We start from the raw sequence: 57671 nt of genomic DNA, 5'->3' as shown, positions 1-57671 counted from the left end.
GGGCGGGAGGGAGGGGTGAGGGTCAGCGGGGGAAGAGGGGGTTGAGGGCGGAGGTGTGGAACTTGGCGGTGGGGTCGAGGTGGTGCAGCAGGGCGGCGAAGTCGGGCCAGCGGGGGTAGGTGGCGGCGATGTCCTCGGGGGCGGTGGTGAAGACCTTGCCCCAGTGCGGGCGGGGCGCGAAGGGGGCCAGGGCCCGTTCCACCTCGGCGACCACCGGCAGCACCTGTGCGGTGTCCGCGATCCAGGTGAAGTGCACCGCCAGGCTGTCGCGGTCGTACTGCGGGCTTAGCCACAGGGTGTCGGCGGCGATGGTGCGCAGTTCGCTGATCTGCAACACCGGGGCGATCAGGGGTGCCACCTCGTCCAGGGCGGCCAGGGCCTCGGCGGCGCAGGCCCGGGGCAGGTGGTACTCGGATTGCAGCTCCTCGCCGCTGCTGGGGGTGAAGCCGAGCCGGAAGTGCGGCAGCCGCTCGTGCCAGGGCCCGACCGCGCCGAGCTGCTCGGTGCAGTTGGCCGGGGGCATCCCGGGCACCGGATGCCAGGGCCGGTCGGCCGCCGTGGTGCCGAGCCAGCCCGCCGGGGGCGCGGGGGCCTCCGCCAGCTGCTTGCGCCAGACCTGGGTGCCGCGGGTCGAGCGCCAGTCGGTGAAGACACTGACGCTGTACGCGGACCCGAGCGCCTCGTCCAAGGCCGCGCGAGGCAGGTCGAGGTGGACGTACTGGCGCAGGTCGAAGGTGGGCAGCACGTCCAGGGTGACCCGGGTGACGATGCCCAGGGCGCCGAGGGAGACCACCATCGCGGCGAAGTCGTCGCTGCCCCGGTGCACGGTACGCAGTTCGCCGGTGGCGGTGACCAGTTCCAGGGCGGCTACCGCGGTGGCCAGGTTGCCGATGCGCTCGCCGGAGCCGTGGGTGCCGGTGGCCACCGCACCGGCCACCGAGATGTGCGGCAGGGAGGCCAGGTTGGCCAGGGCGTACCCCCGCTCGTGCAGCCAGGTGGCCAGGTCGCCGTAGCGCATCGCGGCCGGGACCTCGACGGTGGCGCGTTCCTCGTCCAGGTGCACGGTCTGCGGCAGTCCGGCCAGGGTGACCAGGTCTCCGGTGGTGTCACCGAGCCGGTTGAAGGAGTGTCCGCTGCCCACCGCCCGGATCCGGTCGCTGCCGGCCACCAGGGCCGCCAGTTCCTCGACCGAGGTGGGCCGGTGGTAGGCCCGGGCGGAGTACTGGATGTTGCCGGCCCAGTTGCGGTGCGTCGGCACTGCGCCCCCCTTCGCCGCGCCGACGGTTACCGCCGGCTTCGTCGGGGAACCCTACGCCGATGAGCAGCTACCGTGATCCCGCCCCCAGGGGCGATGTGTACCCCTCCGAGGAGGAGATCGATCCGGGCGGCAGCGGGGTCGAGCCGGCCAGCGGCCCGACCGGGGCGTACGCCTCGGTGGAGGCTAGCCAGCCGGGCCCGCAGCCGAACCCGACGCCCGCACCGGCGCCGACGCCGGTGCCGACCCCCGGGCCGCCGCCCCGCCTTCCGGGCGGCGGCCGGTCGATCGTCAGTCGACATCTGGACGGCTCCGTGCAGGTCGTCACCGATGTCGACGGCGACGGGGTGGCCGATGTGGTGCAGTTCGACCTCGACGGTGACGGGGTACCGGACGTCACCTACCTGGACAGTGATCGGGACGGTCGGCTGGACACCGTGCTGCGCTCGTCGTCGCGCTGAGTTCAGAGCTGGGGCATCACCTCGGCGGCGACCAGGTCCAGGTGGTCCAGGTCGCCCAGGTCCAGCACCTGGAGGTAGATGCGCTGGCTACCGACGGCGGCGTACTGGCCGATCTTGTCGACGACCTCGGCGGGGGTGCCGGCCAGGCCGTTCTCGCGCAGCTCGTCCGGCTCCCGGCCGATGGCGGCGGCCCGGCGGGCCACCTCGGCCTCGTCCTTGCCGCAGCACAGCACCAGCGCGTTGGACCAGACCAGCTCGGTCGGGTCCCGGTCGATGCCCTGGCAGGCGGCCCGGACCCGCTCGAACTGGGCCTCGGTGTCGGCGATCGAGACGAACGGCAGATTGAACTCGTCGGCGTAGCGGGCGGCCAGTCGGGGGGTACGCTTCGCGCCCTTGCCGCCGAGCAGGATCGGCGGGTGTGGCTGCTGCACCGGCTTGGGCAGCGCGGGTGAGTCGCTGACCTGGTAGTGGCGGCCGGTGTAGTCGAAGGTCTGACCGGAGGGGGTCCGCCACATCCCGGTGATGATCGCCAGCTGCTCCTCCAGCCGGTCGAACCGCTCCCCCAGGGCCGGGAAGGGCATGCCGTACGCGCTGTGTTCGGCGTCGTACCAGCCGGTGCCGATGCCCAGCTCTACCCGTCCCCCGCTCATCTGGTCGACCTGCGCGACCGTGATCGCCAGCGGACCGGGGAACCGGAAGGTCGCCGCGGTCATCAGGGTGCCGAGCCGGATGGACCGGGTGTCGCGGGCCAGCCCGGCCAGGGTCGTCCAGGCGTCCGTGGGGCCGGGATCGCCACTGACCGACCCCATCTTCAGGTAGTGGTCCGAGCGGAAGAAGGCGCCGAAGCCGGTCTCCTCGGCACGCCGGGCCACGGCGAGCAGGTCGTCATAGGTAGCCCCCTGCTGGGGCTCGGTGAAGATCCGCAGTTCCATGAGGTCGAGCATAGAAAGCCCACGGCCCCACCACCCCGACTTGTGCCGGCGGTGTGGGCCCATCTGGGTTCGGGCACGGCGGGTCGCCGCTCCCGGGGTGAGTCTCCGGTTGTTCCGAGCGAAGTGGACGCAAATCTTTGCAGTGATTGCAGCGGTCCGCAAGGGCTTGTTCCCCATACGAACGACTTGTGAATCAGAGGTTCCCAAGCATCGATGGCCCTGTTACGGTCACGCATCACCGCAAGTTCTTGCATAACTTGCAGGAAACCCTGGTCATCACCACCTCTGCCTGACCGTCCCCCGAGGAGGGCCCGTGCGAGTTCCCCGTCCCCGCGCCGCGATACCCGCGGCCCTGGCCGCGACACTTGTCGCGGCCGGTCTAGCCGTCGCCGCCGCCGGCACCGCCCCCGCCAGCGCAGCCGAGGTACGCGCCAACGGCGACGCCATCGTCCACCTGTTCCAGTGGCGGTGGGACTCCGTCGCCGAGGAGTGCGAGTCGAATCTCGGCCCCAACGGTTGGGGTGGCGTGCAGGTCTCCCCGCCCCAGGAACACGTGGTGCTGCCCAGCGCCGAGGGCGCCACCTACCCGTGGTGGCAGGACTACCAGCCGGTGTCGTACCGGCTGGACGCCACCCGGCGCGGCACCAAGGCCCAGTTCGTCGACATGGTCGAGCGCTGCCGCGCCCAGGGCGTGAAGATCTACGTGGACATGGTGCTCAACCACATGAGCGGCACCGGCTCGACCAACAGCGGCCCCGGCAGCGCCGGCACGGTCTACGGCAAGTACAGCTACCCGAACCTGTTCAACGACGGTTCCGGGGACAGCTACGGCTACGCCGACTTCGGGCCCTGCTATCGCAGGATCAACAACTGGGGCAACAAGCAGGAGGTCCAGGACTGCGAGCTGCTCGACCTGGCCGACCTCAACACCGCCGACCCGGAGGTCCGGCGGAAGATCGCCAAGTACATGAACGCGGTGATCGACCTGGGGGTGGCCGGGTTCCGGGTGGACGCGGCCAAGCACGTCCAGGAGTCGCACCTGGCCGACATCATCAACCGGCTGCGTGACGTGCCCGGCTTCGGCGGCCGTCCGGACCTGTTCCACGAGGTGTACGGCGACGGCACGATCCCCTACACCGCGTACGCCCCGTACGGCGGGGTGACCAACTTCGACTACCAGCGGGCGGTCTCGTCGGCCTTCCGGGACGGCAACATCGCGCAGTTGGGCAACCTGCCCGACTACGGTGGTCTGACCGGGCAGCAGGCCGTGGTGTTCATCGACAACCATGACACCCAGCGGGAGAACCCGACCCTCACCTACAAGAACGGCGCCCGCTACTACCTGGCGGACACCTTCATGATGGCCCACCCGTACGGCCGACCCCAGCTGATGTCGAGCTACGCCTTCGGCTCGGTGCACGGGCAGGGCCCGCCGAGCAGTTCCAACGGCACCACCCTGGCCACGGACTGCACCAGCAGCGCCTGGATCTGCGAGCACCGCGACGCCGGGGTGGCCGGCATGCCGGGCTTCCGCAACGCGGTCGCCGGCACCGGCATCGGCTCGGTGGTCACCGACGGCAACGGCCGGCTGGCCTTCGCCCGGGGCAACCGGGGGTACGCCGCCTTCAACGCCACCGGCAGCACCTGGAGCCGCAGCTTCAGCACCTCCCTGCCGGACGGCCGGTACTGCAACGTGGGTAGGGGCGCGTACGACCGGTCCACCGGGGCCTGTCCGGGCGGCGCGGTGACCGTCTCCGGTGGCAGCTTCACCGCCGCCATCCTGGCGGATCAGGCGGTGGCCCTGCACGTCGAGGCCCGCCTGGACGGCCCGACCCCGACGGCCACTCCGACGGTCACTCCCACCACTTCCCCGACCGTTTCCCCGACCCCGACGGCCAGCCCCTCGCAGCCGGCCGGGTCGACCCGGTTCACCGCCACGGTCACCACCAACCCGGGCCAGGAGGTGTACGTCGTCGGGTCGGTCCCGCAGCTGGGTTCCTGGAACCCGGCCAACGGGGTGAAGCTGTCCACCACCTCGGGCAGCTACCCGACCTGGAGCGGGTCGGTCGACCTCCCGGCCGGTACCGCCTTCGAGTGGAAGCTGGTCAAGGTCGGCAACGGTGGCGTGCAGTGGGAGAACGACCCCAACCGCACCGGCACCGGCGGGCAGGCCTTCTCGGTGAGCTGGAACCAACCGGCCGCCAGCCCGCCCAGCCAGGCCACGGTCTCCTTCCAGGCCACCGCCACCACCGTGCTGGGTCAGCACCTCTACGTCGTCGGGGACCTGCCCGCCCTGGGTGGCTGGGATCCGGCCAAGGGGGTCCGGCTCTCGCCCTCGGCGTACCCGGTCTGGACCGGGCAGCTGACCCTGCCGGCGGGTACCGCCTTCTCCTACAAGTACGTCAAGCGCACCGACTCCGGGCAGGTGATCTGGGAGTCGGGTGCCGATCGCACCGCCACCGCGTCCGGCTCGCTCAGCCTGACGGACACCTGGCGCTGACCGCACCCACCGCGCGGCCCCTCCCGAAACCCGATCGGGAGGGGCCGCCCCCGTTGCCCACGGTGAGCCGTCGCGTCCTCCGGTGCACAGCCGGTCGTCGTGTTCAACCGGTCGTGCTGTTAAAAGGGGGCCCCTGCTCTACCGCAGGCGTTAACAAGGGGCCCTTTCTTTCGTCAGGGGGTGGCGCGGCGGATGATCAGGTAGCTGATCACGGCCAGGGGCAGGGTCAGCAGGGCCGGCCAGCCGACCAGGAGGGCGGCACCGGACTGGTCGGCGAACCAGCCGCCGATCGCCGACCACCAGCCCTGCCAGGTGACCAGCACCGCGGCGCCACCGAGACCCACCAGGGTCGCCGCCGACAGGGTGAGCATCCCGTTCATCCCCCAGCGCTTGAAAACCACGGCGATGGCGATGCCGAGGAAACCGAGCAGCAGGAAGGGGATGGCGAAGCCGAGGTACCGCAGGATCGGGTTGTCGACCATCAGGAAGGGAATGCCGAAGAAGCGCAGGTTCACTCCCCAGCCGTCGGTGGCCTCCTCGATCACGGCCAGCAGGTAGAGCACCCCCGCATAGACGACGGCCTGCGCGACGAAGTGGAGCACGTTGCCGAGGTAGAAGCTGCGGCGGGAGACACCCAGCCCCATGGCGAACGGGAAGTCCATGGTGATCGCACTGATGCTGGCCACGAACATCACCACGTAGATGCTCATCGAGCCGCCGGTGATGGGCTCGAAGTCCTCCTTCTCACCGATGGCACTGAACAGGGCCAGGTTGATCAGGAAGCTGAGGGCGAGGATCCCCCACGGCCAGCCGACCACGGTGCGCCAGGCCACGAACTGCATCCGGGCGACGGTCAGGGTGCGGTTCATCCGACGACCTCCTTGTCGGCCGTGACGACACTGCCGGCGTCTGCTGCGGAGTGTGTCGAGGTGGTCAGGCGTACGACGATGTCTTGCAGGGAAGAGGCGGTCAGGTCCACTCCGGCGGCACGGGCCCGGTCGCGCTCGGCCGGCCCGAACTCACCGCGTACGGTGGCCCGCACCGTCGCACCGAGGCGTACCCGGTGCAGTTCGGTGCCGCCGCGGGCGAACTCGTCGACCGCGTCGGCCGGCCCGGAGGCGATGACCACCTGGCCGCGCAGTTCGTCGGTCTCGGCGTCCAGCAGCAGGCGCCCCTGGTCGATCAGCAGGACGTGCTCGATCAGGTCGCTGACCTCGTCGATCAGGTGGGTCGAGAGCACGATGGTGCGCGGGTGCTCGGCGAAGTCGGCCAGCAGCCGGTCGTAGAAGATCTGCCGGGCCACCGCGTCCAGGCCCAGGTAGGGCTCGTCGAAGAAGGTCAAGGGGGCCCGGGCGGCCAGCCCGACGACGATGCCCAGGGAGGAGAGCATTCCCCGCGACAGCTTGCGGACGTTGCGCTGCAGCGGCAGCCGGAAGTCCTCGACCAACTGCTGGGCGTACTCCTCGTCCCAGTTGGGATGGACCAGGGCGGCGGCCCGGAGTACGTGCTTGACGGCCAGGTTCGAGGGGTAGGTCTGGCTCTCCTTGATGAAGGAGATCCGGGAGAGCACCCGCTCGTTCTCGTAGGGGTGCTCCCCGAAGACCGCGATCTTCCCGCTGGTGGCGAAGATCTGGGCGGTGAGGAGCTGCATCAGGGTCGTCTTGCCGGCACCGTTGCGCCCCAGCAGGCCGTAGATGCGGTTCTCCGCCAGCGTGAAGCTGACCCGGTCCAGCGCGACGACCTCGCCGTACCGTTTGGTGAGGTCGGTGACGGTGACCACCGGGTTCATCGGGTCTCCTCCCAGGTATCGATCATGTTCTTGAGTTCGGCCGGATCGATGCCGAGCTTGCGTGCCTCGGTCACCAGCGGTTGCACGTACTGCCGGGCGAACTCGTCACGGCGCCGGGCGCGCAGCTTGGCGCGGGCGCCGGAGGAGACGAACATCCCGATTCCTCGTTTCTTGTAGAGCGTTCCGTCGTCGACCAGCTTGTTGACGCCCTTGGCGGCGGTCGCGGGGTTGATCCGGTGGAAGGCCGCCAACTCGTTCGTCGAGGGCACCTGGCTCTCCTCGGCCAGGGTCCCGTCCAGGATCGAGTTCTCCAGCAGCTCCGCGATCTGCTGGAAGATCGGCCGGCCGTCCTCCATCACTCCCCCGCCACACCATGTTGGTTGGCTGGTTCATTACTCATGTAACTAACCATGCAACCAAGGAGGCTCAATGTCAAGGTCGCCCGCCGGTGCAGAACCGGCGGGCGACCGTGAAGCGGTTGGCCTCCGAGGCCGGCTACCTGCTCAGACGTACGGCGGCTGGGCGTACGCGGCACGCAACGCGGCCAGCCCGGGAGCCTTGGGGCTCAAGGTGCCCCAGCCGGAGTTGAAGTAGTTGGTCCGGGCGAAGAAGGGCCCCCGCTCCGCGTTGAGCCGGGCGATCGCGGCCGGCACGGTGGCTATCCAGGCCGCCTGGTCCGGGATCTCGGCCACCCGGGCCCCCCACTCGGCGACGATCACCCGCCGGGACAGGGCCACCGGCCCCAGATCGGCCACCGCCCAGTCCTTGGTACGGCGGAACCGGGCCAGGGCAGTGTCCGAGGCGCTCGTCGCGTACACGTTCCATTGCAGGTAGTCCAGCCGCGACATCAACGACTCCGGATGGGTCCGGGTGAAGGAGGCCCGGTTGAAGCCCCCGGATCCAACCGAGAAGGTGCTCCCCGAGGGCGGCCCCTTGTCTCGGAACCAGTCGACGATGTACGTCACCGCCCGGGCGTCCGACTGCGCCCAGGTGTACGCCCTGCCGTTTTCGGTGGTGCCGAACTCGTTGTCGGTGTCCAGTTCGGAGGCGAGCTGGATGTTCACCCCGAAGCCCAGGGTCCGGTACTGCGACAGGGCCCGGGCGAACAGTCCGTCGCCCTGCCCGGAGGTTACCCGGGGCATCAGGCCACCGCCCGGAACACGGCCACGGCACCGTTGTCCGACACCCGGGTCCAGGTACGGTCCGAGTCGTCCGTGACGGTCAGGGTCAGGGGGTCGATGACGGCGCTGACCGTGACCGGGGCGCTGCTGTTGCCCTGGTCGTCGGTGACCACCAGGGTGACCGTGAAGGTCTTCGGGTCGGGGTCGCCGTAGGCGACCGTGAGCAGCATCTGGGCACCGGGGGCGTAGGTGGTCGAATGGAGAGAGGCGGTCACCGTGGGAGCGGCCATCAGGCGCTCCTTCCTGGTTCGGGGTCACCACGGCCCAGCGGCGGCGCGCGTCGACGGCCGGGATCGGCTGACACGCGGGGGCGGAACCTGGCGGGCTGAGGGGTGGCGACATCGCTGTCGGGCATGATGCAGGCGATCCGGCGGAGGGCCTGCTGTCCCCGTACGGCCGTGAAGAGTCGGATGTGGGCCCGCCATCCGCAGCCTTCTGACCTGTTACAACAGTGCATCGGGGCAGGCCCTGACATCCTGTCGCCTTGCTGACACTTCGGAGGATTCCCGGTGAAGTACCTGATGTTGATCTATGGCAACGAGCAGATCTGGGGCAGCCTGCCCGGCGGCGACCTGGCCGCGTTGATCGGCGAGGTGAACGCCTTCAACGAGGAACTGCGCGCCCGGGGTGAACTGGTCGACGTGCAGGGGCTGGACTCCCCGGCCCGCTCGGTGCGGATGACCGGGGACACCCCGGTGGTCACCGACGGGCCGTACCTGGAGGCGAAGGAGTACGTCGGGTCGTACTTCGTGGTCGATGTCGACAGTGAGCAACGGGCGCTGGAGATCGCCCGGTCGTACCCGGGTCTGCGGTTCGCCCCCGGCCTCGGCGGCGGCATCGAGATGTGGCCGTTGATGACCCACGAGGGGGCCGACCACTGAGCCTCGACGAGCACGCCGCCGAACTGCTGCGCCGCCTGTCCCCCCAGGTGCTCGGCGTGCTGGTGCGCCGCTACGGCGACTTCACCGCAGCCGAGGACGCCGTGCAGGAGGCGATCGTCGCCGCCGTGGAGAGCTGGCCGCGCGACGGCGTACCGGAGCATCCGGCGGCCTGGCTGCACACCGTGGCCGCCCGCCGCTACGTCGACCAGGTGCGCTCCGAGGCCGCCCGGGCACGCCGCGAGCGTACGGTGCTCGACGCCACCCCGCGTGACGCGCTGGTCGGCCCGCCCTCGGACGCCGACCCGCCCCGCGACGACCTGCTGGAGTTGTTCCTGCTCTGCTGCCATCCGGCGTTGCCGGCCGAGGCGCAGGTGGCCCTGACCCTGCGGGCCCTGGGCGGACTGACCACGGCGGAGGTCGCGGCGGCCTTCCTGGTGCCGGAGAAGACCATGGCCCAGCGGATCTTCCGGGCCAAGCAGCGGCTGCGCCAGGTGGGTGCCCGGTTCGAGTTGCCGCCGGAGGCTGAGCAGAGCGCCCGGCTGGCTGCGGTCCGCCAGGTGCTGTACCTGATCTTCAACGAGGGCTACAGCGCCAGCAGCGGCCCGCAGTTGCACCGGCCCGACCTGACCCGGCGGGCGCTGTGGCTGACCCGCCGACTGCACGACCGGCTGCCCGAGGACGGGGAGACCACCGGCCTGCTCGCGCTGATGATGCTGACCGAGGCCCGGTCCGCCGCCCGGGTGGGCCCGGACGGCGAGTTGGTGCCGCTGACCGAGCAGGACCGCCGCCGGTGGGACCGGAGGGCCATCGCCGAGGGCAGCGCGCTGGTGGAGCAGGCCCTGACCGCCTCGACCCCGGGGCCGTACCAGATCCAGGCCGCGATCGCCGCCGTGCACGCCGAGGCATCGACCACTGAGGAGACCGACTGGCCGCAGGTGCTGGCCCTGTACGAGCTGCTGGAACGCCTGGCACCCAACCCGGTGGCGTCCCTGAGCCGGGCCGTGGCGGTGGGCATGGTGCACGGCCCGGCCGCTGGGCTGGCCCTGTTGGCGCACCTGGAATCGGGCATCCTCGCCGGGCACCACCGGCTGCACGCCGTCCGCGCGCACCTGCTGGAGCTGGCCGGCGACCGGGCCGGCGCGGCAACGGCCTGGCGGCGGGCGGCGGAGCTCGCCGGCAGCGACCCCGAACGCCGGCACCTGCTCCGCCGGGCTGCCGCCGCAACTGACTCTGGTCGCAGTGCAGGGGTCACCAGGGCTCGGGGATGTTCACCGCCAGGCAGCGCTGCGTACCGAGAAGAGGCTTGTAGCAGGCGGACGCCTCCAGGTTGTAGCTGTGGTCGTTGCGGTGGAAGGAGGTGGTGCCACCGTTGAGGCAGGTGCTGCCGCTGACGGTCGTCCCGCCGGTGACCGTCCCGCTGGCGCACGCCCCCTTGGCGACGGCGGTCTTCTCCACCGTGTTCAGCGAGGAACGCAGATCCCCCGCCTGGTGGACGCCGTATCCGATGAGGCTGACGCCGGATCGGGTGACGGTGTACTGGTACGCCGTGGAGGTGTAGTACGACCAGCTGGCCCCGGTCCCGACGGTGCGCAGCCCCGAATCGGTGGCCGAGCCGGGGATGAACATGTAGAAACCCTTGTCGTTGGTGTTCGTTCCGTCGATCATCCGGTAGACGATCACCAACAGCCCCTGGTCGTAGCTGACCGTGTTGTATGTCAGGTAGCTGCCGTTACCGCAGGTGGTGCGGTCGGCGATGTAGCCGACACCGTACGCGTACAGCATCACCCGGGCGCAGCGTCCGTCCGCTGCGGTGTCCTCGATGGTGCCGAGGGTGGCCGAGGTGCCGGCGTTGTCGGTGGCGTAACCGGTCAGGCGTACCCCGGGCAGTGTGCCGGAGTACTGGTAGGCGTTCGGTTGGTAGTAGCTCCACGAGGCCGACCAGCCGGCACCTGAGGGCAGTGCGAGCGCCGGCGTGGCGGGCAGCAGGGCAACAGCGAGCGTGGCGACCAGTGCGGCGGCCAGTGTGGCGGCCGACCGTCGTAGGGACAGTGTCCTCATCGGCTCCTCCGTCTTGAGGCACGAGTCCACGAGCAGCGGATCTCTCACCGAATGATGACGGTCCACCCGGCGGCGCGAACGTCTCTGTCTCCAGGCAGACAGCGGCGTCGCAACGAGGTCCGTGTCGGTGATTCAGATCACAGTCAATCGCGGTAGTTGGCGTCGGTTCGGCTCCGATCCATCGGCGGGCGGGCACCCGTGGCGGGTGTCGCTAGACCGAGAGGAACGAGATGACCAAGGTGACCGCGCAGATGTCGGTGTCGCTGGACGGCTTCTACGCCGGCCCCCGGCATGACGGCGACGGTGACTGGCTGCATTCGGCGGAGAGCCACGGCTTCTTCCGGGTGACCCGCTGGGCCACCGAGGCGATGTCCTGGCGGGAACGGCAGGGCTTCGCCGGTGGCGCGCAGGACGTCAACTCCGACATCCTGGCCGAGTCGTTCGAGGCAGCCGGCGCGTACGTGATGGGTCGCCGGATGGCCGACGGCGGTGAGGTGCCGTGGGGCGACGAGCCGCCGTTCCGGGCACCGGTCTTCGTGGTCACCCACCGACCCCGCCCGACGCTGGTGCGCAAGGGTGGCACCAGTTTCACGTACGTCACCGACGGCGTCGCCAGCGCGGTGGCCCAGGCACGGGCCGCCGCGGGTGGCAGGGACGTGGCGGTTTCCGGGGGCGGCAGCCTGTTCCGGCAGGTCCTGCGCGCCGGTCTGCTCGACGAGTTCGAGCTGCACATCGCGCCGGTGGTGCTGGGCACCGGGATGCGGCTGTTCGACGCCGACCTGGACCTGGCCGACTTCGAGGCCATCGAACTGACCCCGACCCGGGTCGTGTCCGCGCCGCAGATCACCCACATCCGGTACGCGGTGCACGGGCGTGCTCCCCTCACCCTCGACGACCGGGGTCGCAGCTAGGGGTGGAGTCCTCCGGCGTGGTGGCGCGTCCGGCGGGGTTGCGGCGCGGCACATGCTCGGCGACACGGGGCGTCGAGAATGTGCGTCCGCGCCTAGAGTGACGGCAATCGTCGTCCAAGGAGGTGCGGTGTCCGAGCCGCCACCGGTCGAGCCGTCCCCGGATGCCGTCGGGGAGTCCCGCGAGGCCCCTGCTCCGACCGTCGCCGTCCCGGCGGATCCCGCCGGGGCGGCCCCCCGCCTGCTGGTCGTACCGGCCACCGAAGGATTGCCCTCCATCGTGTGGCCCGGTCCGACCGACCAGCCCGCCTGGGCGATCCCGGTGCAGGTGCCACCCGGCACCCGGGGCTACGCGATCTTCCTACCGCTGGTGCAGGAAGGCGAGCCCGCCACCGTAGCCGCGCCGCCCGCGCAGCGGACACCGGCCACCACCACACCCTCCACGACCACACCGGCTGCTGATGCACCACCGGCCGCTGCGCCGACCACGACAACCCCCGCCGGGCAGCCCTCATCCCCCGGTCAGCTTGCGCCCGCGGGGCGGCCGGGGGCGGCGAAGCCGGGTGGGTTCCCGGGTTCGTATCCGCCGCCCGGTCCGGCGTACGCCTTCAAGCCGACGCCCCCGCCGCCGACCTTCTTCGACCGGGTGTGGCCCGGCCCGCAGACGACCGGTCACCTGGCCACCCCGCTGGCCGTGCTGGTCGGGGCGCTGGGGGTGGCGGCCTTCGTGCCGTTGGGTCGTACCGGCATCGGCTGGTTCCTCGGTGGGCTGGTGCTCACGGTCGCGGTCGTTCTGGCGGTCCGGCAGCACACCGCCGAGCTTGCCCCTACCGAACGGTGGGTCCGGGCCGGTTGGGCCGGTGCCGCCGTGGCCCTGCTCGCCGTGCTGACCTTCCGAAACGCCTGGTGGCTGGTGACCTTCTGTGTGCTGGGGGCACTGGGCTGCGCCGCCCTGGCCATCGTGGGTGGGCGACGGGTGCGGTCGATCCTGTTCAGTGTGGTGGCCGCACCGATAGCCGGGCTGCGCGGGCTGCCCTGGGTACGCCGACACCTGCGGGCCCCCGGCAGTCCCGGCAGCGTACGCCGGGTGGTCGGTTCGGTGGTCGCCACCGTGATCGTCCTGGTGGTCTTCGGTCCCCTGCTGTCGTCGGCCGACGCCGCCTTCTCGCAGGCCCTCGGCGCGCTGCTGCCCGAGATCAGTGTCAGTGGTGTGTTCCGGTGGCTGTTCCTGGCGGCCGTGGGCGGCCTGATCGCGGTGGCCGCCGTCTACACGCTCGCCGCGCCACCGGATCTGTCCGGGGTGGACCGGCCCACCAACCGTCGGCTCGGCCTGCTGGAGTGGGCGCCGCCGATCGCCGCGCTGACCGCCCTGTTCGGCGGCTTCGTGGCGGTGCAGTTCACCGTCCTCTTCGGCGGGCAGCGGCATGTGTTGCAGACCACCGGCCTCAGCTACGCCGAGTACGCCCGCAGCGGCTTCTGGCAGTTGGTCGTGGTGACCGTGCTGACCCTGGCGGTGCTCGGCGGGGTGACCCGCTTCGCCCGGCGGGAGCGGCACCTCGACCGGGTGCTGCTGCGGGTCCTGCTCGGCCTGCTCAGCGCCCTGACCGTGGTCATCGTGGTGTCCGCCTTGTCGCGGATGTACACATACCAGAAGGTCTACAGCTTCACCGGCGAACGGATCTTCGTGATGGCCTTCGAGCTGCTGCTCGGGGCGGTCTTCCTGATGATCCTGGTGGCCGGCGTACGCTGGCGCGGCGGTTGGATCCCCCGGCTGGCCACGGCACTCGCGGTGGTGCTGCTGCTGGGTCTGGCGGTGCTCAACCCGGAGGACTACGCGGCCCGGCGCAATGTCGCCCGGTACCAGGAGACCGGCCGCATCGACGCCTGGTACCTGCGCGCCCTCTCCGCCGACGCCACGCCCGCCCTGGCCGCCCTGCCCGATCCGGTACGCCGCTGCACGCTGAGCTGGATCGCGAACGACCTGGCCGAACCGGACCCCTGGTACGCCTGGAACCGGGGTCGGGACCGGGCCCGGGCGGTGCTGGACCGGCTGGGGCCGGAGGCTATCGGCAACCAGCGGGACTGCCGCCGCGCCGACCAGTTCGACCTGCCGAAGACCCGCCGCTGACGGGCTGGAGTCAGCGCCGTTGCAGCGGCTCCATCCGGTTCCATCCGGCCCAGCCGCGCTCGCGCAGCAGGTTCCATAGCCGCTGCACCCTGGGGTCGGACTCCACGGCCAGGGCGTCGACGAGGTCATTCGGCAACTCGTCGTACGTCTCGTCGCTGAGGATCTCGCCGGAGCGGTACGCCTGCTCGGCCAGGCCCACCATGATGTCGGCGGCTTCCGCCAGCCGGGGGTCGTCGGTCTCCCCCGGCTCGTCGTCGAAGATCTCCGACAGCACCCGGTACAGCCGGACGACCTGCGGGTCATCGAGTTGGGCCAGCTTGCCGGGCATGAATTCGGCTATCCGTTCGGGCCAGCGGGCGGCGACCAGGATCCAGCCGTCCCGCTCCCCCTCCACCACCCGTTCCGACACCCCCAGCTCGCGGAGCCGGTCGAGGTAGGCGGCGACCTCCGGTGGGAGGGTCAGCCGGTCCCCGCCGACCAGTTGCGCGATCTGCCTGCGGCTGGTCTCCAACCGCTCGATCTGGTCCCGCAACCGCTCGTCGATGGTCCGGATCGCGTCGGCGAAGGCCGCAGGGTCGGCGTCGAGCAACTCACCGATACGGGCCAACGGCACACCGGCGTTGGCCAGGGTACGGATCTTCACTAGCGACACGACCGCCTTGGCGCCGTACCGTCGGTAGCCGGAGGAATCCCGTTCCGGCTCGGGCAACAGCCCTACCTGGTGATAGTGCCGCACCGCGCGCACGGTGACCCCGGCGTACGCCGCCAGTTGCCCGATCGTCAGCATGCTCCGATCCTGCCCCTCTCCACCGCCGACTCAGGCGACCCGACGCCGGTAGGTCAGCACCGCGAGGAGGTAGGCGACGACGAGGAGACCGACGCACCAGGCCAGGGCGGTCCAGATGTCGGCACCCACCGGCTGCCCGGCGAACAGGTCCCGGATCGCGTCGACGATCGCGGTCACCGGCTGATGCTCGGCGAAGCCCCGGACCGGGCCGGGCATCGACCCGGTGGGTACGAAGGCCGAACTGACGAACGGCAGAAACACCAGTGGGTACGCGAACCCGCTCGCGCCGTCCACGGACTTCGCGGTCAGGCCGGGCAACACGGCCAGCCAGGTCAGGGCCAGGGTTAGCAGGACCAGGATGCCGGCGACCGCTAGCCACCCCAGCACCCCCGCCCCGGTACGGAAGCCCACCACCAAGGCCACGCCGACGACCACCGCCAGCGAGATCAGGTTGGCGACCAGCGAGGTCAGGACGTGCGCCCACAGCACGGAGGACCGGGCGATCGGCATGGACTGGAACCGTTCGACGATGCCGCTCTGCATGTCCAGGAAGAGCCGGAAGGCGGTGTAGGAGATACCGGAGGCGATCGTGATGACCAGGATGCCGGGCAGCAGATAGTTCACGTACGACTCGGAGCCGGTCTCGATCGCGCCGCCGAAGACGTAGACGAACAGCAGCAGGAAGGCGATCGGCATGATCGCGGTGGTGATGATGGTGTCCGGGCTGCGGGCGATGTGGCGCAGCGAGCGGCCCAGCAGGACCCCGGTGTCGCCGAGAAGATGCTTGTTCATCGGTCTGCCTTCTTTGTTGCGGTGCCGACGAGAGCGAGGAAGACGTCTTCCAGACTCGGCTGCTTCTCGACGTACTCGACCTCGGGTGCGGGGAGCAGCCGCTTGAGCTCGTCGGGGGTCCCCTCGACGAGGATCCGACCCTGGTGGAGGATCGCGATGCGGTCGGCGAGTTGCTCCGCCTCGTCGAGATGCTGGGTCGTGAGCAGCACCGTCGTACCTCCTCCGGCGAGTTCCCGGACGGCCTGCCAGACCTCGATGCGCGCCTGCGGGTCCAGCCCGGTGGTCGGCTCGTCCAGGAAGATCACCGGCGGGTCCCCGATGAGGCTCATCGCGATGTCCAGGCGGCGGCGCATTCCCCCGGAGTAGGTCGCCACCCGCCGGTCGGCCGCCTCGGTCAGCGAGAAGCGCCGCAGCAGGTCGTCCGCGATCGCACCCGGGGCGGCCAGATGCCGGAGCCGGGCCACCAGGACCAGGTTCTCCCGCCCGGTGAGGATCTCGTCGACCGCCGCGTACTGCCCGGTCAGGCTGATCGACCTGCGTACGTCGTCGGCCTGGGTGCCGACATCGAACCCGTTGACCCGGACGGTCCCCGCGTCGGCCTTGAGCAGGGTGGCCAGGATCTTCACCAGGGTGGTCTTGCCCGCCCCGTTCGAGCCGAGCAGGGCGACGATGCTGCCCCGCGCCACGTCGAGGTCCACGCCGCGCAGCACCGGCAACTGCTTGAACGACTTCGCCAGATTTCGTACCTGGATCGCCAGCCCCTCGGCCCGACCGGCTGGTGGTGGAATGCTCATGACCGGCAGCATGGGGGGTTGACGCTGCGTCAGGGTCAAGCCCCGTCCGCCGCCCCCTGACAAAGGCTTCCGACGCGTACGGTCCCTGCATGGTCTTCTTCGATGGCACCGACGGCACCCGGCTCGCCTACCACCAGGTTGGCGAGGGTGCCCCGCTGATCTGCCTTCCCGGCGGCCCGATGCAGTCCTCGGCCTACCTCGGGGACCTGGGCGGGTTGTCGGCCCATCGCCTGCTCGTACGCCTCGACCTGCGTGGGACCGGTGATTCGGCCATCCCGGCGGACCCGGCGACGTATCGCGTCGACCGGCTCGTCGGGGACGTCGAAGCGCTACGCGCGCATCTCGGCCAGGAGCGGATCGACCTGCTGGGGCACTCGGCCGGCGGCGGTCTCGCCGTGCGATACGCCGCCCGCCACCCCGACCGGATCGGCCGTCTCGTGCTGGTCACCCCCAGCCCGCGCGTGGTCGACCTGGAGGTCACCGACGCCGACCGTCGCCGGGTCGCGGAACTGCGCCACAGCGAACCCTGGTTCCCTGCCGCCTTCGCCGCCTTCGAGCGGATCTGGTCGGGCGACGCCACCGAGGCTGACTGGCAGGCGATCGAACCCTTCATGCACGGCCGATGGGATGCCGACGTCCGGGCTCGACTCGACCGAGAGGCGAGTCAGCGGAACGCGGAGGCGGCCGGCATCTACTACTCGGCCGGGGCCGTTGACCCGCAGGCGACCAGAGCCGGCCTCGCCCACCTCCGGGCACCGGTCCTGCTCGTCGCCGGCGAATACGACGTCGCACTCCCCCCGAGCTGCGCCGCCGCGTACGCTGCCCTGTTTCCGCAGGCTGAGCTGGCCGTGCTGCCGGCCGGCGGACACCAGCCCTGGCACGACGATCCGGCGTGGTTCCGACAGACCCTGACAGCGTTCCTGCGCTGACCGGCTCGCCGGATGCACGGAGACGAGTCAGCGGCGGGTGCCAGACCGGGTCAGGTGTCACACCGCCATCGATCCGCCTCGACGTTGACGGCAAGTCGGCGGCGTCGGGATCTAGCGTGGCATGCCTCGTTGATCTCCCTGGTCAGCGAACAGACAGCCCGGATTACGCCAGGAGCTAGAACCGTAGAACATTTAGTTCTACACTCGTGTCCATGGAACGCATCGGTGTCCGGGAGCTAAACCAGAACACGAGCCAGGTGTTGGCTCGGGTGAGTGGCGGGGAGACCGTCGAGATCACCGATCGTGGACACCCGATCGCTCGACTTGTTCCGGTGGGCGACGACAGGTCGATTCTGGCCAAGCTGGTAGCGGCAGGGCGGGCCGTCGCCCCCACCGGAGGGGGCTCTGTTCCACTTCCACCGAAGCTCGGTGACGAGAGTGTAGACGTGGCCGCCTCGCTCGCTGCGATGCGTGACGAGGAGCGCTGGTGATCTATCTCGATTCCGCCGCCGTCGTCAAGCTGGTGCGGCAGGAAGCATGCAGCGCCGACCTTGTCTCCTGGCTCAACAAGCACGACGACGTGCCGCTGGTCTCCTCCGCGCTCGTCGAGGTGGAAGTGCCCAGAGCGCTGCGCCGATCAGCTCCGCAGGCGTTGATCGGAGTGCCGGCTGCTGTCGGACGGCTGTTCCGACTGGAGATCGACAGCACGATCCGTGCAACCGCAGCCGCGTTCGCCGAGCCGACGCTCCGCAGCCTCGACGCCATCCACCTGGCCACCGCCCAGGTACTGACCAACGAGTCCGGCACGGCACTCACCGCCTTCGTCACCTACGACCGGCGGCTGCTCGATTGCGCCAAGGAAGCAGGACTACCCGTAGCAAGCCCCGGCCAGAACTGACCCGCGAATCCACCACCCTGTACGAAGTCCGGCCGCCGCTTGACGCCCGGCCACGACGACGGCCGTGGCCTGCGTTTGCGGACTTGCACCCCTCCGTTTGGGTATCCGTTTCGAGTGGGGCGGGCGGGACTCGAACCCGCGACCGAGGGATTATGAGTCCCCTGCTCTAACCGGCTGAGCTACCGCCCCGGCACCGGGGCCGGAGTCATCCCGCCCCTGTCGATCACCGGCCGCTCATTACCGGCGTCGCCCTCCGCCTCAGCAGCACGATGGGCAACGCGAGAATACAGCGGGCAGCCGGGAAATCTGATCCCGCCCCGCCCACCGGCCGCACCAGCAGTGTCGATGCAACTGACGCCCTGGTAGCGGACATTCTCGGGCGGCCTCGAAACGGCGAATGCCCACCGGGCCGCCGGTGGGCATGTCGTGCTGGAGAAGCAAGCTCCCCCGTTTGGACTCGAACCAAAAACCTGCCGGTTAACAGCCGGCTGCTCTGCCAATTGAGCTACGGGGGACTGCACCGCCGCCCGGTGCGGATCTCTCCGCGCCGTGCGCCGGGCACAAGAGTACAGGACTCCGGGGGGTCTTGGTCCAGGGGGTTACCCTCACGATCAGCGGGGCGCACCGATCGGATTGTGTGGGGCAAATCGCCATCGCGGCACAAGGAGGTATGAGCAGAGAGCAGGATGGGTAGTTAGCTGCCGACGACAGGACGCAGGCGCGAACTGGTCGGCCCCGCCCCCGGGTTCGGGGGTGGGTCGACGGCGCGTCAGGTACGAGAGGAGCCGCCATGCGCGGAAAGATCATGTTCCTTGGCGGGCTGGCTGCAGGGTTCGTCCTGGGCGCCCGTGCCGGCCGTGAGAAGTACGAGGAGTTGATGGTCCAGGGTCGCAAGGTGCTCGACCACCCGACCGTCCAGGAGGCGGCCGGGGTAGCCCAGGCCCAGGCCAGCCGGCTCTACAACGAGGGCAAGGACAAGCTCGGCCACTCGAAGCTGGGCGAGAAGCTGAGCCCGAACGGCAAGCACGAGTCCAGCTCCGCCGACGATGCCTTCGCCGGCACGCCGGCCACGGCGGGCGCCAAGTCCAGTTCCAGCTCGTCGGGGTCGACCACCAGCTCGTCGACCACCGGGTCGACGACCTCGACCACGGCCCGCAGCAAGCCGTCCGGCACCAACGGCACGAACCTGTAGCAACCCTTTCAGCCGGGCCCGATCGCCACTGCGGCGGTGGGGCCCGGCTGCTGTGTGTGCACCTCAGGCAAAGCGTCCAGCCCTCGCGGGGTAACTTTCGCCCGTATTGAACAAAAGTCCCGGCGATTTCGCGGGAACTTCTGCCTCCAACCTCTTCTCTTTATCGTCTGCCGCAAATATCGTCCTCGTTAGACCTGGCCAGGCTCGTTTGGTAACCCCCCAACCGCCTCGGCACCGCGTGTGCCGGGGCGGAGCTGACCGATCAGAGCGAGGTTCGATGCGCAGACCGTTGGGCCGCAGAGCCCTCACCTATCTGAGTCTCCTCACCCTCGTCGGCGCGACACTCGTCGCGACCGGGACCCGGCACACGGCAGCGGCGCAGGCCGCACCGGTGGCGGACGGAGCAACAACGACCAACAACGGCATCCAGTACAAGGTGCTCGTCTTCACCCGATCGGCCGACGGCACCCACCCGGCCACGGCGGCCGGTGTCGACGCCATCCGGCAGCTCGGCAAGCAACGACGGTTCACCGTGGACGTCACCGATGACGCCCGCAGGTTCCGCGAGCCGCACCTGAAGCAGTTCCGCGCCGTGGTGTTCCTGAACACCTCCGGCGATGTGCTCGACGACGCTCAACGAGCCGCGTTCGAGAAGTACTACCGCGCCGGTGGCGGCTTCGTCGGCGTGCACTCGGCGATCGAGGCGGAGCCGGGCTGGAGCTTCCTCGACGAGGTCCTCGGCACCCGCGCCGTCGGCGCGGCGACGCCGGCCAGCGCCGCCACGGTGACCGTGGCCGACCGGGTGCACCCGGCCTCGGCCGCGCTGCCCGAGCGGTGGACCACGACCGACCGGTGGTACAACTTCGCGGCCAACGTCCGAGGCTTCTCGCACGTCCTGGCGACGGTGGACGAGAAGACGTACGCCGGCGGCAGCATGGGTTTCGACCACCCCATCACCTGGTGCAAGGACTACCAGGGCGGCCGCTCGTTCTACACCGGACTCGGCGCAACCCCGGAAAGCTTCAGCGGCACTGACCTGCGCGCTCATCTGGGCGGCGCGATCCAGTGGGCGGCCGGCGTCACCGACGGCGACTGTGGCGCGACCGTGCTGGCCAACTACCAGATGACGGTGATCGGCGCGCAGCCCAACGTCAACGAGCCGATCGGCTTCGACGTGCTGCCCGACGGGCGGGTCATCCAGACCGACCGACGTGGCGGCGTACGGCTGCACGAGCCGGACGGTAACCGCACCACCCTGCTGGCCCAGATCCCGGTCTACACCCACAGCGAGGACGGGATGTACGGCCCGGCGATCGACAAGGACTTCGCCACCAACAGGTGGGTCTACCTGTTCTACGCCCCACCGGGCGACACTCCCACCGGCGCGGCGCCGACGACCAGCACCAACCCCAACGCCTGGGACAACTGGAAGGGCTACTTCCAGCTGTCGCGGTTCAAGTTCGTCGACGGCGAGAACCCCTCGCTCGACCTGAGCACCGAGCAGAAGATCATGCAGGTGCCGGTGGACCGGGGTGCCTGCTGTCACGTCGGAGGGGACATCGCCTTCGACTCGGAGAACAATCTGTGGCTGGTCACCGGGGACGACACCCCGGCCGGCGGCGGTGGTTCGGGCGGCTTCTCCCCGCACAACGACTCGGTGAGCGCGAGCGGGATCTACCAGGCGCCGTTCGTGGACGCCCGGCGCAGCTCCGCCAACACCAACGACCTGCGGGGCAAGATCCTGCGGATCAAGGTCCAGGCGGACGGCAGCTACACCATCCCCGAGGGGAACCTCTTCCCCGAGGCGCAGGACCCGGGTGACAAGACCCGACCGGAGATCTACGCGATGGGGCTGCGCAACCCGTTCCGGATCACCCTGGACAAGAATGACGTCGCCTACATCACCGACTACTCCCCCGACTCCTCGACCGCCACGGTCGGGCGGGGGCCGGCGGGCACCGGCCGGATGATGGTCGTCGACAAGCCCGCGAACTACGGCTGGCCGATGTGCGTACAGCCGGACCTGCCGTACTTCGAGATGAACTGGACCACGAGCCCGATCTCGCCGATCGCGCCGTTCGACTGCGCGGCGCCGAAGAACACCTCCCGGCACAACACCGGCCTGGTGGACCTGCCGCCGGTGGAGAAGTCGGAGCTCTGGTACTCCTTCCAGGCCCCGACGCCCTGCCCGGAGTCCTACCTGTCCACTCCCACCCAGACCTGTCCGGTGCTCTTCCCGGAGCTCGGCACCGGCGGTGTGGGTCCGCACGGCGCGGCGAAGTACGACTACGACCCGGAGCTGAGGTCGGAGACGAAGTTCCCCGCGTACTACGACGGCGCGATCTTCTTCGGCGAGTTCACCCGGGACTACCTGCGGGAGGTCCGGCTCGACTCGCAGGGCGGCGTCCTGAAGATCAACGATCTGTTGAGCTGCGGCGGAGGCCCGGTCACACCGGCCAAGCCGTTCCTCTGCGACAACCCGATGGACATGATGTGGGGCCCCGACGGCAACTTCTACCTGCTGACGTACGGGGACGGGTTCTTCAACATCAACCCGGACGCGGCGATGGTGAAGTTCAGCTACGTCAAGGGCCTGCGGGCGCCGACGGCCGTGCTGAACGCGACCCCGACCAACGGGCAGGCCCCGTTGACGGTGGCCTTCTCCAGTGACGGGTCACGCGACCCGGACCCGGCGGACTCCATCTCGTACGCCTGGGACTTCGACGGCAACGGCACGACCGACTCCGTCGACCCGAACCCCTCGTTCACGTACACCAGCAACGGCGTCTACACGGCGCGGCTGACGGTGACCGACTCCAGCGGCAAGACCGCAACGGCGAACACCACCATCACGGTCGGCAACACCGCCCCGACGGTCCGGGTGGACGTACCGATCGAGGGTGGGTTCTTCAGCTGGGGTGACGACATCCCCTGGTCGGTGACGGTCACCGACCCGGAAGACGGCCCGATCGACTGCTCGAAGGTGGAGGTGACCTTCGTCCTCGGCCACGACGACCACGGTCATGGGGAGGCGAACCAGCTCGGTTGTTCCGGGGTGCTGCCCACGCTCGCCGACGACGCCTCGCACGGCGGCTACATCTACGGCGTGATCAGCGCGACCTACACCGACAACGGCGCCAACGGTCAGCCGCCGCTGACCACCATCGGTCAGCAGGTCATCCAGGACAAGTTGCAGCAGGTGGAGTTCGCCCGCAACCAGTCCGGCACCACGGTCGGCAACACCGCGGACGCCGGCGGCGGGCAGCAACGCGGCAGCCTCGACAACGGTGACTGGATCGCCGTCAACGGCACGGTCAACCTGCGGAACATCGACTCGGTGACCCTGCGTACCTCCGGTGGTAGCGCGGCCACGGCCGGGCAGCCACGGTTCAACGTCGAGTTCCGCCGGGACTCGCCGACCGGTCCGCTGCTGACCACCGCCACGGTCAACGCGACCACCGGCAACAACGCCTTCACCAGCACCAGCGTGCCGATCACCGACCCCGGTGACACCTTCCGGCTCTACCTGGTGTTCACCCCGGTTCCGGGCGGCCCGGCCGGCGGCTTCGGCAACCTCAACTGGGTGCAGTTCAACGGCCAGGGCATCGGCCTGACCCCGTAGGCACCATCCGGCTGGGGTCGTCACCCGGCGACCCCAGCCATCTCACCGGTAACACCACCGAGAAAGGCAGTACGACATGAGCGACAGTCAGCACGGATTGAGCCGGCGTCGGATCCTCGGCGCCTTCGCCGGGGTCGCCGGCGCGGCGGCCGTCGGCGCCGCCGGCTTCGGCTCCGCCGCCGTGGCCAACGGCAAGGGCAACGGCAACGGGGTGCTCGTCCCGCCGGGCAAGCGGGGCATCATCCTGTACAGCGTCCGGGACCGGATCAGCGCCGCCCCGGACACCAGCGGGGTGCCGTACGGCTTCGAGCGGGTGCTCGGCCGGCTCGCCGAGATCGGCTACAAGGAGGTCGAGTTCGCCGGCTACAACCAGCACACGAGCATCCTGGGCCGGCAGATCACCCCGACGGAGATCCGGAAGATCCTGGACGACAACGGGCTGCGCGCCAACGGCTCACACGCCTCGATCCCCGGCACGGTCACGCCGGACACCATCGCCGCGTTCGAGCGGACCCTCGACACCGCCGAGATCCTCGGCATGCAGCACATCGGCACCGGCAGCGACCCGACGAACAGCAACTACAAGGCCGACTGGGACGCCGCCGCCGACCGGTGGAACCTGTTCGGTGAGATGGCCCGCGCCCGTGGGCTGAAGCTGTACACGCACAACCACGACGCGGCGTACAACTTCCTGCTCGACAGCGGGCCGCTGGACGGGCTGGGCCGACCCACCCGGTCCTCCGGCATCCGCAAGCTGGAGTACTTCTTCGACAGGACCGAGGCCGACAAGGTCTTCTTCGAGATGGACATCTACTGGGCGCACGTGGCCCAGCACCGCTTCCGCGCCTACACCGACCCGGACGGCAACCTGCAGACCGACGTCTTCGACCCGCTGGCCACGGTGGCGACCCGGACCATGCGGTTCCCGCTGTTCCACGCGAAGGACGGCGCGTTCAACCCGAACGTCGCGGCCGGGTACGAGATGGTGCCGCTCGGCCAGGGCGACATCGACTACGGCAACTTCTTCGCCAACATGGGCGCCAAGGGCTACCACAACCCGATGTGGGAGCAGGACAACGCGCCGGGCGGGGCCGCCGACCCGGGCCGTTCGCTGCGCTACGCCGAGGTGAGCTACCAGCACATGTCGGGTCTGCGGGGCTGACGGACCGGACATGCGGGAGACCGTGGACACGGTGCCGGCGGGCGTGCCCGCCGTGCCGGCACCGCCCGCGGTGACACCCCCGGGGCCGCATCCGTCACCGGATGCGGCCCCGGGCGCTACAGGCTGGAAACACCCACATGGGAGACTTCGGACGGGAGGTGTTGGTGATGACGCTCGTCCGACCAGAGAATCCGCAGCAGGCGAGACTGGTCCGACTGTTACGCGACGACGGCCCCCGCTCCCGGGTGGAGTTGGGCGACCTCCTGGGGTTGTCCCGCTCGACCCTCACCACCGAGTTGGATCGGCTCGTCGCCCGCGGGCTGGTAGAGACCGCCGGGCAGGCCGCCTCCCGGGGCGGACGCCGGTCCTCGCTGCTGCGTCTGGCGGCCCGGGTGCGATTCGCCAGCGTCGTCGTGGCGGCCGACCGGATCAGCGTGGCGCTGACCGACGGTGAGCTCAACGTGCTGGCCGAGACCGGTGAACCGGCGGAGGTTCGGGGCGGGCCGGAACCGGTGATCGCCCGCGCCGTCGAACTGGTCGAGAAGCTTCGCGCCGAACTCGGCGTCGCCGAACTCACCGGGGTCGGCATCGCGCTGCCCGGGCCGGTCGACGACGGCAGCTCGGTCGCGCCGGCCGTGCTGCCCGGCTGGCAGCGGTTCCCGGTCCGGGACGCCTTCGCCACCGAGTTGGGCTGTCCGGCGCTGGTCGACAACGACGCGAACGTGCTCGCCCTCGGTGAACAGCACGCCGGCATCGGCCGGACCTTCGACGACTTCCTGTACCTGAAGCTCGGCACCGCGATCGGCTGCGGCCTGGTGCTCAACGGCTCCCTCTACCGGGGGGCGACGAGCAGCGCCGGCGACATCGCCCACCTGCCGCTCGGTGAGGACGGGCCGGTCTGCGCCTGCGGTGAGTTCGGCTGCCTGGAGGCGTACTGCGGTGACGCGGGGCTGATCCGGGCGGCGTCGGCGGCTGCCCGCGGTGGCCGGTCGGAGTTGCTGGCGGCCCGGCTGGCCGAGACGGGCACCCTGACCGTGCCGGACATCGCCTCGGCGGCGACCGCCGGTGATCCCGCCGCCCAGGCGCTGGTCCGTGACGCGGCCCGCCGGGTGGGGCGGGTGCTAGTCGGCCTGGTCAGCTTCTTCAACCCGGGCATCGTGGTGATCGGCGGGGCACCGGACGGGCTCGGGCACATCCTGCTCTCCGAGATCCGCGGGGTGGTCTACCGCCGATCCGCGCCGCTGGCCACCGGGACGATGCCGGTGGTCCTCTCCGACCTGGCCGACCGGGCCGCCCTGGTGGGTGCGGCCCGGCTGGCCAGCGATCACGTCTTCACCTCGGGCTGAGGGCGTCGGCACAGCCGCCGGTGCGGCCCTTCACCGTCCGGCGTGGTCGGCGTACCCCCTGAGGGGCCCGGGTGGTCGCCGGGCCCCTCAGGGATCTGCTCAGTCCTTGCTGCTGAACGCCGCGTCGAAGGCGGCGGCGGGGGCGTCGAAAGCTAGCCGGCGGACGAACTGAAGGGCCTCGGGGGCACCGGCCAGGCGGTCCATGCCGGCGTCCTCCCACTCGATCGAGATCGGGCCGTCGTAGCCGATCGCGTTGAGGGCCCGGAAGCAGTCCTCCCACGGCACGTCACCGTGGCCGGTGGAGACGAAGTCCCAGCCGCGCCGCAGGTCCGCCCAGGGCAGGTGGGAGGCCAGCCGGCCCCGCCGCCCGTCGCCGGTACGCACCTTGGCGTCCTTGCAGTCGACGTGGTAGATCCGGTCGGCGAAGTCGAAGATGAAGTTGACCGGGTCCAGCTCCTGCCAGACGAAGTGCGAGGGGTCCCAGTTCAGGCCGAAGGCGGGCCGGTGGTCGATCGCCTCCAGGGTCCGCTTGGTGGTGTAGTAGTCGTAGGCGATCTCGCTGGGGTGCACCTCGTGGGCGAACCGCACCCCCACCTCGTCGAAGACGTCGAGGATCGGGTTCCACCGGTCGGCGAAGTCCTGGTAGCCGCGTTCGATCATCGCGGGCGGCACCGGGGGGAACATCGCCAGGGTGTGCCAGATCGACGAGCCGGTGAAGCCGACGACCGTGTTGACGCCGAGCTTGGCCGCCGCCCGGGCGGTGTCCTTGATCTCCGCGGCGGCCCGCTGGCGTACCCCTTCGGGCTCACCGTCGCCCCAGATCCGGGCGGGCAGGATGCCCTGGTGCCGCTCGTCGATCGGATGATCGCAGACCGCCTGGCCGACCAGGTGGTTGGAGATCGTGAAGACCTGGAGGTTGTGCTTGGCCAGGGTCTCCCGCTTGCGCTCGATGTACGAGTCGTCCGCGAGGGCCTTGTCGACCTCGAAGTGGTCGCCCCAGCAGGCCAGCTCCAGACCGTCGTAGCCCCACTCGGCGGCGAGCCGGCACACCTCGTCGAACGGAAGGTCGGCCCACTGGCCGGTGAACAGCGTGATCGGTCGCGCCATCAGTCCTTTTCCCCTGTCGTGGTGAGGGGGATTCCGTACCTGCGTGACCGGGGCGAGGGATGCCGGAGACGGCGGCCTGGAGGGGGTGCCGGTGGGCGTGGTCAGCCTGGGGCCGACGGGTTGCGCCTCCCGTCGACTCACCGGCCACCTCGCGGTCGCCGTCTTCACTCTAGGCCCGTCACCCGCGCCACAAAAGGCCCTGTCGTTCGCCCGTGTTAAGAGGGGGCCCCTGTACCACGCCAGGCGTTAACAAGGGGCCCTTCCTTACATCGCTACGGGAGGGCACTTACCCCAACCCGGCGAGCTCCAGCAGCAGCCCCTTCACCTCGGTGGCGGCGATGCGCTCCCGGGCCAGGGCAGGGTCGGAGCAGAGCAGCACCGGGCCGTCGGCCGGGTCGGCCGGCAACCGCCCGTGCGAGCCGCGTACCGCCCGGGCCCCGGCGTCCAGCCCGACCACACTCATCAGGTACCGCAGGCCCAGCTTCTTGCGGGCCAACGCGGCGGCCGCCCGCCGCTTGGCCGCTGCGGGAGCGGCCGGGTCGAAGAACAGTTCCGCCGGGTCGTACCCGGGTTTGCGGTGGATCTCGACCAGCCGGGCGAAGTCCGGGGCAAGCTTGTCCTCCAGCCAGTAGTAGTAGGTGAACCAGGCGTCCGGCTCGGCCACCAGCACCAGCTCACCGGCGCGGGGATGGTCCAGCCCGTGCGCCGCCTTGCCCTCGGCGTCGAGCACCTCGGCCACCCCGGGCAGCCCGGCGCAGAGCTTCGCCACCGCCGCCAGGTCCGCCGGGTCGCGTACGTAGACGTGGGCCACCTGATGGTCGGCTACCGCGAAGGCCCGGGAGGTCCAGGGGTCCAGGTACTCCATGCCGGCCTGGGTGTGCACCCGCAGCAGCCCTTCGGCGCGCAGCAGCCGGTTGACGTCCACCGGGCGGGAGACCTCGGTGATGCCGTACTCGGAGAGCACCACCACGGTGGTGTCCCGGGCCTGGGCGGCGTCCAGCAGGGGGGCCAGCACCCCGTCCAGTTCGGTCGCCGCGGCGGCGGCCTGGGGCGCCGACGGGCCGAAGCGTTGCAGGTCGTAGTCCAGGTGCGGCACGTAGACCAGGGTCAGGTCGGGCGACTTTTCGGTGAGGATCTGCTCGGCGGCCCGGCAGATCCAACTGGACGAGGGCAGACCCGCCCCGGGCCCCCAGTAGGTGAACAGCGGGAAGGTGCCCAGCCGGGCGGTCAGCTCGTCGTGCAGCTGCGGCGGGTCGGTGTAGCAGTCCGGCTCCTTGCGACCGTCCGCGTAGTAGATCGGTCGCGGGGTGACCGTCCAGTCGACGTCCGCGCCCATCGCGTACCACCAGCAGACGTTGGCCACGGTGTAGTCGCCGCGTACCCGCCGGGCGGCCTGCCAGATCTTGTCCCCGCCGACCAGGGCGTTGTGCTGCCGCCAGAGCAGCACCTCACCGAGGTCGCGGAAGTACCAGCCGTTGCCGACGATGCCGTGTTCGGTGGGCAGGGCACCGGTGAGGAAGGTCGACTGCACCGAGCAGGTCACCGCCGGCAGCACCGTACCCAGCTCGGCGCGGAACCCGGTGTCGGCCACCGCGCGCAGCCGGGGCATGTGGGCCAGCAGACGCGGGGTCAGCCCCACCACGTCCAGCACCAGAAGTTTGCGACTCATGCCGATACCGTTTCGGTCGGGGTCAGCCCGAGGGCGACCAGTTCGTCGCGGGCGAAGGCCAGCTCGGCGGCGATCCCGGCGGCCAACTCCGCGTCGGTGTCCGGGCGCCGCGCGGCCGGCAGCACCCCCCAGGTGTACGTCTCGACGTCCAGGTGGTCGCAGCCGGCCTCGGCTGCGGTGAAGAGTGCGGCCAGCGCGGCGCGCAGCACCGGCAGGGTCGCGTTCAGCGGTGGTTCGGGTGGGGCGTGCAACGGTACGTGGTAGTGCACCCGCCACGGGCCGGGCAGCCCGGCGTCGAGGGCCAGGTCCAGGTCGTCGGCGGCCCACCGGGGATCCGCCGGGTCGTCGACCCCGGCGCAGCCGGCGGTACGGGTCTGGTGCAGGAACCGCGGCTCTACCCAGCGGCGCAGCGCCTCCGGGTCGGCGGCCGGGTCGATCGCCTCCAGGGCGGCCGACACCTGCACCTTCACCACCGGCACCCCGGCGGTGGCCAGCCGGTCCAGGGCGGCGGTCGGCTCCTCCCAGGCACAGGCTAGATGGGCCAGATCCAGGCAGACTCCCAGGCGCTCGGGGTCCGTCCCGGACAAGGCCGTCACCGCCTGGGCGCTGCTCTCGATCACGCAGCCGGGCTCCGGCTCGAACCCCACCCGGATGGTGCGGCCGGTGTCCCGTTCGACGGCGGCCAGCCCGGCGGCGAGCTGGTCCAGGCGCCGCCGGGCCTGCTCGGCCCGGTCACCGTCCCAGGGGGTACGCCAGGCCAACGGCAGGGTGGAGATCGAGCCTCGGTCGGCGTCCTCGGGCAGCAGGTCGGCCAGCACCCGGGCCAGGTTAAGGGTGTACTCCAGCCGCTGCCGGGTGGTCCAGTCCGGCTGGTAGACCGCCCCCTTGACCACGGGTGCCTGGAAGGCCGCGTACGGGAAACCGTTGAGGGTGACCACTTCCAGCCCGCGTACGGTCAACTCGGTGCGCAACCGGCGACGGGCCTGCGGGTCGGCGGCCAGTTCGGCGGCGACCGGGGCGGCCAGCCACAGGCCCAGGCCGAGCAGGTCGGCGCCGAGTGCCGTGCGGACCGGCACCGCGTAGCGGTCCAGTTGGGCGAGGATGCCGGCGAACTCCTCGGCGGGATGCACATTGGTGCAGTAGCCCAGGTGGACGGTGCGCCCGCCGGCATGTCGTAGTCGCATCAGCTGCCGCCGCGCATGATCGAGTTGCCGGCGAAGGTCTGCTCCGCGTCATCCTCGTCGCGCAGGTCCAGCCGACCCGACTGCCCGTAGAACTCGACCGGGTTACGCCAGAGCACCCGGTCCACGTCGTCGTCGGTGAACCCGGCGGCCAGCATCGCGTCCCCGGTGGCCCGGGTCAGCAGGGGATCCGAGCGGCCCCAGTCGGCAGCGGAGTTGACCAGCATCCGCTCGGTGCCGTACGCCTTGAGCAGTTCCACCATCCGGGGCGGGGACATCTTGGTGTCCGGATAGATGGAGAAGCCCAGCCAGCAGCCGGTGTCCCGGACCTGCTTCACGGTCACCTCGTTGAGGTGGTCGACCACCACCCGACCCGGGTCGATGCCGGACTCGGCGACCACGGCCAAGGTGCGATCCACCCCCCGGGCCTTGTCCCGGTGCGGGGTGTGCACCAGGGCCGGCAGGTCATGCGCCACGGCCAGGGCCAGTTGGGCGGCGAAGGCCGCGTCCTCCTCCGGGGTCATCGAGTCGTACCCGATCTCACCGACCGCTACCACCCCGTCCTTCTCCAGGTAGCGGGGCAGCACGTCCAGCACCGGCCGGCAGCGCGGGTCGTTGGCCTCCTTGGGGTTGAGCGCGACCGTGGCGTGGTGACGTATCCCGAACTGTCCGGCCCGGAAGGGCTCCCAGCCGACCAGGGAGTCGAAGTAGTCCGTGAAGGACCCGACATTGGTGCGGGGCTGGCCCAGCCAGAAGGCCGGCTCCACCAGTGCCCGTACCCCGGCGGCGGCCATCCGCTCGTAGTCGTCCGTGGTGCGGGACGTCATGTGGATGTGCGGGTCGAAGATGCGCATCACGCCTCCCTGTGGTGCGGTCGACTGGCGGCGGTCAGCCGGTCCAGCAGCGCCGTGGCGTCCTCGGGCATGCTGCGCCCGGCGGCCTGCCGTTCGGCGGCCAGCCCGGCCAGCATCACCGCCAGTTCCCCGTCGGCGCGGGTGTCGAGGTCGGCCACCACGGCCAGGGGTACCCCGGTGAAGACGCACTTGAGCACCGCCTGCCGCCAGGTCGGCGGGTCCAGATGCGTCGCGTACGGGCCCAGGGCGGCGGCGATCAGCCGGGTGTCGTTGGTACGCAGGGCGTCGTGCAGCAGGGGTATCCCGGCCGTACCGATCGGCAGCAGTGGCAGTGCCTTGAGCACGGCCCTTTTCTCGGCGGCGTCCCCGGTGCAGTAGAGCGCCTCGGCGTGGGTGGCGTGCTCGGCCGGCAGGTGGGCCAGCAGCAGGGCCCGAGCGGCCTCGTCGGCGGTCCAGCCGGGCAGGTCGGGCAGCTCGGCCCGGCCGCAACGCCGACCGACCGCCGGGAAGAACCTCGTGATCGCCGAGGGCTGTGCCGCGACACCGTGCAGGGCCGCCGTCAGCCAGTCCGGATCAGGTAGGCCCCGCAGGGCCGCCCGCAGGTCGTCCGATCTCATCGCCGTCCTCACCCCTTTCTCCGTGCCATCCGTCGTCAGGCCTGGCTCGTGTTCCGGCTGTGGTTGTCGCCTGTCGCTGCACCCTCGTCACCGCAGGTCCGTGTCATCCCCGCGCGCCGCGTAGGAAGGTCCTCCGGCGGGTCGGCCCGCTCCGCTGCGCCAGCCGTCGATGCGGCCGTGGCGCGGCGGAGGTGGTCCAGGGATCGGGCGGCCACCGCCGGTGCGGCGTGGGAGTGGCGGGGCAGCTCGACCGCGACCAGGCCCCGGTAGTCGACCTCGCGCAGGGCGGCCAGCACCGGCGGGAAGTCGATCTCGCCCTGGCCGAACTCCAGGTGCTCGTGCACCCCCCGGCGCATGTCGTCGATCTGCACGTTGACCAGGTGCGTACCGACCTCGCGGACGCAGTCGGGCACGGGCAGCGACTCCAGGCAGCGACAGTGTCCGATGTCCAGGGTGATGCCCAGGCAGGCCGGTGCGCCCAGATCCGCGTACAGCCGACGCCAGTCGGCGATGTCCTCGACCAGCATGCCCGGCTCGGGCTCGAACCCCAGCGTCACCCCGGCCCGGTCGGCCGCCTCGACCACCCTGGTGCAGCCGGCCAGCAACCGGTTCCAGGCCAGGGTCGGCGGGACCGCCTCGGGGCGTACCCCGGCCCAGAAGGAGACCGCCTCGGCTCCCAGGTCGGCGCCGATGGTCACCGCCCGGCGCAGGAACTCCACCCGCAGCGCGGCGTCGTCGTGCAGCAGGGTCGGAGCGTGCTTGTGCCACCGGTCCAGCAGGTAGCGCGCCCCGGTCTCGATCACCACGGCGAGGCCGAGTTCGGACAGCCGACGTCGGACGGCATCCACCCGCCGGGCCAGTTCCGGGGCGAAGGGGTCGAGGTGGTCGTGGTCCAGGGTCAGCGCCACCCCTACGTAACCCAGGTCGGCGATGACCGCCAGGGCGTCGTCGAGCCGGTGGTTGGCGAAGCCGTTCGTGCCGTACCCGAAGCGCAGGCCGTCGGAAGCGCCGGAGGCGGGTGCGGTCATGTCGGGGAGACCTTCCGGGCCAGCCGTCGGCCCAGCGGCGCCGCCGCCGCCACGGCCGCCCCGAGCAGACCGGCTCCGGCCCGGGCGGTCAGGGCGCCCTGCAAGGCGGGCAGGCTGGTGATGCCGGCACCGACGGCCCGGCGCACCCGACCGGCGGTGGGTTCGGCGACCACCCGGGCCTGCGCGGCACCGTAGCGGGCGGCGTACCACCCGGCGAGGACGGCCGGCAGCGCCGCAGCGACGACCCCGACCGCACGGCGGCCGGCACCGAAGCGCTCGCCGCAGTGGCCGTCCGCCCGCCGCGCAGCGGGGTCTGCGGAACGCGGGCCGGGCGGTACCGCGGCGCTCGCCGCGACCAGGGCGGTGCCGGCCAGGGTACGCAGCGGCAGAGCCCGGTCAGCGCCGTCGACCTCGCGGCGGGACAGGGCGGTGACCGTCCAGGTGTGTGCGGCCACGGTCACCGCCGCCGGCAGGGCCCGGACCGGACGGCCACCGGCGGCACCCAGCAACACGTCCAGCCCTCGGCAGGCGGCCATCACGGCGGGACCGGCGGCGGTGTTCTTGGCGAGCAGGTCGTACCCCCAGATGGTGGCGGCCAGGGGCACGGCGACCGCGGCGGCGCGGCGTCCCCCGGCGGCGGCGGCCAGCCCGACGCCCGCGGCGGTCAGGCCGGCGGCCAGGCCGACCGCCAGGCCGGGACTGACCCGTCCGCTGGGGATGGGGCGCTCCGGGCGTTCGGTCGCGTCCAACCCCCGGTCGGCCCAGTCGTTGGCGGCCATGCCGGCCCAGTAGAGCAGCACCGAGGCGGTCGCCAGAGCGGGCGTACGCGGCCCCAGTGCACCGGCCGCGGCGGCACCGGCGACCACGTCCCCGGGCACCGAGAGGGCGGCCGGGGCCCGGACCAGTTCCAGCAGGTCAGCCACGCGGGTCATCGGGTGCCTCCGGAGTGCAGTCCTCGGGCGAACTCGCACAGCCGGGTCCACTGGTCGGCCAGGGAGTGGGTGCCCTCGCCGAGGGGGTCCTTGAAGAAGAAGGCCAACTCGGTCAGGGGCCCGGTACGCCCGGCGGCGTGCGCGGCGGCGGTGAGCCGGGCCAGGTCGAGCACGAGGGGGGCGGCCAACGCCGAGTCACAGCCGTGCCAGGTGAACTCCAGTCGCATGCCGGTGCCCAGGAACCCGGCGAAGGTGATCAGATCCCAGGCGGTCTTGAAGTCGCCCAACTCCTCGACGTAGTCGATGCGGGTCTCCCCCTGCGGCAGGTAGCCCAGGGTCTCGCCGAGCACCCGCTGCTTGCTGCGTACCTTGGCGGCGTTGGCGGCCGGGTCGGCCAGGGTGGCCCCGTCTCCCCCGCCCAGCAGGTTGACCCCGGACCAGGAGCGCACCTGCAGGTTGCGCACCGCGAACATCGGGGCCAGTACGGACTTGAGCAGGGTCTCCCCGGTCTTGCCGTCATGCCCGGCGTACGGCACCCGGTGCTGTTCGGCCAACGCGCCCAGCCCGGGCAGCCGCAACCCGGTCGACGGGGTGAAGTCGACATACGGGCAGCCGGCCCTCACGGCCGCGTACCCGTACAGCGAGCTGGGCGGCAGCACCTCCTCGGGGCCGGTCATGGCGGCCCCGAGGGCGGCCGGGTCGGCGTGGGCGGGATGCGACTCGGGGGCCGGTTCGGTGGCGGCCACGTTGATCACCACTACCCGGGCCAGCCGGTGCCGGTCGCGGAACTCGGTGAGGTCGCGGACCATCGCGGCGGCCCGGTCGGCCTGGCTGCCCTCGGTGGGGGCGGGCCGCAACTCCTGCTCGACCGCGGCTAGTTCCTCCGGCAGGGCGGCGACCAGGCGGGCGGGCAGCACCCCGGCCGCGGCCAGGGTCTCGGCCCGCTTGGCCAGCGGGGTGGCGACCACGTCGTGTCCGCCGAAGACCAGGTCGGAGAAGGCCGGCAGGGCGGGGCCGCCCACCGCAGGCAGTTCGGTGACGCACCCGGTCGGGGCGGTCAGCCCGGCCCGCAGCGCGAGCGCCCCCACGATGCTGGTGGTCGCGACCGAGCCGCGCGCACCCACCAGCCAGACACCCGTACGCATGGTGCTCCTTCCCGGTCGTTGCACCGTGTGTTGCGCCCCGTCCGCCGTCCGCTCCGGTGCGTATCACCGGCCGGCGCCGACGTCGGCGGCGTCACCACCGGTCCGGCGACGCGGAGCGGTACGGACGGACGGGGCTGGCAGGCGGCGGCGGTCGGCGTCTCGCCGCTGCCTGCCTGCATCCGGCCGGTACCCATGGCAAGGCGACCAGCCGGACGACGAGGTGAGAAATCCTGGGTGGGAGCCCCGGGGGTTCCTGGGGCTCGTCGGGGATGGATGGTCGGGCGGCGGCCCTCCGGTGCGGCCGGGGAATCCCGGTCCGGCCGCTCCGGAGGAACCGCATTGCTCGTGCCACCGGGCCGGGTGGCCCGTCGGCACGATCTCCGGTACCCGACCCGTTCCGGCCGCGGGGCGCAACCGCGGACGGCCCTCGCCGGTCGGGTACCGAAGGTGGCTCTAGACGGTGGCCGTCGCCAACGTCGGCTCCACGGTGGTCCACGCCGAGCCTGCCTCGGCCGACCGGACCACCGCGTCCAGCACCAGTTGCACCTGCAACGCCTCGACGAAGGACGGACTGGGGTCGGCCCCGGTCGCCACCGCCTCGATGAAGTCGCGCATCTGGTGGGTGAAGGAGTGCTCGTACCCGATGATGTGCCCCGGCGGCCACCAGGCCGACAGGTACGGGTGCTCGCCCTCGGTCACCAGGATCCGGCTGAAGCCCTGCTCGGCGGCGGGTCGCGTCGCGTCGTAGTACTCCAGCTCGTTGAGTCGTTCCAGGTCGAAGGCGACCGTGCCGAGCGACCCGTTGATCTCCACCCGGAGCGCGTTCTTGCGTCCGGTGGCGAACCGGGTCGCCTCGTAGGTGGCCAGCGCCCCGCCGTCGAGGCGGGCTACGAAGATCGCCGCGTCGTCGACGGTGACCGGTCCGGTGGCGGCGCTGCCGCCGTCGGTCTGGGCCGCCAACCCGCTGGACTCGCTCGGCAGCGGCCGTTCCTTGACGAAGGTCTCCGTCACCGCGCTGACCCCGGCGATCTGCTGGCCGGTGACGTACTGGGTGAGGTCGATGATGTGTGCCCCGATGTCACCCAGTGCGCCGGAGCCGGACACCTCCTTACGCAGCCGCCAGACCAGCGGGAACTGCGGGTCCACGATCCAGTCCTGCAGGTAGCTGGCCCGCACGTGCCGGATCTCGCCGAGCCGCCCCTCGGCGACCAGCTGACGCATCAGCGCCACCGCGGGCACCCGCCGGTAGTTGAACCCGCACATCGAGCGTGCCCCGCCGGCCCGGGCGGTGGCCGCCGCAGCGGCCATCTCCTGGGCCTCGGCGACCGTGTTGGCCAGCGGCTTCTCGCACAGTACGTGCTTGCCGGCGGCCAGCGCGGCCAGGGCGATCTCGGCGTGGCTGTCACCCGGTGTGCAGATGTCCACCACGTCGATGTCCGGTCGGGCCACCAGCTCCCGCCAGTCCGTGGTGTGCTCCTCCCAGCCGAGCCGGTCGGCGGCCTCGGCCACCTTCCCGGCGTCCCGGCCGCAGATGAGCGCCATCCGGGCCCGCGCCGGCAGGTCGAACACCCGGTTCACGGTGCGCCACGCCTGTGAGTGGGCGGCGCCCATGAACGCGTAGCCGACCATGCCGACCCGCAGTTCTTTGTCGTTCGTGGACAAGGTTGGGTCTCCCCCCGGTCGTGTCAGAACCCGAGCTTGAGGTAGTTGCTCGCGTTCTCCTTGGTGATCGTTTCGGAGGCGAGGATGATCTCCTTGGGCACCTGGAGCTCCACCAGGTCGGACATGCCCCGGTCCTGGCCGATCAGGCGAGCCAGCGAGATGGCCGAGGAGGCCATCGACGGGCTGTAGGTCACCGTGGCCTTGAGCACGGTGTTGTCGGCCTGGATGTCCTCCATCGCCTTCTTCGAGCCGGCGCCGCCGACCATGAAGAACTCGGTGCGGTTGGCCTGGCTGATCGCCGCCAGGACACCGATGCCCTGGTCGTCGTCGTGGTTCCAGATCGCGTCGATCTTCGGCAGGGCCTGGAGCAGCTGGCTCGCCTCACGCTGCCCGGAGTCCACCGTGAACTCGGCCGCCCGGCGGTTGGCCACCTTGAAACCGTGCTGGGCCAGGGTGTCGTTGAAGCCCTGGGTGCGCTCCTGGGTCAGCTCCAGCGAGTCGATGCCGGCGATCTCGGCGATCACCGGGTTGCTGATGCCCTTGGCCTTGAGCTGCTCGACGATGAAGTTGGCGGCGGAGACGCCCATGCCGTAGTTGTCGCCCTTGATCTGCAACCGGTACGCCTTGGCGTCCGGGAAGGCCCGGTCCAGGTTGACCACGGGAATGCCGGCCTGCATGGCCGCCAGGCCGAACGAGTTGAGTTCCTTGCCGTCGTGCGGCAGCAACACGATCACGTCCGGCTTCTGCGAGATCAACGTGTCCAGCGCCGCCCGCTGGGCCGCTGCGTCCGCGCCCGCCTCGACCGTCTTGAACTCCACATCGGAGTACGCCGCCGCCTGCGACTTGGCGTTGTTGGTGATCGCCGCGATCCAGCCGTGGTCGGCGGCCGGGGCGGAGAAGCCGATGGTCACCTTCTTGCCGGGCTCGGCGTTGCCGCCGCCCTCGGCCGCCTTGGTCTGGGCCTCGGTCGGGGTGGCCTGCTCGTTGCTGGTGCAGCCGGCCAGCAGTACGCCGGCTCCGACGGCCGCCCCGCCGAATAGCAGCCGGCGGCGACTGTGCTGGGTCATCACGACCTCCTGGTTATCTGTGGTGGAGAGGGATTTGGGGTGTGCGGGGCCCGGCCACCGTCGATGCGCCGGCGGCCTGGGGGGTATGTGGTGATCAGCCGGTGGTCAGCCGGTTGTTGCGACGGAAGAACTGGGACAGGCTGCCGAACTGGATCTGCTGGATCAGGACGGCGGCCACGATGATGCCGCCCTTGACCATGTTCTGGGCCTCGGTGGAAAGCCCGTTGATGGCGAACAGGTTGGTGATGGTGGCGAAGATGATCACACCGAGCAGGGAACCGACGATGGTGCCCCGCCCGCCGCTGAGCAGCGTGCCACCGATGATCACGGCGGCGATCGCGTCCAGCTCGTAGAGGTTGGCCATCGCCGCCTGGGCCGAGGTGGCCTGGGCGGTGAGCATGATGGCGGCGATGCCGCAGCACAGTCCGGACAGCACGTACAGCAGCAGGGTGTGCCGCTTGACGTCGATGCCGGCCAGTCGGGCGGCCTCCGGGTTGCCGCCCACGGCGACCGTACGCCGACCGAAGGTGGTGCGGTTGAGCAGCACCCAGCCCGCGATGACCACCCCGGCCAGGATGTAGACCAGCAGCGGGATGCCGAGCAGGCTGTTGCTGGCGATGCCGTTGATGGTGCTGTTCTGCGAGATCTGGGTCTGCTTGTCGGAGATCTCGGCGGCCAGTCCCCGGGCCGCCACCAGCATGGCCAGGGTGGCGATGAAGGGCACCAGTCGCCCGTACGCGATGAGGACCCCGTTGACCAGGCCGACCCCCATCCCCACGACGACCGCAGTGAAGATCATGCCGCCGGCGCCGAAGTTCTGGGTGGCGACCGTGGTGCACCAGACCCCGGCCAGCGCGACGATCGCGCCGACGGAGAGGTCGATGCCGCCGCCGATGATGACGAAGGTCATCCCGACGGTGACCACCCCGACCACCGAGGCCAGCTTGAGGATGCTGAGCATGTTCGCCCAGACCCAGTCCGGGTTGGAGTACAGGTCGGAGCGGGTCGCCGCGCCGATCACGAACAGGATCAGCAGCACCCCGATCAGGGCCAGGTTGCGCCGTGCCCCGTCACCGCCGTCGCCGTGCCACCAGGAGATCCGGCCGGTCGATGCCTTGCGCCCGGCCACCTCCGTCTCGGCCCGGTCCACCGGCGGCGACTGCGCCGGCAACTTGGTCGTGGGCGGACTGTCACTCATGCCAGCGCTCCGCTTCGCTCCGCGCCGCCATGAGGCATGTGCACGCTGTATCGATGATTCGCTCGCTGACGCTCGCTCATGCCGCTGCGCCTTCCATCAGGGACCCCGACATCACGAGGTCGAGGACGGTGGATTCGTCGAGTTCGGCGGCGGGTGCGGTACGCACGACCCGCCCCTCCCGCATCACCAGCACCCGGTCGGCCAGGCCGAGCACCTCGGGTACCTCGCTGGAGACCAGCAGCACCCCGACGCCCTGCGCGGCGAGTTCCCGGATCACCTGGTACAGCTCGGCTCGGGCGCCCACGTCCACGCCCCGGGTGGGTTCGTCCAGCAGCAACAGCCGGGTGCCGCCGAGCAGCCAGCGCCCGACCACCACCTTCTGCTGGTTGCCACCGGACAGGGTCCGTACCGGCCTACCCACGTCCCGCGGCCGCATCTCCAGGCTCTCGGCGATCCGGTCGGCCTCAGCCCGCTCCTTGCCGACGTCGGTGAAGCCGAGCCGGGCGTAGCGGGCGAAGGTGGCCAGGGTGACGTTGCGGTAGATCGGTTCGCCGAGCAGCAGGGCCTGGCTCTTGCGCTCCTCCGGGGCCATGCCCAGACCGGCCCGTACGGCGGCACCGACACTGCCGGGCCGCAGGGTCTTGCCGGACATCCGGACGGTGCCCGACTCGGCGCGACGGGCCCCGTAGATGGTCTCCAGCACCTCGGAGCGACCGGAACCGACCAGCCCGGCGATGCCGACGATCTCGCCGGCCGCGACCGTCAGGGAGACGTCGGCGAACTCGCCGGAGCGGGTCAGCCCCTGCACCTCCAGCAGGGTCTGGCCGACCCTGGTGCCGGCGGCGCGCTCCGGGAAGACGTACTCGATGGTGCGGCCGGTCATCCGGGAGACCAGGTCACGGGTGGGGGTGTCGCGGGCGGGCAGGTTCGCCGCGGTGGTCCGGCCGTCCTTGAGGACGGTGACCCGGTCCCCGATCTCGCGGATCTCCTCCAGCCGGTGGGAGATGTAGATGACCGCGATGCCCTGGGCGGTCAACTCGCGGATGATCCGGAACAGGTTGTCCACCTCGTCGTGGGCGAGCACCGCGCTCGGCTCGTCCATGATGATCAGTCGGGCCTCGTGGGAGAGGGCGCGGGCCATGCTGACCACCTGCTTACCGGCCGCCGGCAACGCCCGGACCATCCGCCCGGGCGGGATCTCGGCGTGCCCGAGCCGACCGAGGATCTGTCGGGTACGGCGGGCCATGTGACCCCGGCGGATGAAGCCGAAGCTGCGCGGCTCGTGGCCGAGGAAGGCGTTCTCGGCGACCGAGAGGTCCTCGACCAGGTCGAGTTCCTGGTAGATGGTCGCGATGCCGGCGCGCATGGCGGCCTGGGGGTTGGCGAAGCCGACCGGCCGGCCACGCCATTCGACCAGCCCCGAGTCGGGCCGGTGCACCCCGGCCAGCACCTTGATCAGGGTGGACTTGCCGGCACCGTTCTGCCCCAGCAGGCAGTGCACCTCGCCCGCGCGGACCTCCAACTGCACCCCGTCCAGGGCGCGTACCCCGGGGAAGGTCTTCACCACGTCGGACAGTCGCAGCACCACCTCACCGGCGACGGTGTCGGCGGGCGCCTCGACCAGGGGATGTCCGGTTTCACTCATGCCGGTGCTCCACTCCACGTTGACTGTCGGCGGTTCACGTCGCCTCCCCGAAGGCCAGGTCACTGGCGAGTACGGCGGCACCGGCGACCCCGGCCCGCGGACCCAGTTCGGAGAGCACCACCGGGAGGTTGCCGGTGGCCAGCGGCAGCGAGCGGCGGTAGACCACGCTGCGGATCTCGGCAAGCAGCACATGCCCGAGGTGGGCCAGACCGCCACCGATCACGATCATCGAGGGGTTGGTGAAGCTGACCAGCCCGGCCAGCACCCCACCCACCCGCCGGCCGCCCTCGCGGATGAGCTGGATGCAGGTGACGTCCCCCTCGACCGCACCGGCGGCGACGTCCAGGGCAGTGACCGTGCCGTTGGCGCTGAGCCGTTCGGCCAGGGCGGGCGAGGCACCGGTACGCGCCGCGGCGGTGGCGTCCTTGGCCAACGCCGCCCCGCTGAACAGCGCCTCCAGGCAACCGGCGTTGCCGCACGAGCAGATCGGCCCGTGCGGGTCCACCTGGATGTGGCCGATGTCCCCGGCGCAACCGTCCGTGCCCCGGTAGACCTCGCCGCTGAGGTAGATCCCACAGCCGATGCCGGTGCCGATCTTGACGAACAGGAAGTCGTCGACGGAGTGGGCGACCCCGCCGTGCCGCTCCCCGATCGCCATGATGTTGACGTCGTTGTCGACCACGGCGGGGCAGCCGTGCTCGCGGGTGAGCAGCTCACGGACGGGGAAGCGGTCCCAGCCGGGCATGATCGGCGGGGACACCGGCACCCCGTCGCGGAAGCTGACCGGGCCGGGTACCCCGATGCCGACCGCGTCGAGCCGGTCATAGGCGCCGTCCACCCGGGCCTTGTGCAGCAGTTCGTTGACCCGCTGGAGGGTGACCTTGGGCCCGGTCCGGATGTCGGCCGCCTCCGCGTACGCGGCCACCGGTTCGAGGCGGCCGTTGACGACCTCGACGTCGATGGAGCTGGCCCCCAGGTCCACCGCGGCGAAACGCAGGTGGGGACTGAGTTCGACCAGGGTGGAGCGGCGTCCGCCTCGGGAGGCGGCCTTGCCGGCCTCCGCGACGAAACCCAGGGCGACCAGTCGTTCCAGCTCGGCGAGGAGCCGGGGGCGGGGCATCTGCAGCCGGTCGGCGAGCTCGGCGCGCGACAGCGCTCCCTCGTTACGGAGCAGCCGCAGCAGCCGTACGTGCAGGGGGTCGGCGGTATGCACGGCTCACCTCTCCACCGGACTAGTTCACGTCGATGAAATATCGATGCGTGGTGCCCGACACAGTAGGAGCCGTCGATGCGCGGTGTCCAGACCTTAGAGCGAATCTGGACCAACTTTTGTTGGATCTAGCAAAAGCTGGCGCCGCCGCCCGCCCATCCCCTTACCGCAGGTCAGAACAACTTCGGAGGGTGATCCTTCGAACGCAGTTTGCGATCATCACGCAGCTCGACGTACGGCTCCCGATCGACCGGCCGCAGACCCCCGGCGATCGCCCGACTCCGGGCCAACTCGGCGTCGAACTCCGCACCGAGCAGAATCGCCACGTTGCTCAACCACAACCAGACCAGGAAGATGATCACTCCGGCCAGGGCGCCGTAGGTCTTGTTGTACGAGCCGAAGTTCGCCACATAGACCGCGAAGGCCCCGGAGACCAGCAGCCAGAGCAGCACCGCCAGCACGCCACCCGGGCTGACCCACCGGAACCCGCCCTGCCGGGCGTTCGGCGTAGCCCAGTAAAGAATGGCGAACATCAGGCTGACCAGCACCAACAGCACCGGCCACTTGACCAGATCCCAGACCGTCACGGCGGTACGCCCCACCCCGAGCGCCGACCCGACATGCTCGGCGATCCGGCCGGTGAAGACCACGATCACCGCGCTGGTCAGCAGCAGCGCACCGATCACCGCGGTCACCGCCACCCGGATCGGCAGGGTCTTCCAGATCGGCCGCCCCTCCGGCACGTCGTAGATCGCGTTGGCGGCCCGCATGAACGCGGCGACGTAACCGGAGGCCGACCAGAAGGCCGCCAGCAGACCGACGATCGCCGCCAGCCCAGCCAGTCCGCCGCTGCTCTGCGCCTGGTCGATGGCCGCGTCGATGATCTGGCGGATGTTCTGCTCCGGCACCGCCTCGTCCACGGTGTCCCGCACCCCCTCGGTGGCCGAGGGGCCGAGCAGGCCGAGCAACGAGACCAGCACCAACAGGCCGGGGAAGATCGACAACACCCCGTAGTAGGTGAGGGCCGCCGCCCAGTCGCCCAGCCGGTCGTCGCTGAACTCCCGCACCGTCCGACGCAGCGCCGCCACCCACTCCCGCCACGACAGGTGCGTCGGCTTGCGCGGCTCATCCCGCCCCACCCCAGCATCCCCGCCGTACGCCCGACTCCCGCCGTTGCCGTCGGACCGGGCGTCCTGGTCGCGCGGCCGGGTCTCGGTGTTGCCGTCGGACCGGGCGGCCTGGTCGTCGTCGGGCCGGGCAGGCTCGGGGTTGGCCGGCTGCGCGGAGCCGCGCCCGTCCCGGCTGGATGAATTCTCGGAGGCCATCGCCCCTCCCTCGACTCGGTCGCCGACGACGACATGCCCGGCCACCGCCCCCACCTAACCTCCCATCGACACCCCCAACCCCCCACCCACAATCCACATCGACCAGCGACAATCTCTCGGCGATCCCCCGTGAATCTTGGACAGTTGGCGCTCGGCGCTATCGAAAACTGTCCAAGATTCAGTTGTCGGGTCGCCATCCGGCGGCCAGCAGGGCACGGCGTACGGTGTCGGCCACCTGGTCCGGGTGGGCCCGGACCTGCCAGGCGGGAAATCGGAGGATCCGATCCCCGGTGGTCCAGATATCGTTCTGGCGCTGCATGTCCGCAGCCCAATGGCGGACGTCCAGATGATGCGCACCGTCGATTTCCACATGCACCCGCCACTGCCGCCAGTACGCATCCAACCAGCGGATCCGACCGGCCGCGTCGGTACGCCGCTGCTGGAGTTCGGGCTCAGGCAACCCGGCCCGTCGGCAGAGCCGAACAAAATCGATCTCACTGAGGGCCTGGGCGCCACCGGCGATATCGTCGATGGTCTGCCGGATCAACAGCCGTCGGGGCGCCCGGGGCAGCACATCGAGTACGGCCGCCAACTCCCCGGGCAGCACTCGCCGCTGCTGACAGCCGGCCGCGATGATCTCCTGCGCCTGCCGGGTGGACGAGGCCCATCCGGCCGCATCGACCAACGCCCGCGCCGTGGTGGTCCGGGGCGGACGACCGACCTGAAGGTGCTCGGCGGGCAACACCGCCGTCCGATGTACCACCACGGCGGCCATGTCGATCGGCATCCGGCGCAGGGTCGTACGCGCCGCCCGACGGGCCGCCGGCACCAGCACATGCACGGGTTCCAGCCGCAGCCCACGTACCCCGGCTTCGATGGCCGCCGTGGCTCCCGCGAGGACCGCACCCCGTCCGGCGGCCAGGACGGCCACCCACAGTTGCTGGTCCCGGGTCAACCGCCCGTTACCGGCCAACAGCAGCCCTCGGCTGATCGCACGCCACCGCCCGGAGCGCACCAGCCCTCGTACCGTGCCCTCGGAGAGCACCGTGCGGGCCTGCGCGAAGGTGAGCACCCCGGCCTGCTCGAAAGCCAGCCACTCCAGCGCCCCAGCGCGCTCGTCGGGAACAATCATCCGCCCACAGTGGCCCCCAGCACCCCACCTAGCCACCAGATCTTGGACACTTGCCGTTTTCCCGTAACGACAACTGTCCAAGATTCACGAGGGATCGGCCCAATCCGACAGCGAGGCGAGGCGAGTTGGGCTACGAGGGCTCGGAGATTTGTGCGACGAACGTCTGCCAGGACTTCGGCGTGAACGCCAGCGTCGGCCCGGTCGGGTCCTTGGAGTCGCGTACGGCCACCACGCCGGGCAGGTTGTCAGCCACCTCCACGCAGGCGCCGCCGCCGCCGTTGCTGCGGGTGCTCTTGCGCCACCGGGCGCCGGTCAGTTCCATGTCTCCGCCACTTCCGCTATCAGGTCGAGGGACTGCTGCTGCGATAGTGCCTCACCCCGGATCGACTCCCAAATCTCGACCATCTGCCGCACGAACTCGGAACGGTCGAGGACTTGCGCATGACGCTGCCCCTCCAGGTAGACCACATCATCGCCTTGTGGGTAGGTAGCGATCACGAAGGGTCCGTCGAGCCCCGGGTAGGCTCCGGCCGACAGCGGCACCACCTGAATTCGGAGCCGAGGCATCGTCGATCCGAGCTTCACCAGGTGCCGCAACTGCTCGCGCATCACCTCCGGCTCGCCGATCCGACGACGCAGAACGTACTCGTCGATGACCGCCGTGAGCAGGGGCGGACGGTCTCGGGTAAGCACCGTCTGACGGTCCAGCCGGGTCGTCAACTGCTGCTCGATCTCATCCGACGCGAACAACCCGGCACCGTCCAAGATGGCACGGGCGTAGCCCTCGGTCTGCAACAAGCCGGGCACGTACAACGGCTCGAACCAGCGTAGGGCGGTGGCTTCGGCCTCGATGCCGGGCCAGTCGCGGAACCAGGGGACCACGGTTTCGCGGCTGATGCGGCGCTGGATGCGCTCGTACCGGCCGTCCGCGCCGAACACGGTGTCGCAGCGGCGGGCGAAGTCGAGGCTGGGTCGCCGCTCACCCGTCTCCACCTTGGCGACCAGGGCGGGCGAATAGCTCAGCGCCTCGGCAAGGGCGCTCTGCGACATGCCGGTGACCGTGCGAGCCAGCCGAAGTTCCTCCGCGAAGTGCTCCAACATGGACGAGCGTTCCACGGACAGCCTCCGTACACCTTCGTACCGCCTGGAAACCGGCTTGGACGCCCTGGTCGTCACCGTGCCGGGCCTCCCACCGTAGTCGCATCCTCACCAGACTGTCACGCAGCGGGACCGCTCACGGGATCGGACGGCGGGCGGAACCAGGCCGGGGCGCCGGCACCGACCATCGGCCCGGCGCCCCTTCACACCTCGACGGAGGCTCCATGCGACTCAAGTTCTGGCAATGCCGACCCTTGACGGCGTCCACGCTTCCCCGACGCATCCGCAACAGCCGCCCCCTACCGCCCGCGCCATGGCCCACACCGCCCCACCGGCCTCCGCTGGCCGGGCCGGACACCCCCGCCGGCCGGCCACCGCCACCGGGTACACCGCCCGAAACCGTCGAGCGACCGGCGTGGGCGACCGCGCCGACGGAGGTGTTCCCCCTCAACGGACCGGGACGGCCGGGGTGGCTCACCCGGGCGTGTACGACGCGACCGACGACCTGCACGGCCAACTTCCGCCGCAGGTCCTGGCCGACCGCTTCCTCACCTGGGCCCGCCCCCGCTGAGCGCCCTCGCCCGACAAGCGGCCTACTCAGAGGTCCTGAGGGGTGGTCGCGGCGCGGGCCGCGGCGACCAGTTGGTCGGTCTCCGCGATCACCGCCTCGTCGTCGTGGGGGGTGCCGGGGTCGTAGTGGACCATCCAGGTCAGACCATCCACCCCGGGCACTCGCCGACCGACGATCCGGCCGGCACCGCCGGGCAGGGCGTAGTGCTGGGTGTACACCACCGACTTGGTGACCCGGGTGCGTACCTGGTGGGGCAGCTCGCCCGGGTCTAGCAGCAGGTAGCGTTCCGCCGGACGGTCGGCGATCACCAGGTAACCCTCCCGCTCGGCGACCTGCTCACCGCAGGTGACGGTGAGTTCCCGGCCCGACCAGGCCGCCTTGACGATGTCGTGCCAGCCGATCCGGTGCCCGCGTCCGGGCAGCCACAGCCCCAGGTTGCTGGCCACGACCACCCCGTCGCCTTCGCCGTTGCCGACGGAGGCCCAGGCCAGCACCCGCTCGTCACGCTCCAGGGGTGGCCGGGCGGTGGACGGCAACTTGGGCCGACGCCGGAACAGTCTGATCATCACAATCCTCCCGCCGCCTGCTCACGCAGGGCCCGGGCGTGCTGCTCCAGTGAGAGCAGCTCACCGAAGGTGGCGAAGTACTCGTCCTTGTTGCTGACCGGGTTGATCCGCTGGATCCGGGACTTCAACTCCCGGATCCGGGCGGTGACCGAGCCCCACTGCAGGCGGGCCATGGTGATCGAAACGTACCTCGGGTCGGGCTCGCCGTCGATCCGCAGCGGCTCCACGGCCAACTCACCGACCAGGGCCTGGGCCGCGAGGTCCTCGCAGGCGTCGCGGACCGCCTCCACCCACACCGCGCCGCCGGTCCCGGAGGCGGCACCACCGGCCTGGGCGATGGCCGTACGCACCGCCACGTGCACCGGGTGCCGATAGTCGGTCGCCTCGATCGCGTCGAACATCGGCCCGGCCAGCACCGGCTCCTGGAGGGCCAGCTTCAGCGCCTCCCGCTCCACCATCGACTGCGGACTGTCCACGCTCGGCTCGCTGCGCGTCGGACGCGTCGGGCCGTCCACCGGTCGACCGGCAGCCGCGGCCATGACGGCCCGCTGCACCGGCTCGATCTCCATGCCGAGGTCACCGGCGAGCTTGCGGACGTACTCCGGGCGTTTTTCCTGGTCTTTGAGCTTGGCTACCAGCGGCGCGGCCCGGCGCATGGCTTCGACCCGACCGTCGACGGTGTTCAGGTCGTACCGGCTGATCACGTGGCGCAGCGCGAAGTCGACCAGCGGCTCGCGGCGCGCGACCAGGTCGCGTACGGCCAGGTCGCCCTTTGCCAGGCGTAGGTCGCAGGGGTCCATGTTGTCGGGGCTGACCGCGATGAAGGTACGCCCGACGAAGCGCTGGTCGTCCTCGAAGGCGCGCAGGGCGGCCTTCTGCCCGGCGGCGTCCCCGTCGAAGGTGAAGATGATCTCCCCGGCCACGGCGTCGGTGTCCAGCAGCAGCCGACGCAGTACGCCGATGTGGTCGCCGCCGAAGGCGGTGCCGCAGGTCGCCACCGCGGTCGGTACCCCGGCCAGGTGGCAGGCCATCACGTCGGTGTACCCCTCGACCACCACCACCCGACCCTGCTTGGCGATCTCCCGCTTGGCCTGGTCGATGCCGTAGAGCACCTGGGACTTCTTGTAGATCGGGGTCTCGGGGGTGTTGAGGTACTTCGGTCCGTCGTCATCGTCGAACAGCTTGCGGGCGCCGAAGCCGATCACATCGCCGGTCAGGTCGCGGATCGGCCAGAGCAGCCGACGCCGGAACCGGTCGATCAGGCTGCCCGAGCGGGCCGGTCGGGACAGCCCGGCGGCTACCAGTTCGTCGTGGCTGAACCCCCGCTGACGCAGATGCCGGGTGAGGGGGTCCCAGCCCTCGGGGGCGAATCCGCAGCCGTACCGTTCGGCGGCGGCCCGGTCGAAGCCCCGCTGGGCGAGGAACTCCCGGGCGGTACGCGCACCGGCCGTGGTGAGTTGGGCGGTGTAGAACTCCACTGCGGCGGCGTGCGCGGCGACCAGCCGCTGCCGCTGTCCCTGCTGGGGTCGCTCCCGGCGGGGGGCGGACCGGTCGTCCTCCACGTACCGCAGTTGCAGCCCGACCCGGGCGGCGAGCCGCTCCACCGCCTCCACGAAGCTCAGATGCTCGGCGTCCATCAGGAACTTGATGGCGTCGCCACCGGCACCGCAGCCGAAGCAGTACCAGACGTTGCGTGCGGGCGAGACGTTGAACGACGGACTCTTCTCGTCGTGGAACGGGCACAACCCCTTCAGGTTGCCCGCCCCCGCCGACTTCAGGGTCACCGTGTCGGAGATCACCTCAGCGATGGAGGCCCGCTCCCGAACCAGCGCGATGTCCTCATCCCGAATCCGCCCCGCCACACCCCCACCCCCTTCTGCCTATCTCCCCCCATCCTCCCCCGCCCACCCCACCCCCACCCACCACCCCCACCCACTCTCCCCCTCACCCACTCTCGCCCCGTCGATCATGAGGTTGACAGCGGACTTGATCTACAAAAGTGCCGCCAACCTCATGATCAACGGGGTGGGTGGGTGGGGGTGGGGGTGGGGGTGGGGGTGGGGGTGGGGTGTTCGTCTAGTTCTACTTGGCGGTTCCAGTCGGGTTTGGTGGCGCGCCAGCCTTCGTCGTCGAAGCCTTGGCGCCAGTAGCCGGAGATGGAGAGGGCCTCGCGGGGGATGGCTCGGTCGACCCGCAGGTAGCGGCGGAGGTCGCGGACGAAGCCTGCCTCGCCGTGGACGAAGGCGTGCACCGTGCCGGGCGGGAACTCCAGTTCCCGGACGGCGGAGACCAGGGCCGCGCCGACCTTGCCTCCGTTGCGGTGCAGCCAGGTCAGGTGGACGTTGCCGGGGCTGGGCAGGGGCTGCTCGTCGGACGGGTTGTCCACCTCGACGAAGACGTGCGCGGGGGCGCCCACCGGCAGCCGGGTCAGGGAGGCGGCGATCGCCGGCAGGGCGCTCTCGTCGCCGACCATCAGGTGCCAGTCGGCCTCCGGGCTGGGGGCGTACGCCCCACCGGGGCCGGTGAACAGCACCTCGTCGCCGGGTCGCAGGGCGGCGGCCCAGGGCCCGGCCAGACCGGTCTCGCCGTGGTGCACCACGTCGACCGTCATCTGCCCGGTCTCGGCATCCCAGGCCCGCACGGTGTACGCCCGCAGCCGGGGCCAGTGCTCACGCGGCAGTTCACGCTTGATCGCGGCGAGTTCCATAGGGCGCGGATAGTCGACCCCCGGCACCGGGAAGACGATCTTGATGTAGTGGTCGGTGAACTCGCCCACCGGCAGGCCGATCAGCTCAGGTCCCCCGAACACCACTCGGACCACATGCGCGGTGGGTCGTTCGGTGCGTACCACGCGGGCGGCGGTGACTGTCTTCGGGCGCTCGGTCATCTGGTTAGGCTAGCCTCACCCGCCAGAGCCCGACCGGCCGGCGTCAGCCCAGCAGGCGGGCGTGCCAGGCCGACGTCAGCTAGCCAGGCCGGCGCCAGGACCGCAAGCAGCAGGGTCAGGCGACCAGGCGGGTGTGCCAGGCCAGGGCGGCGGGGTCGGTCAGGGAGGCCACCTGGTCGACCACCACCCGCAGCCGGGCTACATCGTCCGGGGCGGCGCGCCACAGGGGGGCGAAGACCGGGTCCAGGGCCTCGGGTGCCCGGTCGGTCAGCATCCGGACCAGGTCGGTGAGGATCTCCCGTTGTCGCTGGTAGCGCCCCTGCGCCCCGGGACGACGCATCACGTAGCGCAGGGCCATGCCCTTGAGCAGGGCGCACTGGGCCCGCAGCGACCGGGGCACCACCAGGTCGGCCGCGTAGCGGCGGTGCGGCCCGGGGCCGAACCGGGCCGTGGTGGCTGCGACGGCGGTGGCCACGAATCGGCCGGTCAGCATGCTTGTCGTGGCCTTGAGGGCGGCCTGGGCCCGGTGGCTGCCGTCGTATCCGGCCAGCGGGGCCAGCAGCGGATCGGCTAGCAACTCCGTCAGCACCTGGCCGAGGTAGTCCGAGGGCTCGGCGGAGTAGGTGGCGGCCACGTCGGCGCAGAGGGCGGCCCGCTCCTCGGGGTCGGCCAGCAGCAGGTCCAGGGTCAGGTATCCACCGTGGATGCCGTCCTCCACGTCATGCACCGAGTACGCGACATCGTCGGCCCAGTCCATCACCTGCGCCTCCAGGCAGCGCCGCTCCCCGGTCGGCGCCCCCTGCCGCAGCCAGTCGAAGACCGGCCGGTCGTCGGCGTACACCCCGAATTTGCGCTGACCCGGCCGACGCGGCCAGGGGTACTTGCTGACCGCGTCCAGGCAGGCGCGGGTGAGGTTGAGCCCGACGGAGGTGCCGTCGGCGGCGTACACCTTGGCTTCCAGGCGGGTCAGCACCCGCAGGGTCTGCGCGTTGCCCTCGAAGCCGCCGCAGGCGGCGGCGACCGCGTCCAGGGCGGTTTCGCCGTTGTGTCCGAACGGCGGGTGCCCCAGGTCGTGGGCCAACCCGGCGGTGTCGACGACGTCCGGATCGCAGCCCAGTCGCGCCCCCATCTCCCGGGCGATCTGGGCCACCTCCAGCGAGTGGGTCAGTCGGGTACGCAGGAAGTCGTCCGTGCCGGCCGTGTGCACCTGGGTCTTCGCGGCGAGCCGGCGGAAGGCCGCCGAGTGCAGCACCCGGGCCCGGTCCCGCTCGTACGGTGACCGGTCTCCCCCGGCGTCCTTGACCGGCTCGGACACCCGCCGCTGCGCGTCAGTCCCCACGTGGTGCGAGTACGCAGAACTCGTTGCCCTCCGGGTCGGCGAGCACCGTCCAGTCGCTGCCGTTCTGGCCCACGTCGACATGCCGGGCACCCATGTCGACGAGTCGTTCCACCTCGGCCTCCCGGTCGGCCGGTCGCAGGTCCAGGTGCAGCCGGTTCTTGTTCTCCTTGGCATCGGTCACCGGCACGAAGACGATGCCGGGCAACCGGTCGGCGGCCTGCCGGATCTCCACCTCGTCGGGCTGCTCGGTGACCACCTGGTAGCCGAGCACCTCGGCCCACCAGCGGGCCAACCGGGCCGGATCACGGGCATCGACGGTCAGACTGGTCCAGACACTGGTCATGCCGACACCTCCGACCGGTGACCGGCAAGCCCCGACAGCCCGGTACGCACACTCATCCGGCACCCCTTTGCGACGACGGTCCTCCGGCGAGCCTCAGGTTACGCCCGGCCGCGCCGGACGGCGCGACGACGAACTGCGGCCGAAGGGTTCACATCCTCCGATCAGACTAGAGTTGTCGTCCGATTGCCGACGGTCACGGGATCGCGTTAATCGACATCCACGGGTAGCGTCGCCATCGCGGAACGTCACCTGTTGAGCGGCGACACAACCGGTGGGAGAGAAACGCTCGTGAACGCGGAAACGATGATGGGCACCGAGTTGCAGGGGCTGCGCCGACGTAGGCCCGAAGTGACCGGCACGGTGCTCGCCGGCACGGACGGCCTGTTGATCTCCAGCGACCTGCCGCTTCAGGAGGCCACCTACCTGGCCGCCCTGGCGGCGGCGAGTTACGGCGTCGGCAACCGGATGGCGGCGACCGTCCGGCAGGGCCCCTTCCACGAGTCCGTGGTGCACACCGGGGCGGGTTGTGTGATCACCTATCCGGCCGGTGGGGACGCCCTGTTGACCCTGGTGGCCGCCCCCGGCGCCGACCTGGTCGCGCTGCGCGAGGAGGCGCTGGCGATGGTTGATCGGGCCGGGCCGACCCTGGCCGCCTGCCGCCGATCGACCCCCCTGACGCCGCTGCAGACCGATCCACACACCCCACTGGCCGTGCGTACCCCGATGTCCACCCTGCCAAGCCAGCGTCCCCGCCGGGACCCGCACATCACCTGGCGCCGCCCGCCGATCTGAGCCCGACCGGGTCGGCCGCCGAGCTGGGTCGGCGGACCAGCGCCCGCCGACCCGAGTCGTTCAGCGGCTGTCCGAGCCCGCCGTGACCACGGCCGCCCGGCCCGCCTCCAGCCGGGCCACCGGCACCCGGAACGGCGAGCAGGAGACATAGTCCAGTCCTACGGCGTGGAAGAAGTGCACCGAGTCCGGGTCGCCCCCGTGCTCGCCGCACACCCCCAGCTTGAGTCCGGGGCGAGCCGCCCGGCCCTCCTCGGCCGCGATCCGCACCAGTCGACCGATGCCGTCGGCGTCGATCGACTCGAACGGCGAGATGCCGAAGATGCCCAGTTCCAGGTAGCGCCAGAAGAAGGCACCCTCCACGTCGTCGCGGGAGAAGCCCCAGCCCATCTGGGTCAGGTCGTTGGTGCCGAAGGAGAAGAACTCGGCCGCCTCGGCGATCTGCCCGGCGGTCAGGGCCGCCCGGGGCACCTCGATCATCGTGCCGATCAGCACCTCGACATCGCTGCCACCGGCCACCTCGGCGATGATCTTCTCGGCCTCGGCGCGTACGGTCTCCAGTTCCTGAACCGCGCCGACCAGCGGGACCATGATCTCCGGGCAGGCGCGTACCCCCTGGCGGGTGCACTCCACGGCGGCCTCGGTGATCGCCCGGACCTGCATCGCGAACAGGCCGGGGATGACCAGGCCCAGGCGGACCCCGCGCAGCCCCAGCATGGGGTTCTCCTCGTGCATCCGGCGTACCGCGGCCAGCAGGGCCTCCTCCTTGGCCACGTCCTCGCCGCGTTCCTGGGCCACCGCCACGTCGACCGCGAGCTGTTCCAGGGGCGGGAGGAACTCGTGCAGCGGGGGGTCGATCAGCCGGACGGTGACCGGCTGCCCGTCCATCGCCCGGAAGATCTCCACGAAGTCGGCCCGCTGCAGGGGCAGCAGGGCAGCGAGGGCGGCTTCCCGCTCCGGGGCCTCCCGGGCCAGGATCAACCGCTCGACCAGTTCCCGTCGGTCACCGAGGAACATGTGCTCGGTGCGGCACAGCCCGATGCCCTCGGCCCCGAACCGCCGCGCCCGCGCCGCGTCGGCACCGGTGTCGGCGTTGGTGCGTACCGCCAGCCGCCGCCGGGTGTCCGCATGCGACATGATCCGGTGTACGGCCTGGACCAGCGCGTCGTCCGTGGCCTCCGGGTCGAGCTCACCCTCGAAGTACTGCACCACCTCCGAGGGGGTGGCGGGCACCTGACCCAGGTACACCTTGCCGGTGGTGCCGTCGATGGAGACCACCTCCCCCTCGGTGACCGTCCGACCGGCCACCGTGATCCGCCGCTTCGGCACGTCGATGTCCAACTCGTCGGCGCCGGAGACGCAGGTCTTGCCCATCCCCCGGGCCACCACGGCGGCATGGCTGGTCTTGCCGCCCCGGGAGGTGAGGATGCCCTTGGCGGCGATCATGCCGTTCAGGTCGTCCGGGTTGGTCTCCCGGCGGACCAGGATGACGTCCTCACCCTGACCGGCCAACTCGACCGCGCGGGCCGAGGTGAAGACCACCTTGCCGACCGCCGCCCCCGGCGAGGCGCCGATGCCGGTGGCCACCGGCTCGAAGCCGTGGTCGAGCTGGAAACGCGGGAACATCAGCTGGGCCAGTTGGGCCCCGTTGACCCGGTGCAGCGCCTCGTCCAGGTCGATCAGGCCCTCGTCGACCAGTTGACCGGCGATGACGAAGGCGGCGGCGGCCGTACGCTTGCCGACCCGGGTCTGCAGCATCCACAGCTTGCCGCGTTCGATGGTGAACTCGATGTCGCAGAGGTCCTGGTAGTGCCGCTCCAGCCGGGCCATGTAGTCCAGCAGTTTGTCGTAGGCGGGTTTGTTGATCCGCTCCAACTCCTGCAGGGGCACGGTGTTGCGGATGCCGGCGACCACGTCCTCCCCCTGGGCGTTGGCCAGGTAGTCGCCGTAGATGCCCTGGGCCCCGCTGGCCGGGTCACGGGTGAAGGCCACCCCGGTGCCGGAGTCCGGGCCCAGGTTGCCGAAGACCATCGCCACCACGTTGACCGCGGTGCCCAGGTCGGCCGGGATCCGTTCCTGCCGGCGGTAGATCACCGCCCGCTCGGCGTTCCACGAGTCGAAGACCGCCCGGATGGCCAGGTCGAGCTGCTCGCGAGGGTCCTGCGGGAACTCCCGCCCGGTGTGCTTGCTGAAGATCTTCTTGTACGTGTCGACCAGGGCCCGCAGGTCCTCGGCGTCCAGGTCCAGGTCGTCCGTGCTGCCCTTGGCCCGCTTGGCCTCGTCGATGGCGTGCTCGAACTCCTCGCCGGGCACCTCGCAGACGGTCTTGCCGAACATCTGGATCAGTCGCCGGTAGGAGTCCCAGGCGAACCGCTGGTTGCCGTTGGCCTGGGCGGCCAACCCGACGACGCTGCGGTCGTTGAGTCCCACGTTGAGGACGGTCTCCATCATGCCCGGCATGGAGAACTTCGCCCCGGACCGCACCGAGACCAGCAGTGGGTCCTCCGGGTCACCGAGGCGTCGGCCCATGCCCTGCTCCAGGGCGGCCAGGTGGGCGGCGATCTGGTCGGCCAGCCCGGCGGGCTGCTCCCCGCTGGCCAGGTACGCCTTGCACGCCTCGGTGGTGATCGTGAAGCCGGGCGGAACCGGCAGGCCGAGGTGGGTCATCTCGGCCAGGTTGGCACCCTTGCCACCGAGCAGGTCCTTGAGATCCCTGTTGCCCTCGGCGAAGTCGTAGACGTACTTGTGCTCGACCGTTTCCTGCACTGTCACCAGAGCCTCCCACGCGCCCGGACTGACACTTAACGAAGGTTCAGTTTTTTTGTACCCCGAAAGCCCTCACTGGCAATCCGGGTGCTGTGCCGATCGGTGGGCGAAGGCTAAGCGAACAAGGCGCAGCCTGGGGCCATTCGGTGACAATGGGCACAGCAATCACCACTTTCCGCGTTCGTCGGAGTTTCTGGGAACGCTTCCATAAACACGAACAAGCAATTGCGCGCTGCGCCGTACTCTTGACGACACGTACCGTCACCACACCTCGCACCATTGCCATACCCGCCGCGAATACACCCCCTCGGAGCTCTTCGTGTCCCCCCTGCCCGACACCACCCCGAAGCCCCTGGACCCGACCGGGTACGCCGGCCCGCGTACCGCCGGGGAGTTGGCGGGCGCGGCGGAGCGGGCGGCGGCGGCGCTGCTCGCCCCGGCGCCGATCCGGCTGGGCCAGGTGGTGCCCGCCCCCGAGCGGGTAGAGCCCGACCCCGGCGCCGACTACCTGCTGCCCACCGAGGCGGTGATCCGGGTCAGCGCCGACCCGGCCGCCCTGGCCGTCGGTGAGCAACTGGCCGCCCTGCTCCGCCCGGCCACCGGCTACCCCCTGCCGGTCACCGAGATCACCGGGCAACCCCCGGCCGACGGCATCGTCCTGCACCTCACCGGCGAGGCCGACCTGGGCCCCGAGGGCTACCGGCTGGATGTCACCCCCGAGGGGGTACGCCTGCGGGCCGGCACCCCCGCCGGCCTGCATTGCGGGGTGCAGACCCTGCGGCAACTGCTACCCGCCGCCGTGGAGAGCGCCACCCCGGTCACCGACCGGTGGGTGCTGCCCGGCGGGTCGATCCTCGACCGCCCCCGGTACCCCCACCGGGGCGCCATGCTCGATGTGGCCCGGCACTTCTTCGGGGTCCCCGACGTGCTGCGGGTCATCGACCACCTGGCCCGGTACAAGCTCAACCGGTTGCACCTGCACCTCACCGACGACCAGGGTTGGCGGATCGCGATCGACTCCTGGCCCCGGCTGGCCGACCTCGGTGGGGCCACCCAGGTCGGCGGAGGCCCCGGCGGGTACTTCACCCAGGCCGACTACCGGAGGATCGTGGCGTACGCCGCCGCCCGGCACATCACCGTCATCCCCGAGATCGACCTGCCCGGCCACACCAACGCCGCCCTGGTCGCCTACCCGGAACTGGCCCCGGACCGGATCGCACCGCCGCCGTACACCGGCACGGAGGTCGGGTTCAGCTACCTCGACCCGACCAGCGAGCGGACGTACGCCTTCGTCGCCGAGGTCCTCGGCGAAGTCGCCGCCCTCACCCCCGGCCGGTGGCTGCACATCGGCGGCGACGAGGCCTTCAAGGTGCCCGCCGAGGTGTACGCCCGCTTCGTAGAGCGGGTCCAGCGGACCGTGGCCGGGCTGGGCAAGACGGTGATCGGCTGGCACCAGATCGCCCCCGCCGCCCACCTCGACGGGCGGATCCTGCAATGGTGGGGCACCCGCCCCGACGACCCGGTCACCGCCGAGGCGGTACGCCAGGGGGCCCGGGTGATCCTCTCCCCCGCCGACCGCACCTACCTGGACATGAAGTACGCCCCGGACACCCCGATCGGACACGACTGGGCCGCCCTGATCGACGCCCACCGGGCGTACGACTGGGACCCGGCCACCCACCTGACCGGGGTACCGCCCGAGGCCGTGCTGGGGGTGGAAGCTCCCCTGTGGACGGAGTCGGTGACCACCCGTACCGAGGTCGAGTTCATGCTCTTCCCCCGGCTACCCGCGATCGCCGAACTGGCCTGGTCGCCCCGATCCGCGCACGACTGGGCCGACTTCCGGCAGCGCCTGGCCGGGCACGGCCCGCGCTGGACGGCGGCCGGGATCGCGTACCACCCCTCACCCGAGGTGCCCTGGCCGACCCAGCCACCCGTCCCCGCGCCCCGATCCGCGCCGTCGGCCCAAGGCGCGATCCGCTCCGCTCAGGGCTGATCGGTCAGTCGCGCGACGTCCCTCACCATTACGCCGAAACGGCGGGGTCCAGGCCGGCGAGAGACCGCCACTCCGGCGCAACGGAGTCGATCATCGCCCCAACCCGGGCGGCGCTTTGGGCGGTTTGTCCCACTAAGTGGTGACCTGGGTCACCGCAGCGGCGGAATGATGCCCCCCAGCCCCGTCGTTGTACAGGGGGTAACCACGACGCCTCCTACACGGCGCCCCCGGGATGCCGGGCCGGAATGACCGAGGCCCACCCGGCGTTACACATCTCCCGGACATCGTGAGCGGCCCAGCGGGTCCCCCGATGCCGGAGCAGGGGCCAGAGCCCCGCACCACGATCTTCCCCCTTACTGCGCGGCCGCCGCGACCCCCTTCGCTCGCCGCGTACACCCCCGAACGGAAGGCGGAACCCATCATGGCTACCACCATCCTGCGTAAGACCGCCCTGACCATCGCCGCTGCCGCCGCCACCGCCGGTGGCATCGCCGCCCCCGCCATCGCCGCCCAGACCACCCCCGGCGTCGCCGCCGCCCGCGACCACCAGAGCGAACGGCAGCTCGACGTGCGCTACGAAGCCCAGGACACCTTCTACTACTGCGGCCCCGCCGCCACCCGCAACGCCCTGTCCGTCCAGGGCAAGGACATCGACCAGCACGACATGGCCAAGCGCATGGGCACCACCGAGGACGGCACCAACTCCATCAACGACATCACCCCCGTGCTGAACAAGGAGACCGGCAAGAACGTCTACAAGTCGGTGGAGATCCCCGACGCCAAGGCCGCCGACAAGCACGCCGACAAGCTGCGCGACGACATCAAGCGCACCGTCGACGACGGCCGCGCCGTAGTCGCCAACATCGCCGGCACCACCACCGACACCACCGGCACCACCCACAGCTACGAAGGCGGCCACTACATCAGCGTCACCGGCTACCGCGACAACGGCGAGCAGGTCAAGATCGCCGACTCGGCCAACCCCGACACCGCCGAATACTGGCTCACCACCGACAACCTCGCCGACTGGATCGCCACCCGCGGCTACAGCGCCACCAGCTGACGATCCACCAGCACGAACGGCAAGGGCCGGCCCCGCACGGGGTCGGCCCTTGCCGTCGTTCAGCTGCGGGCGTCAACTCCGGCAGGCGGCCTCGATGGCGAGGCTGTCCTCGTAAACGTGGTGCCGGACGATCCGGCCATCGGCGACCGTGAGGTGCAGGGCGAAACGAGCGGTGAACCGTTTGCCGGTACGGCGTAACGTCTGGGCGACCTGGCCGAACACCACGGCGTCCGGCCCGTCGACGAGGATGCCGGTGACGGTCGCCTCGGCCTGGCCGGGCACGGTGGCCGCGGCCAGCGTGCGGTGGTGGTCGGCGACGTCGGCACGGGTTGATCGCGGACGGATCCACGGCACGTCGAGGTGCTCGGTGCTCGGCCAGTTGACCCGCCAGTCGACCTGGTCGGCGTACAGCTCGGCGATTCGCTCGGGTGCCGCACCGGCGACGATGTGGGACAGCAGCGTGTCTACGGTCTGCCGGGTAGCGGACACTTCACGACCTCCAAGGGCAGGGGGCACGGTCACCGTCGGCTGCGTTCGCGCAGCACTGCCGCCGTACGCTCGTCCGCCGGATAGAAGGACTCGATGGACAGTTCGGCCAACGTGACGTCCAGTGGCGTACCGAACGTCGCGATGGTGCTGATGAAGGCCAACTCCCCACCGTCGTACCGCAGTCGCAGTGGCACCACGATGTCGCCTGGGCCGGGCAGTTCGACGTCCGGTTCCGGGCCGTCGCTCGGAGAGCCACGTAACTCGCCGTCCAAGGCGGCCAGCCCGGAACCTGTCAAGTCAAGTGAGACGTTTTCGTGGTCAGGTGTTCTGTAGATCTGCGGGTTGAGCTGCTGGTTTGTTGATCCACACGGTGGTCG

49 protein-coding genes, 2 tRNA genes and 2 pseudogenes are annotated in these 57671 nt (G+C 70.8%); 16 read left to right on the top strand and 37 right to left on the bottom strand.

Annotation, left to right across the window (positions count from 1 at the left end):
• Positions 1–22: 22 nt before the first annotated feature.
• Positions 23–1258, bottom strand: a complete 1236-nt coding sequence (locus ACGFIK_RS26790) for an FAD-binding protein (RefSeq protein ID WP_393341984.1) — start codon at positions 1256–1258, stop codon at positions 23–25.
• A 59-nt stretch (positions 1259–1317) separates the two neighbouring features.
• Here ACGFIK_RS26790 and ACGFIK_RS26785 point away from each other — a divergent pair, with 59 nt between their 5' ends.
• On the top strand, positions 1318–1716 hold the full coding sequence (locus ACGFIK_RS26785; protein ID WP_327024595.1) for a hypothetical protein: 399 nt from the start codon (positions 1318–1320) through the stop codon (positions 1714–1716).
• Between the two features lie 2 nt (positions 1717–1718).
• On the opposite strand, the gene ACGFIK_RS26780 is transcribed toward ACGFIK_RS26785, so the two are convergent.
• Positions 1719–2648: an LLM class F420-dependent oxidoreductase gene (locus ACGFIK_RS26780; RefSeq protein ID WP_327024594.1), complete on the bottom strand. Its 930-nt coding sequence runs from the start codon at positions 2646–2648 to the stop codon at positions 1719–1721.
• Between the two features lie 313 nt (positions 2649–2961).
• Here ACGFIK_RS26780 and ACGFIK_RS26775 point away from each other — a divergent pair, with 313 nt between their 5' ends.
• Positions 2962–5148, top strand: a complete 2187-nt coding sequence (locus ACGFIK_RS26775; protein WP_393341981.1) for a carbohydrate-binding module family 20 domain-containing protein — start codon at positions 2962–2964, stop codon at positions 5146–5148.
• A gap of 173 nt (positions 5149–5321) precedes the next feature.
• Here the strand turns inward: ACGFIK_RS26775 and ACGFIK_RS26770 are convergent, their stop codons facing one another.
• From ACGFIK_RS26770 to ACGFIK_RS26750, 5 genes and pseudogenes are all read right to left on the bottom strand, one after another.
• Positions 5322–6017 carry an ABC transporter permease gene (locus ACGFIK_RS26770; protein WP_327024592.1) on the bottom strand — a complete coding sequence of 232 codons (696 nt, stop codon included), beginning with the start codon at positions 6015–6017 and terminating at the stop codon, positions 5322–5324.
• Positions 6014–6937, bottom strand: coding sequence for an ABC transporter ATP-binding protein (locus ACGFIK_RS26765; protein WP_327024591.1), 924 nt, complete (start codon positions 6935–6937; stop codon positions 6014–6016). Before ACGFIK_RS26765 ends, ACGFIK_RS26770 begins: the two co-directional genes overlap by 4 nt.
• Positions 6934–7293 (bottom strand): GntR family transcriptional regulator, encoded by a 360-nt coding sequence (locus tag ACGFIK_RS26760; RefSeq protein WP_327024590.1) that lies wholly within the window; start codon positions 7291–7293, stop codon positions 6934–6936. Before ACGFIK_RS26760 ends, ACGFIK_RS26765 begins: the two co-directional genes overlap by 4 nt.
• A 147-nt stretch (positions 7294–7440) precedes the next feature.
• Positions 7441–8073, bottom strand: a pseudogene (locus ACGFIK_RS26755) (hypothetical protein); the annotation flags it as partial.
• 5 nt (positions 8074–8078) lie between these two features.
• The gene (locus ACGFIK_RS26750) at positions 8079–8348 is read right to left on the bottom strand and encodes a hypothetical protein (protein WP_327024589.1); all 270 of its coding nucleotides are present in this window, start codon (positions 8346–8348) and stop codon (positions 8079–8081) included.
• Positions 8349–8627: 279 nt separating this feature from the next.
• Between ACGFIK_RS26750 and ACGFIK_RS26745 the strand changes: the two genes are divergently transcribed.
• The 4 genes from ACGFIK_RS26745 (at position 8628) to ACGFIK_RS26730 (ending at position 14093) form a co-directional block, all read left to right on the top strand.
• Positions 8628–8999, top strand: coding sequence for a YciI family protein (locus tag ACGFIK_RS26745; RefSeq protein WP_327024588.1), 372 nt, complete (start codon positions 8628–8630; stop codon positions 8997–8999).
• Positions 8963–10372, top strand: coding sequence for a sigma-70 family RNA polymerase sigma factor (locus ACGFIK_RS26740; RefSeq protein WP_327024587.1), 1410 nt, complete (start codon positions 8963–8965; stop codon positions 10370–10372). The genes ACGFIK_RS26745 and ACGFIK_RS26740 overlap by 37 nt, the downstream gene beginning before the upstream one ends.
• A gap of 915 nt (positions 10373–11287) precedes the next feature.
• Positions 11288–11968, top strand: coding sequence for a dihydrofolate reductase family protein (locus tag ACGFIK_RS26735; protein ID WP_327024586.1), 681 nt, complete (start codon positions 11288–11290; stop codon positions 11966–11968).
• A 127-nt stretch (positions 11969–12095) separates the two neighbouring features.
• Complete coding sequence (locus ACGFIK_RS26730; RefSeq protein ID WP_327024585.1) at positions 12096–14093, top strand: DUF4173 domain-containing protein; 1998 nt, start codon at positions 12096–12098, stop codon at positions 14091–14093.
• A gap of 10 nt (positions 14094–14103) precedes the next feature.
• On the opposite strand, the gene ACGFIK_RS26725 is transcribed toward ACGFIK_RS26730, so the two are convergent.
• From ACGFIK_RS26725 to ACGFIK_RS26715, 3 genes are read right to left on the bottom strand one after another with little or no spacing between them, the layout of a single operon-like run.
• A complete protein-coding gene (locus tag ACGFIK_RS26725) occupies positions 14104–14880 on the bottom strand; it encodes a MerR family transcriptional regulator (protein ID WP_327024584.1) in 777 nt (258 codons plus the stop codon).
• Between the two features lie 30 nt (positions 14881–14910).
• Positions 14911–15672, bottom strand: coding sequence for an ABC transporter permease (locus ACGFIK_RS26720; protein ID WP_393341976.1), 762 nt, complete (start codon positions 15670–15672; stop codon positions 14911–14913).
• Positions 15669–16466, bottom strand: a complete 798-nt coding sequence (locus tag ACGFIK_RS26715) for an ABC transporter ATP-binding protein (protein WP_393341974.1) — start codon at positions 16464–16466, stop codon at positions 15669–15671. Before ACGFIK_RS26715 ends, ACGFIK_RS26720 begins: the two co-directional genes overlap by 4 nt.
• Before the next feature lie 89 nt (positions 16467–16555).
• Here ACGFIK_RS26715 and ACGFIK_RS26710 point away from each other — a divergent pair, with 89 nt between their 5' ends.
• From ACGFIK_RS26710 to ACGFIK_RS26700, 3 genes are all read left to right on the top strand, one after another.
• Complete coding sequence (locus tag ACGFIK_RS26710; protein WP_327024581.1) at positions 16556–17395, top strand: alpha/beta hydrolase; 840 nt, start codon at positions 16556–16558, stop codon at positions 17393–17395.
• A 212-nt stretch (positions 17396–17607) separates the two neighbouring features.
• Complete coding sequence (locus tag ACGFIK_RS26705; RefSeq protein ID WP_199714641.1) at positions 17608–17886, top strand: type II toxin-antitoxin system Phd/YefM family antitoxin; 279 nt, start codon at positions 17608–17610, stop codon at positions 17884–17886.
• Entirely contained in the window at positions 17883–18293 is a 411-nt protein-coding gene (locus ACGFIK_RS26700) for a type II toxin-antitoxin system VapC family toxin (RefSeq protein ID WP_119578710.1), read from the top strand. The genes ACGFIK_RS26705 and ACGFIK_RS26700 overlap by 4 nt, the downstream gene beginning before the upstream one ends.
• A gap of 115 nt (positions 18294–18408) precedes the next feature.
• On the opposite strand, the gene ACGFIK_RS26695 is transcribed toward ACGFIK_RS26700, so the two are convergent.
• A tRNA-Ile gene (locus ACGFIK_RS26695) sits at positions 18409–18482 on the bottom strand.
• 253 nt (positions 18483–18735) lie between these two features.
• Positions 18736–18808: transfer RNA gene (locus ACGFIK_RS26690), tRNA-Asn, on the bottom strand.
• 275 nt (positions 18809–19083) lie between these two features.
• On the opposite strand from ACGFIK_RS26690, the gene ACGFIK_RS26685 reads away from it, so the two are divergent.
• The 4 genes from ACGFIK_RS26685 to ACGFIK_RS26670 all read left to right on the top strand — a co-directional run bounded on the left by ACGFIK_RS26685 (position 19084) and on the right by ACGFIK_RS26670 (position 25615).
• On the top strand, positions 19084–19485 hold the full coding sequence (locus ACGFIK_RS26685) for a hypothetical protein (protein ID WP_357531658.1): 402 nt from the start codon (positions 19084–19086) through the stop codon (positions 19483–19485).
• Between the two features lie 277 nt (positions 19486–19762).
• Positions 19763–23107: a ThuA domain-containing protein gene (locus tag ACGFIK_RS26680; RefSeq protein WP_393341970.1), complete on the top strand. Its 3345-nt coding sequence runs from the start codon at positions 19763–19765 to the stop codon at positions 23105–23107.
• A 76-nt stretch (positions 23108–23183) separates the two neighbouring features.
• Positions 23184–24269, top strand: coding sequence for a sugar phosphate isomerase/epimerase family protein (locus ACGFIK_RS26675; protein WP_327024578.1), 1086 nt, complete (start codon positions 23184–23186; stop codon positions 24267–24269).
• A gap of 167 nt (positions 24270–24436) precedes the next feature.
• Positions 24437–25615: an ROK family transcriptional regulator gene (locus tag ACGFIK_RS26670; RefSeq protein ID WP_327024577.1), complete on the top strand. Its 1179-nt coding sequence runs from the start codon at positions 24437–24439 to the stop codon at positions 25613–25615.
• Between the two features lie 99 nt (positions 25616–25714).
• Here ACGFIK_RS26670 and ACGFIK_RS26665 read toward each other — a convergent pair whose 3' ends face one another.
• The 22 genes from ACGFIK_RS26665 to ACGFIK_RS26560 form a co-directional block, all read right to left on the bottom strand.
• The gene (locus ACGFIK_RS26665) at positions 25715–26722 is read right to left on the bottom strand and encodes a sugar phosphate isomerase/epimerase family protein (protein ID WP_327024576.1); all 1008 of its coding nucleotides are present in this window, start codon (positions 26720–26722) and stop codon (positions 25715–25717) included.
• A gap of 286 nt (positions 26723–27008) precedes the next feature.
• Complete coding sequence (locus ACGFIK_RS26660) at positions 27009–28391, bottom strand: alkaline phosphatase family protein (RefSeq protein WP_327024575.1); 1383 nt, start codon at positions 28389–28391, stop codon at positions 27009–27011.
• Entirely contained in the window at positions 28388–29575 is a 1188-nt protein-coding gene (gene eboE / locus ACGFIK_RS26655; RefSeq protein ID WP_327024574.1) for a metabolite traffic protein EboE, read from the bottom strand. Before eboE ends, ACGFIK_RS26660 begins: the two co-directional genes overlap by 4 nt.
• On the bottom strand, positions 29575–30426 hold the full coding sequence (locus tag ACGFIK_RS26650; RefSeq protein ID WP_327024573.1) for a TatD family hydrolase: 852 nt from the start codon (positions 30424–30426) through the stop codon (positions 29575–29577). The genes eboE and ACGFIK_RS26650 overlap by 1 nt, the downstream gene beginning before the upstream one ends.
• The gene (locus ACGFIK_RS26645; RefSeq protein ID WP_327024572.1) at positions 30426–31043 is read right to left on the bottom strand and encodes an EboA domain-containing protein; all 618 of its coding nucleotides are present in this window, start codon (positions 31041–31043) and stop codon (positions 30426–30428) included. Before ACGFIK_RS26645 ends, ACGFIK_RS26650 begins: the two co-directional genes overlap by 1 nt.
• A gap of 35 nt (positions 31044–31078) precedes the next feature.
• A complete protein-coding gene (locus tag ACGFIK_RS26640) occupies positions 31079–32071 on the bottom strand; it encodes a sugar phosphate isomerase/epimerase family protein (protein WP_327024571.1) in 993 nt (330 codons plus the stop codon).
• Positions 32068–33003 (bottom strand): SCO3242 family prenyltransferase, encoded by a 936-nt coding sequence (locus ACGFIK_RS26635; RefSeq protein WP_327024570.1) that lies wholly within the window; start codon positions 33001–33003, stop codon positions 32068–32070. Before ACGFIK_RS26635 ends, ACGFIK_RS26640 begins: the two co-directional genes overlap by 4 nt.
• On the bottom strand, positions 33000–34148 hold the full coding sequence (locus ACGFIK_RS26630) for an inositol-3-phosphate synthase (RefSeq protein WP_327024569.1): 1149 nt from the start codon (positions 34146–34148) through the stop codon (positions 33000–33002). Before ACGFIK_RS26630 ends, ACGFIK_RS26635 begins: the two co-directional genes overlap by 4 nt.
• Positions 34149–34601: 453 nt before the next feature.
• Positions 34602–35777 (bottom strand): Gfo/Idh/MocA family protein, encoded by a 1176-nt coding sequence (locus ACGFIK_RS26625; RefSeq protein ID WP_393341993.1) that lies wholly within the window; start codon positions 35775–35777, stop codon positions 34602–34604.
• 56 nt (positions 35778–35833) lie between these two features.
• Positions 35834–36877, bottom strand: coding sequence for a substrate-binding domain-containing protein (locus ACGFIK_RS26620; protein ID WP_327024567.1), 1044 nt, complete (start codon positions 36875–36877; stop codon positions 35834–35836).
• 94 nt (positions 36878–36971) lie between these two features.
• Positions 36972–38075, bottom strand: a complete 1104-nt coding sequence (locus ACGFIK_RS26615) for an ABC transporter permease (RefSeq protein ID WP_327024566.1) — start codon at positions 38073–38075, stop codon at positions 36972–36974.
• 76 nt (positions 38076–38151) lie between these two features.
• Positions 38152–39720, bottom strand: coding sequence for a sugar ABC transporter ATP-binding protein (locus ACGFIK_RS26610; RefSeq protein WP_327024565.1), 1569 nt, complete (start codon positions 39718–39720; stop codon positions 38152–38154).
• A 34-nt stretch (positions 39721–39754) separates the two neighbouring features.
• Positions 39755–40933 carry an ROK family transcriptional regulator gene (locus tag ACGFIK_RS26605; protein WP_327024564.1) on the bottom strand — a complete coding sequence of 393 codons (1179 nt, stop codon included), beginning with the start codon at positions 40931–40933 and terminating at the stop codon, positions 39755–39757.
• A 170-nt stretch (positions 40934–41103) separates the two neighbouring features.
• Positions 41104–42255 carry a YihY/virulence factor BrkB family protein gene (locus tag ACGFIK_RS26600; RefSeq protein WP_327024563.1) on the bottom strand — a complete coding sequence of 384 codons (1152 nt, stop codon included), beginning with the start codon at positions 42253–42255 and terminating at the stop codon, positions 41104–41106.
• 178 nt (positions 42256–42433) lie between these two features.
• Positions 42434–43387: a DUF559 domain-containing protein gene (locus ACGFIK_RS26595; protein WP_327024562.1), complete on the bottom strand. Its 954-nt coding sequence runs from the start codon at positions 43385–43387 to the stop codon at positions 42434–42436.
• A 130-nt stretch (positions 43388–43517) separates the two neighbouring features.
• Positions 43518–43709, bottom strand: coding sequence for a DUF397 domain-containing protein (locus tag ACGFIK_RS26590; RefSeq protein WP_327024561.1), 192 nt, complete (start codon positions 43707–43709; stop codon positions 43518–43520).
• Complete coding sequence (locus tag ACGFIK_RS26585) at positions 43700–44503, bottom strand: helix-turn-helix transcriptional regulator (RefSeq protein WP_327024560.1); 804 nt, start codon at positions 44501–44503, stop codon at positions 43700–43702. The genes ACGFIK_RS26590 and ACGFIK_RS26585 overlap by 10 nt, the downstream gene beginning before the upstream one ends.
• A 579-nt stretch (positions 44504–45082) precedes the next feature.
• Positions 45083–45619, bottom strand: coding sequence for a hypothetical protein (locus tag ACGFIK_RS26580; protein ID WP_393341991.1), 537 nt, complete (start codon positions 45617–45619; stop codon positions 45083–45085).
• 2 nt (positions 45620–45621) lie between these two features.
• On the bottom strand, positions 45622–47484 hold the full coding sequence (dnaG, locus tag ACGFIK_RS26575) for a DNA primase (RefSeq protein WP_393341961.1): 1863 nt from the start codon (positions 47482–47484) through the stop codon (positions 45622–45624).
• A 155-nt stretch (positions 47485–47639) separates the two neighbouring features.
• The gene (locus tag ACGFIK_RS26570) at positions 47640–48509 is read right to left on the bottom strand and encodes a siderophore-interacting protein (RefSeq protein WP_393341959.1); all 870 of its coding nucleotides are present in this window, start codon (positions 48507–48509) and stop codon (positions 47640–47642) included.
• 115 nt (positions 48510–48624) lie between these two features.
• Positions 48625–49848, bottom strand: coding sequence for a deoxyguanosinetriphosphate triphosphohydrolase (locus ACGFIK_RS26565; RefSeq protein WP_393341957.1), 1224 nt, complete (start codon positions 49846–49848; stop codon positions 48625–48627).
• Positions 49838–50191, bottom strand: a complete 354-nt coding sequence (locus tag ACGFIK_RS26560; RefSeq protein ID WP_393341955.1) for a VOC family protein — start codon at positions 50189–50191, stop codon at positions 49838–49840. The genes ACGFIK_RS26565 and ACGFIK_RS26560 overlap by 11 nt, the downstream gene beginning before the upstream one ends.
• A 288-nt stretch (positions 50192–50479) precedes the next feature.
• On the opposite strand from ACGFIK_RS26560, the gene ACGFIK_RS26555 reads away from it, so the two are divergent.
• Positions 50480–50983: a roadblock/LC7 domain-containing protein gene (locus ACGFIK_RS26555; RefSeq protein ID WP_327024555.1), complete on the top strand. Its 504-nt coding sequence runs from the start codon at positions 50480–50482 to the stop codon at positions 50981–50983.
• Between the two features lie 60 nt (positions 50984–51043).
• On the opposite strand, the gene ppdK is transcribed toward ACGFIK_RS26555, so the two are convergent.
• Positions 51044–53752 (bottom strand): pyruvate, phosphate dikinase, encoded by a 2709-nt coding sequence (ppdK, locus tag ACGFIK_RS26550; protein WP_393341953.1) that lies wholly within the window; start codon positions 53750–53752, stop codon positions 51044–51046.
• Between the two features lie 313 nt (positions 53753–54065).
• Here ppdK and ACGFIK_RS26545 point away from each other — a divergent pair, with 313 nt between their 5' ends.
• Positions 54066–55742, top strand: a complete 1677-nt coding sequence (locus ACGFIK_RS26545) for a beta-N-acetylhexosaminidase (RefSeq protein ID WP_393341950.1) — start codon at positions 54066–54068, stop codon at positions 55740–55742.
• 421 nt (positions 55743–56163) lie between these two features.
• The gene (locus ACGFIK_RS26540; RefSeq protein WP_393341948.1) at positions 56164–56805 is read left to right on the top strand and encodes a C39 family peptidase; all 642 of its coding nucleotides are present in this window, start codon (positions 56164–56166) and stop codon (positions 56803–56805) included.
• Between the two features lie 72 nt (positions 56806–56877).
• On the opposite strand, the gene ACGFIK_RS26535 is transcribed toward ACGFIK_RS26540, so the two are convergent.
• Entirely contained in the window at positions 56878–57294 is a 417-nt protein-coding gene (locus ACGFIK_RS26535) for a nuclear transport factor 2 family protein (protein WP_393341946.1), read from the bottom strand.
• Between the two features lie 29 nt (positions 57295–57323).
• Positions 57324–57575, bottom strand: a pseudogene (locus ACGFIK_RS26530) (transcriptional regulator); the annotation flags it as partial.
• Between the last annotated feature and the right edge of the window lie 96 nt (positions 57576–57671).

This window comes from Micromonospora sp. NPDC048871 (assembly GCF_043198155.1).
GTDB lineage: Bacteria > Actinomycetota > Actinomycetes > Mycobacteriales > Micromonosporaceae > Micromonospora.
This window is presented reverse-complemented; position numbering and strand designations above follow the sequence as displayed.

Coding starts and splice junctions, on each gene's coding strand:
- ACGFIK_RS26705 (WP_199714641.1), top strand. CDS start 17,608: ATGGAACGCATCGGTGTCCGGGAGCTAAACCAGAACACGAGCCAGGTG.
- ACGFIK_RS26780 (WP_327024594.1), bottom strand. CDS start 2,648: ATGGAACTGCGGATCTTCACCGAGCCCCAGCAGGGGGCTACCTATGAC.
- ACGFIK_RS26610 (WP_327024565.1), bottom strand. CDS start 39,720: ATGAGTGAAACCGGACATCCCCTGGTCGAGGCGCCCGCCGACACCGTC.
- ACGFIK_RS26715 (WP_393341974.1), bottom strand. CDS start 16,466: ATGAGCATTCCACCACCAGCCGGTCGGGCCGAGGGGCTGGCGATCCAG.
- ACGFIK_RS26640 (WP_327024571.1), bottom strand. CDS start 32,071: ATGACCGCACCCGCCTCCGGCGCTTCCGACGGCCTGCGCTTCGGGTAC.
- ACGFIK_RS26620 (WP_327024567.1), bottom strand. CDS start 36,877: ATGACCCAGCACAGTCGCCGCCGGCTGCTATTCGGCGGGGCGGCCGTC.
- ACGFIK_RS26625 (WP_393341993.1), bottom strand. CDS start 35,777: ATGGTCGGCTACGCGTTCATGGGCGCCGCCCACTCACAGGCGTGGCGC.
- ACGFIK_RS26675 (WP_327024578.1), top strand. CDS start 23,184: ATGAGCGACAGTCAGCACGGATTGAGCCGGCGTCGGATCCTCGGCGCC.
- ACGFIK_RS26600 (WP_327024563.1), bottom strand. CDS start 42,255: ATGGCCTCCGAGAATTCATCCAGCCGGGACGGGCGCGGCTCCGCGCAG.
- ACGFIK_RS26785 (WP_327024595.1), top strand. CDS start 1,318: ATGAGCAGCTACCGTGATCCCGCCCCCAGGGGCGATGTGTACCCCTCC.
- ACGFIK_RS26735 (WP_327024586.1), top strand. CDS start 11,288: ATGACCAAGGTGACCGCGCAGATGTCGGTGTCGCTGGACGGCTTCTAC.
- ACGFIK_RS26540 (WP_393341948.1), top strand. CDS start 56,164: ATGGCTACCACCATCCTGCGTAAGACCGCCCTGACCATCGCCGCTGCC.
- ACGFIK_RS26770 (WP_327024592.1), bottom strand. CDS start 6,017: ATGAACCGCACCCTGACCGTCGCCCGGATGCAGTTCGTGGCCTGGCGC.
- ACGFIK_RS26630 (WP_327024569.1), bottom strand. CDS start 34,148: ATGCGTACGGGTGTCTGGCTGGTGGGTGCGCGCGGCTCGGTCGCGACC.
- ACGFIK_RS26660 (WP_327024575.1), bottom strand. CDS start 28,391: ATGAGTCGCAAACTTCTGGTGCTGGACGTGGTGGGGCTGACCCCGCGT.
- ACGFIK_RS26720 (WP_393341976.1), bottom strand. CDS start 15,672: ATGAACAAGCATCTTCTCGGCGACACCGGGGTCCTGCTGGGCCGCTCG.
- ACGFIK_RS26570 (WP_393341959.1), bottom strand. CDS start 48,509: ATGACCGAGCGCCCGAAGACAGTCACCGCCGCCCGCGTGGTACGCACC.
- ACGFIK_RS26685 (WP_357531658.1), top strand. CDS start 19,084: ATGCGCGGAAAGATCATGTTCCTTGGCGGGCTGGCTGCAGGGTTCGTC.
- ACGFIK_RS26615 (WP_327024566.1), bottom strand. CDS start 38,075: ATGAGTGACAGTCCGCCCACGACCAAGTTGCCGGCGCAGTCGCCGCCG.
- ACGFIK_RS26595 (WP_327024562.1), bottom strand. CDS start 43,387: ATGATTGTTCCCGACGAGCGCGCTGGGGCGCTGGAGTGGCTGGCTTTC.
- eboE (WP_327024574.1), bottom strand. CDS start 29,575: ATGCGACTACGACATGCCGGCGGGCGCACCGTCCACCTGGGCTACTGC.
- ACGFIK_RS26645 (WP_327024572.1), bottom strand. CDS start 31,043: ATGAGATCGGACGACCTGCGGGCGGCCCTGCGGGGCCTACCTGATCCG.
- ACGFIK_RS26560 (WP_393341955.1), bottom strand. CDS start 50,191: ATGACCAGTGTCTGGACCAGTCTGACCGTCGATGCCCGTGATCCGGCC.
- ACGFIK_RS26725 (WP_327024584.1), bottom strand. CDS start 14,880: ATGCTGACGATCGGGCAACTGGCGGCGTACGCCGGGGTCACCGTGCGC.
- ACGFIK_RS26590 (WP_327024561.1), bottom strand. CDS start 43,709: ATGGAACTGACCGGCGCCCGGTGGCGCAAGAGCACCCGCAGCAACGGC.
- ACGFIK_RS26665 (WP_327024576.1), bottom strand. CDS start 26,722: ATGGCGCGACCGATCACGCTGTTCACCGGCCAGTGGGCCGACCTTCCG.
- ACGFIK_RS26635 (WP_327024570.1), bottom strand. CDS start 33,003: ATGACCCGCGTGGCTGACCTGCTGGAACTGGTCCGGGCCCCGGCCGCC.
- ACGFIK_RS26710 (WP_327024581.1), top strand. CDS start 16,556: ATGGTCTTCTTCGATGGCACCGACGGCACCCGGCTCGCCTACCACCAG.
- ACGFIK_RS26765 (WP_327024591.1), bottom strand. CDS start 6,937: ATGAACCCGGTGGTCACCGTCACCGACCTCACCAAACGGTACGGCGAG.
- ACGFIK_RS26750 (WP_327024589.1), bottom strand. CDS start 8,348: ATGGCCGCTCCCACGGTGACCGCCTCTCTCCATTCGACCACCTACGCC.
- ACGFIK_RS26760 (WP_327024590.1), bottom strand. CDS start 7,293: ATGGAGGACGGCCGGCCGATCTTCCAGCAGATCGCGGAGCTGCTGGAG.
- ACGFIK_RS26670 (WP_327024577.1), top strand. CDS start 24,437: ATGACGCTCGTCCGACCAGAGAATCCGCAGCAGGCGAGACTGGTCCGA.
- ACGFIK_RS26650 (WP_327024573.1), bottom strand. CDS start 30,426: ATGCGCATCTTCGACCCGCACATCCACATGACGTCCCGCACCACGGAC.
- ACGFIK_RS26680 (WP_393341970.1), top strand. CDS start 19,763: ATGCGCAGACCGTTGGGCCGCAGAGCCCTCACCTATCTGAGTCTCCTC.